49 protein-coding genes and 1 pseudogene are annotated in these 57,671 nt (G+C 74.2%); 35 read left to right on the top strand and 15 right to left on the bottom strand.

Annotated elements, in window-relative coordinates:
* Positions 1-5,630, bottom strand: a 5,630-nt coding sequence (locus ABZW30_RS21025; RefSeq protein ID WP_355672653.1) for an amino acid adenylation domain-containing protein, incomplete at its 3' end; no start/stop codon positions are given.
* 410 nt (positions 5,631-6,040) lie between these two features.
* Here ABZW30_RS21025 and hppD point away from each other — a divergent pair.
* The 4 genes from hppD (at position 6,041) to ABZW30_RS21045 (ending at position 10,459) form a co-directional block, all read left to right on the top strand.
* Positions 6,041-7,141 (top strand): 4-hydroxyphenylpyruvate dioxygenase, encoded by a 1,101-nt coding sequence (hppD, locus tag ABZW30_RS21030; protein ID WP_355672654.1) that lies wholly within the window; start codon positions 6,041-6,043, stop codon positions 7,139-7,141.
* Positions 7,138-8,253, top strand: a complete 1,116-nt coding sequence (locus ABZW30_RS21035) for an alpha-hydroxy acid oxidase (protein WP_355672655.1) — start codon at positions 7,138-7,140, stop codon at positions 8,251-8,253. The genes hppD and ABZW30_RS21035 overlap by 4 nt, the downstream gene beginning before the upstream one ends.
* An 81-nt stretch (positions 8,254-8,334) precedes the next feature.
* Complete coding sequence (locus ABZW30_RS21040; RefSeq protein ID WP_355672738.1) at positions 8,335-9,570, top strand: PLP-dependent aminotransferase family protein; 1,236 nt, start codon at positions 8,335-8,337, stop codon at positions 9,568-9,570.
* Between the two features lie 169 nt (positions 9,571-9,739).
* Positions 9,740-10,459, top strand: coding sequence for a hypothetical protein (locus ABZW30_RS21045; protein WP_355672656.1), 720 nt, complete (start codon positions 9,740-9,742; stop codon positions 10,457-10,459).
* A 103-nt stretch (positions 10,460-10,562) separates the two neighbouring features.
* Here the strand turns inward: ABZW30_RS21045 and ABZW30_RS21050 are convergent, their stop codons facing one another.
* Positions 10,563-11,174 carry a TIGR03086 family metal-binding protein gene (locus tag ABZW30_RS21050; RefSeq protein ID WP_355672657.1) on the bottom strand — a complete coding sequence of 204 codons (612 nt, stop codon included), beginning with the start codon at positions 11,172-11,174 and terminating at the stop codon, positions 10,563-10,565.
* 139 nt (positions 11,175-11,313) lie between these two features.
* A complete protein-coding gene (locus tag ABZW30_RS21055) occupies positions 11,314-12,912 on the bottom strand; it encodes an NAD(P)/FAD-dependent oxidoreductase (protein ID WP_355672658.1) in 1,599 nt (532 codons plus the stop codon).
* A gap of 113 nt (positions 12,913-13,025) precedes the next feature.
* Here ABZW30_RS21055 and ABZW30_RS21060 point away from each other — a divergent pair, with 113 nt between their 5' ends.
* The 9 genes from ABZW30_RS21060 to ABZW30_RS21100 all read left to right on the top strand — a co-directional run bounded on the left by ABZW30_RS21060 (position 13,026) and on the right by ABZW30_RS21100 (position 23,144).
* A complete protein-coding gene (locus ABZW30_RS21060; RefSeq protein ID WP_355672659.1) occupies positions 13,026-13,421 on the top strand; it encodes a hypothetical protein in 396 nt (131 codons plus the stop codon).
* On the top strand, positions 13,422-15,977 hold the full coding sequence (locus ABZW30_RS21065; RefSeq protein WP_355672660.1) for a DUF4132 domain-containing protein: 2,556 nt from the start codon (positions 13,422-13,424) through the stop codon (positions 15,975-15,977). It begins immediately after the preceding gene.
* Between the two features lie 131 nt (positions 15,978-16,108).
* The gene (locus ABZW30_RS21070; RefSeq protein WP_355672661.1) at positions 16,109-17,530 is read left to right on the top strand and encodes a sialidase family protein; all 1,422 of its coding nucleotides are present in this window, start codon (positions 16,109-16,111) and stop codon (positions 17,528-17,530) included.
* Between the two features lie 192 nt (positions 17,531-17,722).
* Positions 17,723-19,156, top strand: a complete 1,434-nt coding sequence (locus ABZW30_RS21075; protein WP_355672662.1) for a DUF2079 domain-containing protein — start codon at positions 17,723-17,725, stop codon at positions 19,154-19,156.
* Positions 19,157-19,237: 81 nt separating this feature from the next.
* Positions 19,238-19,645: a GntR family transcriptional regulator gene (locus tag ABZW30_RS21080; RefSeq protein WP_355672663.1), complete on the top strand. Its 408-nt coding sequence runs from the start codon at positions 19,238-19,240 to the stop codon at positions 19,643-19,645.
* 19 nt (positions 19,646-19,664) lie between these two features.
* A complete protein-coding gene (locus ABZW30_RS21085) occupies positions 19,665-20,585 on the top strand; it encodes an ABC transporter ATP-binding protein (RefSeq protein ID WP_355672664.1) in 921 nt (306 codons plus the stop codon).
* Positions 20,582-21,601 carry a hypothetical protein gene (locus ABZW30_RS21090; RefSeq protein WP_355672665.1) on the top strand — a complete coding sequence of 340 codons (1,020 nt, stop codon included), beginning with the start codon at positions 20,582-20,584 and terminating at the stop codon, positions 21,599-21,601. The genes ABZW30_RS21085 and ABZW30_RS21090 overlap by 4 nt, the downstream gene beginning before the upstream one ends.
* Before the next feature lie 223 nt (positions 21,602-21,824).
* Positions 21,825-22,040: a hypothetical protein gene (locus ABZW30_RS21095; RefSeq protein ID WP_355672666.1), complete on the top strand. Its 216-nt coding sequence runs from the start codon at positions 21,825-21,827 to the stop codon at positions 22,038-22,040.
* 90 nt (positions 22,041-22,130) lie between these two features.
* On the top strand, positions 22,131-23,144 hold the full coding sequence (locus tag ABZW30_RS21100; protein ID WP_355672667.1) for an NUDIX domain-containing protein: 1,014 nt from the start codon (positions 22,131-22,133) through the stop codon (positions 23,142-23,144).
* Between the two features lie 46 nt (positions 23,145-23,190).
* Here the strand turns inward: ABZW30_RS21100 and ABZW30_RS21105 are convergent, their stop codons facing one another.
* From ABZW30_RS21105 to ABZW30_RS21115, 3 genes are read right to left on the bottom strand one after another with little or no spacing between them, the layout of a single operon-like run.
* On the bottom strand, positions 23,191-23,967 hold the full coding sequence (locus ABZW30_RS21105; RefSeq protein WP_355672668.1) for an FAD:protein FMN transferase: 777 nt from the start codon (positions 23,965-23,967) through the stop codon (positions 23,191-23,193).
* A 6-nt stretch (positions 23,968-23,973) separates the two neighbouring features.
* Positions 23,974-24,456 carry an FMN-binding protein gene (locus ABZW30_RS21110; RefSeq protein WP_355672669.1) on the bottom strand — a complete coding sequence of 161 codons (483 nt, stop codon included), beginning with the start codon at positions 24,454-24,456 and terminating at the stop codon, positions 23,974-23,976.
* Between the two features lie 33 nt (positions 24,457-24,489).
* Positions 24,490-25,857: a ferredoxin reductase family protein gene (locus ABZW30_RS21115; RefSeq protein ID WP_355672670.1), complete on the bottom strand. Its 1,368-nt coding sequence runs from the start codon at positions 25,855-25,857 to the stop codon at positions 24,490-24,492.
* A 232-nt stretch (positions 25,858-26,089) separates the two neighbouring features.
* On the opposite strand from ABZW30_RS21115, the gene ABZW30_RS21120 reads away from it, so the two are divergent.
* On the top strand, positions 26,090-26,809 hold the full coding sequence (locus ABZW30_RS21120; protein ID WP_355672671.1) for a response regulator transcription factor: 720 nt from the start codon (positions 26,090-26,092) through the stop codon (positions 26,807-26,809).
* Positions 26,806-28,281, top strand: a complete 1,476-nt coding sequence (locus ABZW30_RS21125; protein WP_355672672.1) for a HAMP domain-containing sensor histidine kinase — start codon at positions 26,806-26,808, stop codon at positions 28,279-28,281. Before ABZW30_RS21120 ends, ABZW30_RS21125 begins: the two co-directional genes overlap by 4 nt.
* A gap of 14 nt (positions 28,282-28,295) precedes the next feature.
* On the opposite strand, the pseudogene ABZW30_RS21130 reads toward ABZW30_RS21125, so the two are convergent.
* A pseudogene (locus ABZW30_RS21130) lies at positions 28,296-28,406 on the bottom strand (AraC family transcriptional regulator); the annotation flags it as partial.
* 119 nt (positions 28,407-28,525) lie between these two features.
* Between ABZW30_RS21130 and ABZW30_RS21135 the strand changes: the two are divergent.
* Entirely contained in the window at positions 28,526-29,521 is a 996-nt protein-coding gene (locus ABZW30_RS21135) for a winged helix-turn-helix domain-containing protein (protein WP_355672673.1), read from the top strand.
* A gap of 140 nt (positions 29,522-29,661) precedes the next feature.
* Here ABZW30_RS21135 and ABZW30_RS21140 read toward each other — a convergent pair whose 3' ends face one another.
* Positions 29,662-30,450: an alpha/beta hydrolase gene (locus ABZW30_RS21140; protein WP_355672674.1), complete on the bottom strand. Its 789-nt coding sequence runs from the start codon at positions 30,448-30,450 to the stop codon at positions 29,662-29,664.
* Positions 30,451-30,571: 121 nt separating this feature from the next.
* A complete protein-coding gene (locus ABZW30_RS21145; protein ID WP_355672675.1) occupies positions 30,572-30,925 on the bottom strand; it encodes a DUF6401 family natural product biosynthesis protein in 354 nt (117 codons plus the stop codon).
* A gap of 142 nt (positions 30,926-31,067) precedes the next feature.
* Here ABZW30_RS21145 and ABZW30_RS21150 point away from each other — a divergent pair, with 142 nt between their 5' ends.
* From ABZW30_RS21150 to ABZW30_RS21170, 5 genes are all read left to right on the top strand, one after another.
* Complete coding sequence (locus ABZW30_RS21150; protein WP_355672676.1) at positions 31,068-31,994, top strand: LLM class F420-dependent oxidoreductase; 927 nt, start codon at positions 31,068-31,070, stop codon at positions 31,992-31,994.
* Between the two features lie 156 nt (positions 31,995-32,150).
* Positions 32,151-32,798, top strand: a complete 648-nt coding sequence (locus tag ABZW30_RS21155) for an AAA family ATPase (protein ID WP_355672677.1) — start codon at positions 32,151-32,153, stop codon at positions 32,796-32,798.
* Between the two features lie 122 nt (positions 32,799-32,920).
* The gene (locus tag ABZW30_RS21160) at positions 32,921-33,880 is read left to right on the top strand and encodes a zinc metalloprotease (protein WP_355672678.1); all 960 of its coding nucleotides are present in this window, start codon (positions 32,921-32,923) and stop codon (positions 33,878-33,880) included.
* A gap of 128 nt (positions 33,881-34,008) precedes the next feature.
* Entirely contained in the window at positions 34,009-34,470 is a 462-nt protein-coding gene (locus ABZW30_RS21165; RefSeq protein ID WP_355672679.1) for a universal stress protein, read from the top strand.
* Positions 34,471-34,521: 51 nt separating this feature from the next.
* Positions 34,522-35,328: a DNA-formamidopyrimidine glycosylase family protein gene (locus tag ABZW30_RS21170; protein ID WP_355672680.1), complete on the top strand. Its 807-nt coding sequence runs from the start codon at positions 34,522-34,524 to the stop codon at positions 35,326-35,328.
* A gap of 46 nt (positions 35,329-35,374) precedes the next feature.
* On the opposite strand, the gene ABZW30_RS21175 is transcribed toward ABZW30_RS21170, so the two are convergent.
* Entirely contained in the window at positions 35,375-36,010 is a 636-nt protein-coding gene (locus ABZW30_RS21175) for a uridine kinase (protein WP_355672681.1), read from the bottom strand.
* Between the two features lie 60 nt (positions 36,011-36,070).
* Positions 36,071-37,381 (bottom strand): PQQ-binding-like beta-propeller repeat protein, encoded by a 1,311-nt coding sequence (locus tag ABZW30_RS21180; RefSeq protein WP_355672682.1) that lies wholly within the window; start codon positions 37,379-37,381, stop codon positions 36,071-36,073.
* Between the two features lie 149 nt (positions 37,382-37,530).
* Between ABZW30_RS21180 and ABZW30_RS21185 the strand changes: the two genes are divergently transcribed.
* The 8 genes from ABZW30_RS21185 to ABZW30_RS21220 all read left to right on the top strand — a co-directional run bounded on the left by ABZW30_RS21185 (position 37,531) and on the right by ABZW30_RS21220 (position 46,926).
* A complete protein-coding gene (locus ABZW30_RS21185) occupies positions 37,531-38,097 on the top strand; it encodes a Uma2 family endonuclease (protein WP_355672683.1) in 567 nt (188 codons plus the stop codon).
* 132 nt (positions 38,098-38,229) lie between these two features.
* Positions 38,230-40,761 (top strand): SpoIIE family protein phosphatase, encoded by a 2,532-nt coding sequence (locus tag ABZW30_RS21190; protein ID WP_355672684.1) that lies wholly within the window; start codon positions 38,230-38,232, stop codon positions 40,759-40,761.
* 36 nt (positions 40,762-40,797) lie between these two features.
* Positions 40,798-42,465 (top strand): histidine kinase, encoded by a 1,668-nt coding sequence (locus ABZW30_RS21195; protein ID WP_355672685.1) that lies wholly within the window; start codon positions 40,798-40,800, stop codon positions 42,463-42,465.
* Positions 42,466-42,575: 110 nt separating this feature from the next.
* A complete protein-coding gene (locus ABZW30_RS21200) occupies positions 42,576-43,244 on the top strand; it encodes a response regulator transcription factor (protein ID WP_355672686.1) in 669 nt (222 codons plus the stop codon).
* Between the two features lie 554 nt (positions 43,245-43,798).
* Positions 43,799-44,551 carry a transglycosylase family protein gene (locus ABZW30_RS21205; RefSeq protein WP_355672687.1) on the top strand — a complete coding sequence of 251 codons (753 nt, stop codon included), beginning with the start codon at positions 43,799-43,801 and terminating at the stop codon, positions 44,549-44,551.
* Between the two features lie 115 nt (positions 44,552-44,666).
* A complete protein-coding gene (locus tag ABZW30_RS21210; RefSeq protein WP_355672688.1) occupies positions 44,667-45,365 on the top strand; it encodes a class I SAM-dependent methyltransferase in 699 nt (232 codons plus the stop codon).
* Between the two features lie 99 nt (positions 45,366-45,464).
* Positions 45,465-46,220: an SDR family oxidoreductase gene (locus ABZW30_RS21215; RefSeq protein ID WP_355672689.1), complete on the top strand. Its 756-nt coding sequence runs from the start codon at positions 45,465-45,467 to the stop codon at positions 46,218-46,220.
* A gap of 97 nt (positions 46,221-46,317) precedes the next feature.
* Positions 46,318-46,926, top strand: a complete 609-nt coding sequence (locus ABZW30_RS21220) for a TIGR03086 family metal-binding protein (protein ID WP_355672690.1) — start codon at positions 46,318-46,320, stop codon at positions 46,924-46,926.
* Between the two features lie 55 nt (positions 46,927-46,981).
* Here the strand turns inward: ABZW30_RS21220 and ABZW30_RS21225 are convergent, their stop codons facing one another.
* Positions 46,982-48,211, bottom strand: a complete 1,230-nt coding sequence (locus tag ABZW30_RS21225) for a hypothetical protein (protein WP_355672691.1) — start codon at positions 48,209-48,211, stop codon at positions 46,982-46,984.
* 260 nt (positions 48,212-48,471) lie between these two features.
* Between ABZW30_RS21225 and ABZW30_RS21230 the strand changes: the two genes are divergently transcribed.
* Together ABZW30_RS21230 and ABZW30_RS21235 are read left to right on the top strand one after the other, a co-directional pair.
* The gene (locus ABZW30_RS21230; protein ID WP_355672692.1) at positions 48,472-48,879 is read left to right on the top strand and encodes a hypothetical protein; all 408 of its coding nucleotides are present in this window, start codon (positions 48,472-48,474) and stop codon (positions 48,877-48,879) included.
* A gap of 215 nt (positions 48,880-49,094) precedes the next feature.
* A complete protein-coding gene (locus tag ABZW30_RS21235) occupies positions 49,095-49,481 on the top strand; it encodes a hypothetical protein (protein WP_355672693.1) in 387 nt (128 codons plus the stop codon).
* A gap of 53 nt (positions 49,482-49,534) precedes the next feature.
* Here ABZW30_RS21235 and ABZW30_RS21240 read toward each other — a convergent pair whose 3' ends face one another.
* On the bottom strand, positions 49,535-49,999 hold the full coding sequence (locus tag ABZW30_RS21240) for a (2Fe-2S)-binding protein (RefSeq protein ID WP_355672694.1): 465 nt from the start codon (positions 49,997-49,999) through the stop codon (positions 49,535-49,537).
* A 38-nt stretch (positions 50,000-50,037) separates the two neighbouring features.
* The gene (locus ABZW30_RS21245) at positions 50,038-52,365 is read right to left on the bottom strand and encodes a molybdopterin cofactor-binding domain-containing protein (protein WP_355672695.1); all 2,328 of its coding nucleotides are present in this window, start codon (positions 52,363-52,365) and stop codon (positions 50,038-50,040) included.
* 503 nt (positions 52,366-52,868) lie between these two features.
* On the opposite strand from ABZW30_RS21245, the gene ABZW30_RS21250 reads away from it, so the two are divergent.
* From ABZW30_RS21250 to ABZW30_RS21265, 4 genes are all read left to right on the top strand, one after another.
* Positions 52,869-54,095, top strand: a complete 1,227-nt coding sequence (locus ABZW30_RS21250) for an MFS transporter (protein ID WP_355672739.1) — start codon at positions 52,869-52,871, stop codon at positions 54,093-54,095.
* 130 nt (positions 54,096-54,225) lie between these two features.
* Positions 54,226-54,957 carry a Mut7-C RNAse domain-containing protein gene (locus ABZW30_RS21255; RefSeq protein WP_355672696.1) on the top strand — a complete coding sequence of 244 codons (732 nt, stop codon included), beginning with the start codon at positions 54,226-54,228 and terminating at the stop codon, positions 54,955-54,957.
* A 127-nt stretch (positions 54,958-55,084) separates the two neighbouring features.
* Positions 55,085-55,246 (top strand): hypothetical protein, encoded by a 162-nt coding sequence (locus ABZW30_RS21260; RefSeq protein WP_355672697.1) that lies wholly within the window; start codon positions 55,085-55,087, stop codon positions 55,244-55,246.
* A gap of 41 nt (positions 55,247-55,287) precedes the next feature.
* Entirely contained in the window at positions 55,288-57,099 is a 1,812-nt protein-coding gene (locus ABZW30_RS21265; RefSeq protein WP_355672698.1) for a CocE/NonD family hydrolase, read from the top strand.
* A 4-nt stretch (positions 57,100-57,103) separates the two neighbouring features.
* Here the strand turns inward: ABZW30_RS21265 and ABZW30_RS21270 are convergent, their stop codons facing one another.
* A complete protein-coding gene (locus ABZW30_RS21270) occupies positions 57,104-57,571 on the bottom strand; it encodes a hypothetical protein (RefSeq protein WP_355672699.1) in 468 nt (155 codons plus the stop codon).
* Positions 57,572-57,671: the final 100 nt, after the last annotated feature.

The following is a 57,671-nucleotide window of genomic DNA, read 5'->3' on the forward strand; positions in this document are numbered from 1 at the left end:
CCGCGGGCGAGCTGGACACCGGCGAGGTAGAGCTCGCCGGGCACGCCGGGGGCGACCGGGCGCAGCGAGCCGTCCAGGACGTACACCCGGGTGTTCCAGACCGGTCGACCGATCGGCACGCCCACGCCGCTCGCGGGCGTGCCGCACTCCCAGGCGGTGACGTCGACCGAGGCCTCGGTCGGTCCGTACAGGTTGTGGAGCGGGACGCCCGGCAGGAGGTCGAGGAAACGGTCGCGCAGGTCGGCGGGCAGGGCCTCGCCGGAGCAGAGGACGGCCCGCAGACCGGTGCAGCCGGCCGCGGTCGGTTCCTGGACGAAGGCCTGGAGCATCGACGGCACGAAGTGGGTGATCGTGATGCGCTCGCGGCGGATCAGCTCGGCCAGATAGGCCGGGTCCTTGTGCCCGCCCGGCCTGGCCACGACCAGCGTGCCGCCGTTGAGCAGCGGCCAGAAGAACTCCCACACCGAGACGTCGAAGCCGAACGGGGTCTTCTGCAGCACCCGGTCGTCCGGGCCGATCCGGTAGGCGTGCTGCATCCAGGCGAGCCGGTTGACGATGCCGCGGTGCGGCACGGCGACACCCTTGGGGCGGCCGGTCGAGCCGGAGGTGAAGATCACGTACGCCGGGTGCAGCGGGTGCGGTGCCGCCGGCCGGGGGCCGGCGGGGAGAGCGGCGAGCCGCTCCGTCACGGCGGGGTCGTCCAGCAGCACGAGCTCGGGGGCGAGGCCCGGCAGCGCCGCGCGGGTGGCCTCGGTGGCGAGCACCAGGGCGGGCTCGCCGTCCGCCAGCAGGGCGCCGATGCGCTCGGCCGGGAGGCCCGGGTCCACCGGCAGGTAGGCCGCGCCGGACTTCACCACGGCGAGCAGGGCGACGACCAGCTCGACCGAGCGCTCCAGCACCACCGCCACCGTCCGCTCCGGACCGGCGCCGTGGGCGGCCAGCAGGCGGGCGAGGCGGTCGGCCCGGGCGTCGAGTTCGGCGTAGGTCAGCTCGTCGCCCTCGAAGACCAGGGCGGTCGCCTCGGGGGTGCGGACGGCCTGCGCTTCGAACAGCTCCGGGAGGGTGTCGGCGGGTACCTCGACGGCGGTGTCGTTCCAGACGGTCAGGACGCGCTCCAGCTCATCCTCGGAGAGGATGCCCACCGCGCCGATCCGCTGCTCCGGGTCGGCGGTGAGCGCGTCGAGCAGCCGCGCCCAGCGGGCGGCCACCTGCTCGGCCGTCGAGCGGTCGAACAGGTCCTCGGCGTACTCGACGGTGCCCTCGATCCCACCGAACTCGCAGTCGCCGTCGGCACGTTCGGTCAAGCTCAGGGCCAGGTCGAACTTGGCCGCCGGGGTGCCGGCCGGTTCCACCCGGGCGTCCAGGCCCGGCAGGTCGAGGACGGCCTCGGCGTTGTTCTGCAGGGTGAGCATGACCTGGAACAGCGGGTGCCGGGCCAGCGAGCGGGCGGGGTTGAGATCGTCCACCAGGTGCTCGAACGGGAGGTCCTGGTGGGCGAAGGCCGCGAGGTCGGACTCCCGTACCCGGCCGAGGAGTTCACGGAAGGTCGGGTCGCCCGAGACGTCGGTGCGCAGCACCAGGGTGTTGACGAAGAAGCCGACCAGCTCCTCCAGCGCCGCGTCACCGCGCCCGGCCACCGGGGTGCCGAGCGGGATGTCCTCGCCGGCGCCCAGCCGGGCGAGCAGGACGGCGAGCGAGGCCTGGAGCGCCATGAAGACGGTCGCCCCCTCGGCCCGGGCGAGCTCGGCGAGCCGGCGGTGGGTGTCGGCGGACAGTGCGACGGGAACGGTGCCGCCGTGGTGGCTCGCCACGGCGGGCCGCGGCCGGTCGGTCGGCAGCTCCAGCTCGGTCGGCAGCCCGGCCAGGGCCTCGCGCCAGTGGCCGAGTTGGCGTTCGGTCAGGCCGTCGTCGAGCAGTCGGCGCTGCCAGAGCGCGTAGTCGGCGTACTGGACGGGGAGTTCGGCCCACTGCGGGGCGGTGCCGGCGCACCGGGCGGTGTAGGCGGCCGAGAGCTCGCGGGCGAGCGGTGCCATCGACGCGCCGTCCGCGGCGATGTGATGGACCGTCAACTGAAGCACGTGCTCGTTCGCGGCGAGGTGGAACAGCGCCGCGCGCAGCGGGAGTTCGGCCGTCAGGTCGAAGGCGGGCGCCGCGTGGGCGGCCATCGCCGGGGCGAGGTCCGCCTCGGTGACGTCCACGACCGCGTAGGGGACCGACGCCAGGTCGGCACCGAGCACCCGCTGCCGCGGCTCCCCGTCCGGGCCCTCGCCGAAGACCGTCCGCAGCGACTCGTGCCGCGCGACGACGTCGTTCAGGGCCGCCGCCAGGGCCTCGGTGTCGAGCGCGCCGGAGAGCCGGACCGCCAGCGGCAGGTGGTAGGCCGCCCCGGCCGCGCCCATCCGCTCCAGGAACCAGAGGCGCTGCTGGGCGTACGACAGTGGCAGCTCCACCGGTCGCTCACCGGCGGTCAGTGCGGGCCGGACGGTGGATCCGGCGGCGCGGCCGGTCCGCTCGGCGAAGGCGGCGACGGTCGGGGCCTCGAACAGGTCGCGCAGTTGGGCCTCGACCCCGAGCGCGGCCCGGACCCGGCCGAGCAGGCGGGTGGCGAGCAGTGAGTGCCCGCCGAGGGCGAAGAAGTCGTCCTCGACACCGACCGCCGGCAGTCCGAGGACCTCGGCGAAGGCGGCGCAGAGCAGCGCCTCGCGCTCGTCGCGCGGGCCGCGCCCGCCGCCCGCCCCGGTGAACTCCGGTGCCGGCAGCGCGAGTCGGTCGATCTTCCCGCTCGGCGTCAGCGGCAGGGCGGCCAGCACGACGAGCGCGCTCGGCACCATGTACTCGGGCAGCGTGCGCCGCAGGTGCCGGCGCAGCTCCTCCGGCTCGGCGGCGTCCGGCGCGGTGGGGACGACGTAGCCGACCAGGCGGTGGTCGCCCGGCTGGTCCTCGCGCACCACGACGACGGCCCGGCGCACGGCCGGGTGCCCGGTGAGCGCCCCCTCCACCTCGCCGGGCTCGACCCGGTTGCCGCGTACCTTGACCTGGGCGTCGGCCCGGCCGAGCAGTTCGATCTCGCCGTGCCCGTTCCAGCGGGCGAGGTCACCGGTGCGGTACATCCGGCTGCCCGGCCCGCCGTACGGGTCGGCGAGGAACCGTTCCGCCGTCAGGCCGGGGCGGCGCAGGTAGCCGCGGGCCGGGGCGGCGCCGCCGACGTACAGTTCGCCGACGGCGCCGGCCGGGACGGGCCGCAGCGCGGCGTCGAGCACGTACGCGGTGGTGTTGTCGAACGGCAGGCCGATCGGCTGGCGCTCGGGGCGGCAGTCGCCGGAGGCGGAGTCGCCGCAGATCTCGGACGAGCCGTAGAAGTTCACCAGCCGGGCGCCGGGCAGCGCGGCGGCGAAGCGGGCCGCGAGATACGGCGGGATGCTCTCGCCGGTGGTGATCCACAGCTCGCAGGCGGCCAGCTCGGCCGGGTCGGCGGTGTCGAGCGTCGCCGCGAGCAGACTGGGGACCACGATGATCCGGCCGATACGGTGCTCGGCGATCAGCCCGGCCAGCGCCACCGGGTCCTTCGCCTGCTCGCCGTCGGCGAGGACCACGCCCTCGCCGTACAGCAGGGCGCCCAGCAGCTCGCTCGACCCGTCGACGAAGCTCAGCGAGCTCTTGGCCAGCAGCGGGCGGCCGGGCGGGTACGGGTGTCGGCGCGCGATCGCGCTCAGGTGGTTGACCTCGGCGGCGTGCACCCCGACCACGCCCTTGGGGCGGCCGGTCGAGCCGGAGGTGTAGACGACGTACGCCGGGTGCTCGGGCAGCAGCGGGCGCAGCCTTTCGGCGTCGGTCAGGTCGGCGTCGCTCGGCGCGGGGCCGTCGTGGTCGGCGTCGGCCTGAGAGGCCGGCAGCAGGACCGGGACGTCGCACCCGTCCAGGACGGCCGCCGTCCCCTCGGCCGCGAGCGCCAGCACCGGCCGGGCGTCGGCGAGCATGTACCCGATCCGCTCGGCGGGCCAGGTCGGGTCGACGGGCAGGTAGGCCGCGCCGGTCTTGAGAACCGCGAGCAGCGCGACGACGAGGTCGACCGAACGCGGCAGCGCCAGCGCGACCACGTCCTCGGCGCCGACGCCGCGTCCGACCAGCACCCGGGCCAGCCGGTTGGCCCGGGCGTTCAGCTCGGCGAAGGGCATCCTGCGGTCCCGGCACACGACGGCGGTGGCCTCCGGCGTCCGGGCGGCGCGGGCCTGGAACAGTTCGGTCAGCGTGGTCCGATCGGTCGCCGCCGCGGCCCCGGTGCCGGCCGCGATGAGCCGCTCACCCTCGGCGGGCTCCAGCAGGGCGATCCGGCCGACCGGCAGGTCGCGGTCGCTCGCCGCGAGGACGTCGAGCAGTCGCAGGAGCCGCTCGGCGTGCCCGGCCAGCTCCCGCTCGTCGTACAGCGCGGGGTTGGCGTCGACGACCAGCCGCATGCCCTGGCCGGCCTGCCGGTCGTAGACCACGAACGCGAGGTCCTCCACCGGGCCGTTGCCGAGGTTGTGGAAGGTCGCGCGGTGGCCGGCGAAGGAGAGGTCGTAGTCGAAGGACATGATGTTGACCGTCGCGCCCGCCAACTGCCCGGTGCCGCCGACGAGTCCGAGCTCCCGGCGGATCTCCTCGTACCGGTACCGCTGGTGCCGCAGCGCCTCGCGGGCCGTCGCGCTGGTGTGCCGCAGCAGTTCGCCGACCGTCCGGCCGGGGTCCGCGGACAGGCGCAGCGGCAGCACGTTGGTGAGCATGCCCGGCACGGCGCGCGCCGTCCGCCCCACCCGGGCGGTCACCGGCAGCCCGAGGACGACCTCCCGCGCGCCGGTGAGACGGCCGGTGTACAGCGCCGCCGCCGCGAGCAGGACCACCGAGCGGCTGACCCCGAGCCGCCGGGCGCCGGCGCGCAGCGCGTCGGCGTGGGCGGGGGCCAGCTCGATCTCGTGCCGCAGGTGACGGTGCGAGGCGGGGGCGGTCCGGCCCGCCAGGGTGGCGGGTTCGGGGCGGTCGGCGAGTTGCTCCAGCCAGTACCGGCGGTCGGCCGGGTACGCCTCCGAGGCGCGGTAGTCCGCCTCCTGCTCGACCAGGTGACGGAAGGCCGGCAGGGCGCCCTCGGCGGACGGGTCCCGGCCCTCGACCAGCGCCGAGTAGACCTCGGCGACGCGGGCCGCGACCAGCGGGCCGGTGAAGCCGTCCACCAGGGCGTGGTGGACCCGCTGGTACCAGAACCAGCGGTCCTCGGCGGCCCGGAACAGCAGTTGGGCGAAGCCCCGGCCGCGCGAGGGGTCGAGCGGACGGGCCAGGTCGGCGCGCATCCGGTCGAGTGCGGCCGCCCACGGGTCGGGCTCCCCGCTCACGTCCACGAGCGGCAGCGGCCAGTCCTCGTCCTCGACCACCCGCTGGAGCGTGCTGCCGTCGGCCGCGGTGAACCGCAGGCGGAACGCCTCGCACTCCCGGACGACCCGGCGCACCGCCCGCTCGAAGACCACCGGGTCGATCGCGCCGTGGATCTCCGTGCACTCGGAGACCTGGTAGGCGGGGGAGGCGGGGTCGAGCTGCTGGGCGAACCACAGGCCGGCCTGCCCGGCGAGCAGCGGCCAAGTGGGGCGGGAGACGTCCGACATCGTTGAGGGCTCCGGTTGGTCGGCGTGGATCGTACGGGGTGCGCGGCGGCGGGCGAACAGCCCGGCGCGGAGGCGCGGGAGGCGACGGGGGCACGGTGACGGGCGCTCATGAGCGCACCGGATCCGGGTGACGGCCGGTCACGTCCCGTGGCGTCGATCAATGTAGTCGCAGGTCAGGCGGCCGTCGGTGGCTCCGGACGTCACCCAGGTGAAGATCATCCGAACGTTGGCCGAACCGTCAGCGCGCCGACCGGGTTTCTGGTATGCGCGCCGCCTACCAAGTCCACCCTTAGGTACGAGAGTTGACTGCGGAACGGTTCATCCGGAGCGGAGCCGACCGTTCAGGCGCCCCCACTACTGTCCGGATCCGGCACACCAACGGCCCCTCAGAGCGAGCAGAGGACATCAGCATGAGCTCTTTGCCCACCGCCGCCTTTCCCGCGGATCTCGGCCTCGACCACGTGGAGTTCCACGTCACCGACGTCGACGCCGCCGCGGCCGACCTGTGCGAGCGCTTCGGCTTCACCGTCGTCGGCACCGCCGGTCCGGCCGTCGACGGGGTGTGCGGCCTGGCACTCGCCCAGGGACGGATCAGCCTCGCGCTGACCGAGGCCGCGCAGGACGACCACCCCGCCGCCGCCTATGTGCTCGCCCACGGCGACGGCATCGCCGGCATTGCGCTGCGCACCGCCGACGCCGCTGCGGCCTTCGCCGAGGCGGTGCGCCGCGGCGGCCGCCCGATCGCCGAACCGCGCGCCGTCGAGGGCGAGTTCAAGTCGGTCGTGGCGACCGTCGGCGGCTTCGGCGACGTCGTGCACACCTTCGTCCAGCGCGACCCCGCCGACCCGGGGCTGCTCCCGCCCGGCTTCGTCCCCGCCCCGTCCGTGGCCGAACCGGCCGCCGCCCCCGGCCTGGTGGAGGTCGACCACTTCGCCGTCTGCGTCCCCGGCGGCGAGCTGGACGCCACCGTCGACTACTACCGGAGCGTCCTCGGCTTCGAGCGGACCTTCGCCGAGCGGATCGAGGTCGGCGCCCAGGCGATGAACTCCCAGGTCGTCCAGAGCGCCGACCGCACCGTCACCCTGACGGTCATAGAGCCGGACACCTCAGCCGACCCCGGCCAGATCGACATGTTCCTGAAGAAGCACGGCGGCGCCGGCGTCCAGCACCTCGCCTTCTCCTCCGCCGACGCCGTCCACTCGGTCCGCACCCTCGCCGAACGCGGCGTGCAGTTCCTCACCACCCCCGGCGCCTACTACGACGCGCTCGCCGCCCGGGTCACCCCGCGCACCCACACCGTCGACGAACTGCGGGAGTCGAGCCTGCTGATCGACGAGGACCACGGCGGCCAGCTGTTCCAGATCTTCACCCGCTCCAGCCACCGGCGCCGCACCCTCTTCTTCGAGGTCATCGAGCGCATCGGTGCCGAGACCTTCGGCAGCTCCAACATCAAGGCCCTCTACGAGGCGGTCGAGGTCGAGCGCCTGAAGCAGGACGGCGGGAAGCGGTGACGACCGTGCCGGAGCCGCTCACCCTCGCCGAGGTCGAGGCTGCCGCCGTCGGCCTGCTGTCCGCCGACGTCCGGGACTTCATCGCCGGCGGCAGCGGCGCCGAGACCAGCCTGGCCGCCAACCGCACCGCACTCGACGAGGTGTTCCTGGTGCCGCGCGTCCTGCGGGACGTCTCGGACCGCACCACCGCCACCGAACTGCTCGGCACCCGGGCCGCCGCGCCGCTCGCCGTCGCACCCGTGGCCTACCACCGACTCGCCCACCCGGAGGGTGAGTTGGCCGCCGCGCGGGCCGCCGCCGAGGCAGGCGTGCCGTTCACCGCCGCCACCCTGAGCAGCTACCCGATCGAGGAGATCACCGCGACCGGGGCCACCACCTGGTTCCAGCTGTACTGGCTGCGCGACCGCGGACAGCGCCTCGACCTGGTCCGCCGCGCCGAGGCCGCCGGATGCACCGCCCTGGTGCTCACCGTCGACGTGCCCTGGATGGGCCGCCGGCTGCGCGACATCCGCAACGGCTTCACCCTCCCGCCCGAGGTCACCGCCGCCAACCTCACCGAGGCCGCGGACTCCGCCGCCCACCGGGGCGCCCCCGGCTCCGCCGTCGCCGTCCACACCGCGCTCTCCTTCGCGCCCACCCTCACCTGGGCCGACGTCGAGGAACTGCGCGGCCTCACCCGGCTGCCGCTGGTCCTCAAGGGCGTCCTCGACCCCGAGGACGCCGCCCTCGCCGCCCGCTGCGGCGCCGACGCCGTGGTCGTCTCCAACCACGGCGGCCGCCAGCTCGACGGCGCCGTCCCCGCCGTCCACCTGCTCGGCGAGGTCCGGGCCGCGGTCGGCGGCAGCGGCTGCCAGGTGTTCGTCGACGGCGGCATCCGCAGCGGCGTCGACGTCCTGCGCTGCCTCGCCCTCGGCGCCGACGCCGCCCTGGTCGGCCGCCCGGTCCTGTGGGGCCTCGCCGCCGCGGCCGAGGCCGGCGTGGCCCGTGTCCTGGACCTGCTGACCGCCGAGTTCGACGACGCCCTCGGCCTGGCCGGCTGCACCTCACCCGCCGAGGCGCGCAGCCTGCGCACCGTCACCCGGCCCGGCCACACCCTCCACCCCGCCTGCTAGGAGGCCCCGTTGACCACCTCCACCACCCGGCTGGAACTCTCCGCCCTGCACTCCTCGCTGGCCGACCCGGCCCTGGAGTCGATGAACTTCCTCAACGAGATCGCCGGCCGCTACCCCGACGCGATCCCGCTGGCCGCCGGCCGCCCCAGCGAGGAGTTCTTCGAGATCGAGGCCGTCCACCGCTACCTGCACCGCTTCGAGCGCTACCTCACCGAGGAGCGGGGGCTGAGCGCCGAACAGGCCGGCCGCGTCTTCTTCCAGTACGGCCGCACCAAGGGCATCGTCCACGAGCTCGTCGCCCGCAACCTCGCCGCCGACGAGGGCATCGACGCCGACCCGGAGTCCGTCGTGGTGACGGTCGGCTGCCAGGAGGCCATGTTCCTGGTCCTGCGCGCGCTGCGCTCCGACGAGCGCGACGCCGTCCTCGCCGTCGCCCCGACCTACGTCGGCCTCACCGGCGCCGCCCGGCTCGTCGACATGCCGGTGCGCACCGTGCGCAGCGGCCCCACCGGGGTGGACCTCGACGACCTCGCCGAGGTGCTCCGTCGGACCCGCTCCGAGGGACTGCGCCCGCGCGCCTGCTACCTGCTGCCCGACCACTCCAACCCGTCCGGCCTCAGCCTCGACCTGGCCACCCGGCACGCCCTGCTCGACCTGGCCGAGCGCGAGGATCTGCTGCTCCTGGAGGACAACCCGTACGGCCTGTTCACCGCCGGCGGCGAACGCCTCCCCACCCTCAAGGCGCTGGACACCCGGCGCCGCGTCGTCTACCTGGGCTCGTACGCCAAGACCGGCCTGCCCGGGGCCCGGGTCGGCTTCGTGGTCGCCGACCAGGAGGTGGTGCTCCCGTCCGGTGCCACCGGCCGGTTCGCCGACGAGCTCGCCAAGCTCAAGAGCATGCTGACGGTCAACACCCCGCCCATCGCCCAGGCCGTGATCGCCGGCAAGCTCCTGGAGAACGGGGGCAGCCTGGTCCGCGCCAACGAGCGGGAGACCGCGCGCTACCGGGAGAACCTCCGGTGCCTGCTCGACGCCCTCGCCGCGCACTTCCCGGCCGGCGGCCCGGTGCACTGGAACACCCCGGGCGGCGGCTTCTTCCTCGTCGTCACCCTGCCCTTCGACGCCGACGACGACCTGCTCACCGTCTCGGCCCGCGACCACGGTGTGCTGTGGACCCCGATGCGGCACTTCCACGACGCCCCCGAGGCGGCTCGCCAACTGCGGCTGTCCGTCAGCGTCGTGACACCGGAGCAGATCCGCGAGGGGGTGGCGCGCCTCGCCGATCTGATCGGGAGCCGGCTGCCGACTGCGGACTGACAGGCCGTCACGGCGAGTTTCGGACAAGGTGGCCCCCTGTCCCGGCTTTCATGGGATTTCCATCAAATTCTCACCTGATCTCCGCGTAGGGTGACTCCCGCTCCCGTCGCCGGACACCCCGGCGGCGGGAGTCTTGCTGGTCGCCGACTCGACTGGAGTGGAACAGAACATGATGGTGCGTCAACTGTGGAAGCGTGCCAAGCGCGCGACGGCCGTGGTCACCGGCCGGGGGATCGGGGCCGCCGCGGCGGCGTTCGCGCTGGTCGCGGCCGTCGTCCTGGGCGGTACGGTCTCCGGCATGTCCGTGGCGGAGGCCAAGCCCGCGTGGGGCTTCTCGGGCAAGTGGGCGTGCTCCGGGCAGCCGGTCGCGGCCGGGTGGGTCATCACGGACCACGACACCAAGGGCTGCGGCGGCTGGGGCTCCTGGTACCAGCAGCCGGCGAAGGACGGGATCTGGACCTGCTCGGGCTCCCCGGTGGTCGCCGGTTACGTGATCACCGACCACATGACCTCCGGCTGCGGGGGCATCGGCTCGTGGCGTCACAGCCTCGTCCATGACGGCATATGGACCTGTTCCGGTTCGCCGGTCGTGCCCGGGTACGTCATCAGCAACCACTTCCGGGCCGGTTGCGGCGGCATCGGCAGCTGGCAGCACAGCCTCCCGCACGACGGGATCTGGACCTGCTCGGGCTCCCCGGTGGTCGCCGGTTACGTGATCACCGGCCACACCACGTGGGGCTGCGACGGCGCCGGTTCCTGGCGTCACAACACCGCTCGCGCGGGCCTGTGGGCCTGCCCGGGCTCGCCGGTCCCGCCCGGCTTCCGCTCCACCAGCTACAACGCCGGCGCCTGCGACGGCCTCGGCGGCTGGCAGCTGGCCCGCGCCTGACGGCCCGGCGGTTCCGCCCCCGTCCCTGCGCCCGGGCTGTGCCCGGCGCGGGGACGGTCGGCCGCTCGGCGTCACATGCGTCCGACCTCACACGAGTTCGGCCTCAGATGCGTTCGGCGGACCAGTGCGGGTCGCGGCCGGTGAGGGCCAGCAGCCGGTCCTGGGCGTCGGCACCGGGGACGGTCGTGAGCGGGGGGTCGAACAGGCCGGTGCCCGCCAGGTTGCGGTAGCCCTCGAACTCGGCGAGCGCGTACCGGGCGGCGCCCGGCGGCATCCGGCCGCTCTCGCCGAGCGCCCGGGCGAGGTCCCAGCCGTGGACGACGGTCTCGGCGGTCAGCTCGCGGGCGTACCCGCCGACGTCGCGCAGCCCGTACGGCAGGTGCACCAGGCGGTCGGGGGCGCCGGGCTGGTGGAGGGCGCGCACCGCGGTGTCGGCGGCCATCGCCCACACGCCCACGGGGTTGCGCCCCAGGACGTCGCCCGCGAAGCGGTGGCCGATCGCCTCGAAGGTGTAGCCGGCCACCGCCTGGCAGACCCAGAGGTGTTGCGCGGCCACGTGGTTCACCAGGGTGCGGACGTCCCAGTCGCGGCAGGGTGTGGGTGCCGTCCAGCGGTCCTCGGGGACGGCCCGCAGCAGGCGGGTCACCTCCGCCGCCGCGGCGATGTAGCGTTCACGGAGCTCGGTGTGGAACCCGGGTGGGTGTGGACATTCCATCGGAGGGCCTCCCTCCTGCCCTGCTCACTCTCAGTAAATCGCTACTGGGAGTGACCTGCCAGGTTTACGGTGGCCGGGCCCCTGCACGGGCCGGACGGCCACCGGGCGGTTGCCGTGGGTGACCGTCCACCGGGTCCTGTCAGCCGGCCGGGTCCTCCAGGACGGCCCGCGCCGCGTTGTGCCCCGGGATGCCGCTGACCCCGCCGCCCCGGACGGCTCCCGCGCCGCACAGCAGGACGTTCGGGTGGGCCGTGGCCACGCCCCAGCGGGCGGCGGTGCTGCCGGTGTCCTCGGTGCGGAACGGGCCGGACTCGGCGGCGAACGGGAAGGACAGGTCGCGGTGGAAGATGTGGCCGCCCGGCAGGCCGATCTCCCGCTCCAGCTCCGGCGGTGTCCTGGCCTCGACGCAGGGCCGGCCGTCGGAGTCCGTGGCCAGGCAGTCGGCGATCGGCTCGGCCAGCACCGCGTCCAGCTGCGCCAGGCTGGCGGCCAGGGCGCGTTCCTTGGCCGCCGGGTCGCCGAACAGCCGGGCGGGCATGTGCAGGCCGAACAGGGTCAGCGTCTGGAGCCCCTGCCGGACGGCCTCCGGGCCCAGGATCGACGGGTCGGTCAGGGTGTGGCAGTAGATCTCGGACGGCGGCGCCGAGGGCATCCGGCCGGCCAGTGCCTCGGTGTACGCGGTCTCCAACTGGCCGTAGCCCTCGGCGATGTGGAAGGTGCCCGCGAAGGCCTCGCGGGGGTCGGCGGCGGTGTCCCGCAGACGCGGCAGGCGGCGCAGCACCATGTTGACCTTCAGCTGGGCGCCCTCCGGCGCGGGCCCCGGGTCCTCGCCCAGCAGCCGGGCCAGGGCGGCAGGCGCGGCGTTCACCAGGACCCGGCGTGCCGCCGCCGTCGCCTCGCCGTCGCGGTGCCGGTACGACACCTCGGCGTCGCCGCGGCCGTCGGTGGCGACGGCGGTGACCTCGCAGCCGGTCCGGATCTCCGCGCCGGCCGCCATCGCCGCCGCGGCCAGCGCGTTCGTCACCGCCCCCATCCCGCCGACCGGGACGTCCCAGTCGCCCGTCCCGTTGCCGATCACGTGGTAGAGGAAGCAGCGGTTCTGCCGCAGCGAGGGGTCGTGAGCGTGGGTGAAGGTGCCGATCAGCGCGTCCGTCAGGACCACGCCGCGCACCAGGTCGTCGGCGAAGCCGCGCTCGACCGTCTCGCCGAGCGGCCGCTCGAACAGGTCCGTCCAGGCGGCCTCGTCCCCGACCCGGCGGCGCAGCTCGGCGCGGGTGGGCAGCGGTTCGGTGAGCGTCGGGAACACCCGCTCGGCGACCTGCGCGGTCATCCCGTAGAAGCGCTGCCAGGCCTGCCACTCACGGTCGGTGCCGGTCAATGCCCGGAACGACTCCCGGGTGCGGCCGGGGTCGGTGGCGTCCACCAGCAGGCCGGTGGGCTTCCCGTCGCGGGCGGTGGGGGTGTACGAGGCGATCCGGCGCCGCCGCAGCTCCAGACGCAGCCCGAGGTCCCACACCACCTGCCGCGGCAGCAGGCTGACCAGGTAGGAGTAGCGCGACAGCCGGGCGTCCACCCCGGGGAAGGCCCGGGTGGAGACCGCTGCTCCGCCGACCCGGGGCAGCCGTTCGAGGACCAGCACCCGCTGCCCGGCGCGGGCCAGGTAGGCGGCGGCGACCAGGCCGTTGTGCCCGCCGCCGACGATCACGGCGTCGTACCGGGAGGACGCGTGCGTGTTCATGCGGCCACGCTACGGCGTTTCGCCGGGGTGGGGAACAGCCCCGCACGGGCCGGCCGGCCGCCGGACCCGTCCCGCCGGGCCGGCTGTCGGTGCCGCTGGTTAGGGTCTGCGCCATGGCGACAGTGACCTTCGTCGACGAGACGACATCGGGGCTGCGACGGGACGCTTGGCGGCTGCCCGTCGACGAGGAGCGGTTGACGCTGCGCGAGCTGATCCGCCGCCGGGTGCTCCAGGAGGCGGCCGAGCACAACGCCCGCCGCCCCGAGGTGTTCCACGGCCTGGTGCAGCCGACCGAGGCCGAACGGACCCTGAACGGGTACCGGCTGCGGGAGCCGGACCACGCGATCGACCCCGAGCGGCAGTTCCTGAGCGCGGTCGAGGCGTTCGGCCGCAACGGGTTCCTGGTGCTCGTCGGCGACCGCCAGGTCGAGGAGCTGGACGCCGAGTTGGACCTGCGCACCGACACCGAGGTGTGCTTCCTGGAACTCGTTCCGCTGGTAGGTGGCTGAATGACAACGACCGAACTGCTCGACCCCGCCGTCGGGCGGTTGCTCGACGCGCTCGACACCGGGGACGTGGACGCGATCGGCAGCGCGCTGATGGAGGTCGACACCGTCGTCGGGGGCGACTGGTCCGCCGAGCGCGTGGTGCCCGTCCGCGAGCGGGTGCTGGAGCTGCACCGCGACACCCGGGGCGCGCTGGTGGCGAGCCTGGTGCACTGGATGCTGATGCTCTGGCGGCCCGTGCCGACCGACAAGGCGACACAGCAGCGCAGCGCGCTGATCCGGCTGGCCTCGATGGTCTCCCGGGGCTTTCCGCAGGGGCCGGCCCGCGAGCTCCGCGAGGACCGGCTGCACCTGCTGGGCCGCCAGTGGCACCTCGCCGAACTGCACGAGGCCGAGCGACTGATCAGTGACGAGCTCGCCGCGGGCCGACCGGTCGACGGCGCGGTGGTCGCCGCCGTCCGCCGGACGGCCCTGTCGATCCGCCCCCACCACAGCGTGGTCACCGACCTCGCGGCCGCGCTGACCGAGCCGCTGCTCAGCCCCGGCGAGGCCTGGGCCGACCGGGTCGTGGCCGACCTCGACGAGCTCGATCCGGCGGGGGAGGGCGCCGGGCCGTGGGCGGCCCTGATCAAGCACGCCCTCCAGATCAAGTCCCCCAAGCCGAACGTCCGTTGGGAACGGACCGGGCGGGCGCTGATCGACGCGGTCGGCCCCGAGCGGGCGCGCGAGCGGATCACCGAGTGGCTCTCGCTGGTCGGCCGCCCGCGCACCTTCGACCTGGTCGCGGACCCGAACGGCGAGGGAGCCGATCAGCTCGACCCGCACAACCTGGACGCGCTGCGCGGAATCGCCCTGCTGCTGCCGCTGACCCCGGCCCACCCCGACAGCGCCCGGGTGCTGGGCCGGCTGGTCGAGTGCGCGCTGCGCAAGGTGCCGGGCATCGGCCCCCAGGCCCCCAAGATCGCCAACGCCGCCGTGCACTGCCTCGCGCGTCTGGACGGCGAGGACGGTCTCGCCCAACTGGCCGTCCTCACCACCCGGGTGACGTACAAGGGCACCGTCAAGGAGCTGGACAAGGCGCTCCGGGACCGGGCCGCCGCACTCGGTCTCAGCCGGGCCGAGATCGAGGAACTCGCCGTCCCCTCCTACGGGTTGACCGAGATCGGTGGGCGCGTCGAGCGGTTCGGCGAGGCCCGGGTGGAGCTGGTGGTGGAGGGCTCCCGGGTCCGCCAGGCCTGGTACAACGAGGCCGGCCGGGCGGTGAAGACCCCGCCCGCCGTCGTGCGCCGCGAACACGCCGAGCAGCTCAAGGAGTTCAAGGCCTCGGTCAAGGACCTGGAGAAGATGCTGACCGCCCAGTCCGAGCGGCTGGACCGCCAGTTCCTGGCGCGGCGCAGCTGGCGGTACGGCCCGTGGCGGCAGCGCCTGCTGGACCACCCGCTGGTCGGCACGCTGGCCCGTCGGCTGATCTGGACCGTGGACGGCACGGCCTGCGCCTGGCTGGACGGCGCGCTGCGCACCGTGACCGGCGACGAACTCGCGCCCGTCGCGGACGCCTCGGTCGAGCTGTGGCACCCGGTCGCCTGCCCGCCCGAGAACGTGCTCGCCTGGCGCGCCGTGCTGGAGAGCCACGGCGTCGTCCAGCCGTTCAAGCAGGCGCACCGGGAGGTGTACCTGCTCACCGCCGCCGAGGAGCACACCCGGGTGTACTCCAACCGTTTCGCCGCGCACGTCCTGCGCCAGCACCGGTTCCACGCCCTGGCCTCGGCCCGGGGCTGGCACAGTCAGCTGCAGCTCGCGGTGGACGACTCCTTCGCCGTCCCGAAGCGGCTGCTGCCGGAGTGGGGGCTGCGCGCCGAGTTCCGGGTGCACGGCATGGACGCGGACTGGGGGGCGAACTTCGCCCACTTGGGCACCGACCAGGTGCGCTTCTACCCGATCGACGCGCCGGAGAACCTCACCCAGGCGGGCTCCGGCCACTACGGTCCGGTCATGCGGGCCGGAGTTCAAGAGGCCGACCCTGTACCGCTCGCCGAGGTGCCGCCGCTGGTGCTGAGCGAGGTGCTGCGCGACGTCGACCTGTTCGTGGGCGTGACCAGCGTCGGCAACGACCCGACCTGGTCGGACGGCGGACCGGAGGGCCGGTACCGCGACTACTGGCAGTCGCACAGTTTCGGCGAGCTGTCGCAGAGCGCGCGTGAGCGCGGCGAGTTGCTGGCCCGGCTGCTGCCCCGGCTCGCGGTGGGGGATCGCTGCACGGTGGACGGCCGCTTCCTGGAGGTCCGCGGCGAACTGCGGACGTACCGGATCCACCTGGGCTCGGGCAACATCCTGATGTCGCCGAACGACACCTATCTGTGCATCGTGCCCGGCTCCGACGGTCCGGCCGACGGGCAGCCGCAACTGCCCTTCGAGGGCGACCACATGATGGCGGTCATCCTCAGCAAGGCGCTGCTGCTGGCCCGCGACAACGCCATCACCGACCCGACCATCACCAGTCAGATCGCCCCGCGCCGACCGCCTGAGACGTCGGTCGGAGCCCCGCCGTCCGGACGATGAGCCGGACGGCGGGGCTCGGGGCGGGGGCTTCGGAAGCGGCAGTTGTGGGAATCCCGTCCGGGGGCCGGAGGCAACGGCGGTGCTGACGGCCCCACCACCCTCAACCCGCTTCCATCCGGAGGAGATCAGCCGTGTACGCACGTCCACGTCGCGCCACGCTCAGATCCCTGATAGCCGGCCTCTGCGCCGGGGTCACCGCCCTCGCCCTCGGGGTGGGACCGGCGCAGGCGGCGCCGGTCGACACCCGCGGCTCCGCCCAGCCCGTCCAGCCGACGGAACACCACGACCACGCCGTCGGGCTGACCGCGTCCTACGCGATCAGCACCCCGGCGAACATCTCGGCCTCGTGCACGGGGCAGAACGCCGAGACCATCCAGGCCGTCGACCCGGCCGTGAACGCCGTCTACGACACCTGGATCGGCTGCAAGGGCATCGGATTCGCGGGCTCGCTGGACGGCGGAACGACCTTCGGCACGGCGGTCACGCTGCCGGGCAGCGTCGGACAGAAGGGCAGCCGCAGCTGGGACCCGGCGATCACCGTCGCGCCGGACGGCGCGGTCTACGTGGCGTTCATGGTCTCCCGCTCCGGCCAGACCTACCCCGTCGTCGATGTCAGCACCGACCACGGCGCCAGCTTCAAGACCGTCAGTGAGGTGGTCCCGCCGGACGCCGGCAACTGGGGCGACCGGGACTTCATCACCGCAGGCCCCGACGGGGCGCTGTACCTGACCTGGGACTACGGGCCGAGCGCGGCAGCGGTGACGTTCATCTGCGCCCCGAGCGGCAGTTGCGCCTTCGCCACCGGTGACGTCAACGCGGTGATGCAGAAGTCCACCGACGGCGGCCGGACCTGGGGCCCGATGTCGCACATCAGCCCCGGCTACCCGAACAGCGGCGCCGACAGCGCGCCCGTCGTGGTCGAGCCGGACGGTTCGATCGACGTGCTCTACCAGGGCTACGTCGTGACCAACGTCCCCACCGACAACCTGACCGTCGCCTACACGTACGCGACCCGCTCCACCGACGGCGGCGCGACCTGGTCGCAGCCGGTGCGGATCGGCGCCGACGCCGGGACGATGAACAACGGCGAGTGGTGGATCGACGGCGCGGAGGCGCTCGGCCCGGACGGGACGCTGTACGCGACCTGGGACACCCAGGGCACCACCACCGACACCGGATGGCTGTCGTACTCGCAGGACCACGGCGCGACCTGGTCCACCCCGGTACAGGCGCCCGCGGACACCCTGAACGCCCCGCACGTCATGCAGGTCGTCGCCGGACCGCCCGGGATCGCGTACGTCGGCTGGCTGTCGAGCAGCGACCCGCGCGGCTACGCCCAGTACCTGCGGACCTTCTCGACGACGAAGGGGTGGCTGTCCGCCCCGGTCCAGGTCTCGCAGAACTTCGGGACCGCCACGGTGTGGCCCGGTGACACCTTCGGGTTCTCCGCGATGACGCCCACCCGGCTGGTGCTGGCCTGGGGCAGCGCCGTCGCGCCCACGGCCTCGAACGACGACATCTGGGCCGCGACGGTCGGGGTGACCCTGCCGTAGTGTCCCTGACCTGACCTGCGGCGTGGTTGCCCGCGTGCGTCACTCGACGCGGGCAACCACGCCGTATTTCAGGCGAGTTACCGGATCAGGGGGCGTGGTGAAGGCCCGGTCGGCGTAGCCGGACCGGGTTTGACGGCGGCTCGGAGTTCCACCACCCTTCCACTAATCGAATAGTGAAAGGGTACTTTGCCGATGTCTCTGGCCCTCTCCTCACCCCGTCCGTCCAGCCCGCCCCGACCGCTGCCGCGCGCGGTGCCCCTTCGGCGCCGACCCGCCGTGCCGGCCTGGGGCCTGGCGGCGGGGTTCGCCGCGCTGTACGCCTGCGTCGCCGTCAACCGGCACCGACGCGGCCTCACCAAGGCCTATGACCTGGGCATCTTCGAGCAGGCGGTGCGGGCGTACGCGCACGGGCACGCTCCGATCGTGCCGCTCAAGGGGCCCGGCTACCACCTGCTCGGGGACCACTTCCACCCGCTGATCGCCGTGCTCGCCCCGGTCTACCGGGTCTTCCCGAGTGCGCTCACCCTTCTGGTCGCCCAGGCGCTGCTGATGGCGCTGGCCGTCGTCCCGCTCACCCGCTGGGCGCACGAGGTGGCCGGGCCGCGGGTGGCGCTGGTGATCGGCTGCGCCACCGGGGCCTCCTGGGGGATCGTCCGGGCGGCGACCGACGACTTCCACGAGATCGCGTTCGCCGTCCCACTGCTAGCCTTCGCCGCCACCACGCTGGGACGGCGCCGACCGCTGGCCGCCGCGCTCTGGTCGCTGCCGCTGCTGCTGGTCAAGGAGGACCTGGGGCTGACGGTGGCCGCCGTCGGCCTGCTGATCGCCTGGCAGGCCCGGCGGCGCCGGGGCGGTGCGCTGTCCGGGCTCGCCCTCGCCGTCGTCGGTGTCGCCGCGGCCGCGCTCACCCTGCTGGTCGTGCTGCCGTCGTTCAACCCGAGCGGGAGCTTCGACTACTGGCAGCAGCTGGACGGCGGCGCGAAACCCTCGCTCTGGACGGTGCCGCTGCGGCTCGGGTGGCCGCCGCTCAAATGGCTGCTGCTGTTCCTGCTCGCCGCCACCGGCGGCTTCCTCTGCCTGCGCTCGCCGCTGGTCCTGCTCTGCGTGCCCACCCTGATCTGGCGGCTGCTGTCGACCAACCCGCACCACTGGGGCGTGAGTTACCACTACAGCGCGGTGCTGATGCCGATCGTGTTCGCCGCCCTGGTCGATGCGCTGCGCCACCGCGACGCCCGCCGCGTCCGGCGCGGGCTCGGTGTCACGGTGCTGGTGACGGCCGTGACGCTGCCGCTCTACCCGCTGCACGAGGCGGTGATGCCCGAGGCCTGGAGCACCTCGCCCCGGCTCACCGAGACCCGGGCGGTGCTGCGCCTGATACCCGACGACGCCACCGTCGCCGCCTCCAACCGGCTGGCGGCGCAGCTCACCGGCCGGGCGGAGGTCACCCTGGTGTGCCAGGTGCCGACCGCGCCGGCCCCGGAGTGGGTGGTGGTCGACCTGCGGGACCCGAGCGTGCAGTCCCCGTGCGCCACCGCCGACACCGCCCGGATGCTGGCGGCGTACCGGGGCCTGGGCTACCGGCGGCTGGTCGACCAGGACGGCCTGTTGCTGCTGAAACGTCCCTGACCACCCCCCGGGTTCAGCTTGACCCGTGCGCCGCGGTGGGCCACCATTCCACTATTGAACTAGTGAAAGGCCGCAACGGGTGTGATCGAGTACCGCATCGAGCGGCGCAGCGGCGTCTCCACCTACCAGCAGATCGTGCAGCAGACCAAGCAGGCCCTGCGGCTCGGACTGCTCCAGCCCGGGGACAAGCTGCCGACCGCCCGTGAGGTGGTCGAGCTGACCGCGATCAATCCCAACACCGTGCTGAAGGCCTACCGCGAACTCGAACGCGAGGGGCTGGTCGAGCCCCGCCCGGGGCTCGGCACCTTCGTCCGGCGCTCGCTCGCCCGGCCGGAGGCGGCGGCCGACGGGCCGCTGCGGGCGGACCTGGTCGGGTGGGTGGACCGGGCCCGGGAGGTCGGCCTGGAGCGCGAGGACATCGCCGCGCTGATGGCTTCCGTACTGGAGCAGCGCTTTGACACCGGGGTCTCCCCGGCAACACCGAACTGAGAAACTCTAGGGGGACCGGGTGGACGACGACCCGACGACCATGACGCCGGCGCTGGAGGCGGTCGGCCTCGGCAGGCGGTACCGGGGCGGCTGGGCCCTGCGCGACTGCGACTTCACCGTCCCGGCGGGCCGGATCTGCGGAGTGGTGGGTTCCAACGGCGCGGGCAAGAGCACCCTGCTCTCCCTCGCTTCTGGCCAACTCGACTCCACCGAGGGCGAGTTGCTGGTGCTCGGGGAGCCCGCCGCGACGCCCGGGCTGCGTGCCCGGGTCGCCTACGTGGCGCAGGACAAGCCACTCTATCCGGGCCTGACCGTCGCCGACACCCTGCGGATGGGCCGTGAGCTCAACCCGGTCTGGGACGAGGCGGCGGCCCAACGCATCGTCGACCATGGTGAGTTGAAGCCGGGCGCGCGGATCCGCTCGCTCTCCGGCGGCCAGCGCACCCGGGTCTCCCTGGCGCTCGCAATCGGCAAGCTGCCCGACCTGCTGCTGCTCGACGAGCCGATGGCCGACCTCGACCCGCTCGCCCGGCACCAGCTGATGGGCATCCTGATGTCGGTCGCCGCCGAGCGCGGCGCGACCATCGTGGTGTCCTCGCACATCCTCCCCGAACTGGACGGCGTCATCGACTACCTGCTGTTCGTCGAGCGCGGGCGGGTCCGGCTGGCCGGCGACCTGGACGACATCCTGGACGGGCACCAGCTGCTCACCGGCCCGGCCGAGGCGGCCGGCCTCCCGGCCGAGCTGGTGGTCGAGCACCGGGTCGGCGGGCGCCGGGCCACCGCGCTGGTGCGCACCGGGGAACCGCTGGACGGCCCGTGGGAGAGCGAACGCCCCAGCCTGGAGGACCTGTTGCTCGGCTACCTCCGCGCACCGGCCGACCCGGGCCCGGCCGCCACCCGCGCCGCCGAGCGTCGCAACGAGGGGGTCGCCGCATGAGCACGGACGCCCTGACCCGCGACCGATCCGCCGCCCCCGCCGCCGCGAGCCGCCCGGCCGCCCCTCCGCTGCGCGGCCTGCTCTGGCTGTCGATCCGTCAGAACCGTTTCCTGCTCTGGACCTTGGTCGTGCTGCTGGTCCTGGCGGCGGCCGACCTGCTCTGGATCCACATCAGCAGCAGCCACACCGTCGGCGTGCTGCGGCGGACCGGCTGCTACAGCCCCGAGACCTGGTCCAGCGCCCAGTGCTGGGCCCTCCTCGCGCCGATCAACCGGCCGACCTACTGGTACGTCCATATCCTCCAGCCCGCCGTCACCGCCGTCCCGCTGCTGATCGGCGTCTTCATCGGCGCGCCGCTGCTGGCCCAGGAGTACGAGCGCGGCACCATTCGGCTGATCCGCGCGCAGTCCGTCAGCCCGGTGCGCTGGCTGGCCGCCCGCCTGGCGGTGCCCGGTGCCGCCGTGCTGGCCCTCTCCGGTGTGCTGGCCGCGCTGATGAGCTGGGTGTGGTGGGTGGACATCGTGCACGGGCCGATCGCCTTCGACCCGCCGTTCCAGTTCTTCACCTACCCGGCCCTCGGGATCGCGCCGGTCGCCTGGTCGCTGTTCGCGCTGGCCCTGGGCGTGCTCATCGGCCAGTTGGTGCGCCGCACACTGCCCGCGATGTTCCTCACCGCCGCGCTGGTCGCGGGCGTCCACAGCCTGATCCGCCAGGGCCGGCCCTCCTTCTACCCCGTGGTGGACGAGGTGACCGGGCTGAGGGACAAGGCGACCGGACTGGGCGCCGCGCAGCCCACCAACGCCTGGCTGATCGACCGTGGCGTCGTCATGCCCGACGGCAGCCGCGTCGACGGCGACGCGTGTGTCTTCACGCACCAGTGTGACGACGCCACCGCCTCCTGGCTCAAGTACCACCCTGCCGATCACCTGGTGCCGATCCAACTCGTCGAGGCCGGCATCCTGTTGGGGCTCACCGCCCTGATCCTGGTGGCCGTGTTCCGGCGGATCCGGCGCTGACCGGTCACCTCGGCCGTGGAACCTCGCCCACCTCGTGGACTCCTGCGACGGGCGTACGGCGCACCGCCATGTCGAGCGGCGTCCCCGGTGCCCGACGGCGCCCCGACCCGAGCGGCCGGAACCGCCTCCGCTGCGCGACCTTGTCGAACAGCACCGACGGTGGCGTGGTGGTCGCGGTATTGTGGCGCGGCCGGTTCGGCGGTCGCTGTGGGAGGGGAGAGGCGTGGCCGGGGACGTGACGGTGGAGACGATCGACCTGGGGGACGGCACCACGGTGCGGGCCGAGGTGATCGGCGAGGTGCTCTCCGGGGACGTCGGTGAGGGCGTCCTGCTGGGCACCGTCGCGCCTCAACCACGCACGCCGGGCCGGGGCATGTACGTCACCCCGAACCGGCGCTACGGCAGTCTGATCCAGACCGGCTGGCTGCCGATCTCCTGACCGGAGGTCGACGCACGCCCCCAAAGGGTTTCCGCTCAGGTGCCAGCGCCGCCACAATGGGGCGGTCGGGCGCGAGAGTCGGGGGACCGGGTGGAGTGGCTGCTGGGGATCGGGGGAGCGCTGCTGCTCGGAGTGGTGACCAATCTGGTGTACGACTTCGCGAAGTTCGGCGGGTCCCGGGTTCCGTTGGCGTGGGTGCGGCGGGCGAGTCTGACGGCGGCGGCGCGGGCGCACGACGTGGAGGCGGACGGGCTGGTGCCGCTGATCACCTGGTCGGTGACACGGCCGTTGACGCCGGGGACGTTGGTGACCGGGTACGAGGGGCGGCTGCAGCGCCCGCACGTGCTGGACGGTGTCGGCTGGGCCGAGGAGGTGGCGCGGCAGAGGGCGGCCGGCGCTGCGGGGCGCACCGCGTACATCGCGCGGCTGACGGTCGACCACGGTGAGCACAGTGCGGCCCGGGTGTGCGAGGTGGGCATCGCCGAGAGTGACTACGCGGAGTGCATGGCCACCACCCGGCTGGGGCGGGAGGATCCGGAGGCCGGCCGGCTGTTGCGGGAGGCGCTGGGGCAGGGGCTGACGGCGTTCGTCGCGGTGGCGCCGCCGACCATGGTGAGTGCCTGTGTGGCCGTGCGGGACCGGGCCGGGAGGCTGCTGCTGCTCCGACGCTCGCTGGCCGTCAACACCTTCCCGGCGCAGTGGACGGTCGGGATCAACGAGACGATGAAGTACCGGGACGAGCCGGGGGCGGTCGAGGACTTCTACGCGCTGGTCCACCGGGCGCTGGAGGAGGAGTTGGGCCTGCTGCCGGAGGATGTCGGGCCGGCGGTGATCGGCTGGCTGGGCTGGAGTGAGCCGGCCTCCTGCTACACGCTGGTCGCCACCGTCCGGGCGCGGCTCGACGCCGTCGAGGTCGACCGGCGTCGCGAGGCCTGTCACAGCACCTTCGAGCACGACATGGCGGTGTGGGTGCCGTTCACCCGCGGGGCGGTGTCGGAGCTGGTCGAGGGCGGGGTCTGTCCGGACGGTTCGCGGCGCTGGTCCTACCTGGCGCCGTTGGTGGCGCGGGAGGCCTGGCGGGCGGCGCAGCGGGCGCGGGGGTGAAGGGCCTCAGCGATCGTTGAACAGCGATGTCGACTGAACAGCGATGTCAACGCGCCGCGAGCTGCCAGTCCGCCGGGCCGGACGGCGGGAGGTGCCCGGGCAGTCCGGGCGTCCAGCGTTTCGTGCCGTCCGGCAGGACGGCGAGTGCCTCGACGCCCGGCCGCCGGGCGGCCCACACCAGCGCGCGCTCGGGGCCCATGGCGAAGGCCGCGGTGGCCCAGGCATCGGTACGGGCGATGCCGGTGCCCGGGGCGCCGATCAGGGTGAGCGAGGCGAGGCCGTCCGCCGGGCGGCCGGTGTGCGGGTCGAGGATGTGGGCGCCGCGTTCGGCGGTGCCGGAGGTGGCCACCGCGAGGTCGCTGCCGCTCAGTACGGCGGCGAGCCGGCCCGGCTGCCGGGGATCGGCGACGCCGATCCGCCACGGTCCGCCGGAGGTCTGCACGTCCCCGCCGCCGCTGACGCAGTACTGCCGGGCGCCGGAGGTGCGCAGCAGCGCGGCCGCCTCCTCGACCGCCCACCCCTTGACCCAGCCGCTGGGGTCGAGCCGCCCGCCGGGCCGTTCGGTGAAGTAGCCGTCCGTCTGAGCGGCCACTTCACGGCAGGCCGCGAGCACGGGACGGACCTCCGGGTCGCAGTCGTCCAGGGCGAGTTCACCGCGCCCGAGCCGGCTGATGTCGCTCTGCGGCCGGTACGTCGAGAACACCGCGTCGATCCGGTGCAGCCGCCGGGCGATCCGCCGCAGCACCTCGGGTGTGTCCGGGCCGGGGTCGCGGACGACGATCGAGAAGACGGTGCCCATCACGGGCTCGGCGTGGCGCAGCACCGGGCCTCAGCTCTTCGCCCGGTCGAGCGCGCTCTGCAGCGAGCGGACGTAGCCGTCGCTGGTGTAGGTCGCGCCGCTGACCACGTCGATCTGGGCGCTCTGCGCGGAGATCGCTTCCTGGTTGAGCATCGGCAGGGCGCTGCTGTTGATCTCGCGGTCCCGGCGGTCCTGGGTGGGGTACTTGACCACGTCGACGGTGGTGATCCGGCTCCCGGCGAGGGTGACCTGCACCTGGACCGGGCCGTAACGGGTGTTCACGGTGTCCCCGCTGACCTTCCGGGTGGCGCCGCCGGAGGAGGCGGGCGCGGGGGAGGCGGAGGGAGCCGAGGAAGCCGAGGGGGCGGGGGAGGAACCGGCGGAGCCGGAATCGGTGGACCCCGACCCCGAGCTGATCACCGGCGCGGGCCCGGCCGCCTCGTGCGGTTTGAGGGAGAGCAGCAGCACCACCCCGGCTGCGGTGGCGGCACCGGTGACGACGGCTCGGCGCATGAGCGGCACAACTCCTCAGGTACGTAGGAAGATTCAAAAGACGAAGGACTCGCGGTGGATGCGCCCCGGGCGCACCCCCGCCGCCCGTAGCGCGCGTACGGCCTCCTCGGCCAGCGCCTCCGGCCCGCACAGGTACACCTCGTGGCCGGCCAGGTCCGGGACGAGCCGGCCGAGTGCCGCCCCGAGGTCCCCGACCTGCTCCCGCGAGCCGAGCAGCTCGTGCACCGCCGCGCCGCGCCGACGGGCGACCTCGGCCAGCTCGGCCCGGAACAGCACGTCCTCGGCCCGGCGGGCCCGCTGGACCAGCGTCACCTGGCCCGGCAAGGTCTCGAACAGCGCCCGCAGCGGTGTGATCCCGACGCCCGCCCCGAGCAGCAGCACCCGGCGCTCCCGCTGCTGCCGACCGGTGAACGCCCCGTACGGCCCCTCGGCCCGCACCCGGGTGCCCGGGTGCAGCCCGGCGACCGCGGCGCTGTGCCCGCCGAGGTCCTTGACCGTGAACCGCAGGAACTCCGGGTGCGGCGGCGCGGACAGCGAGTACGGGTTGGCGGCCCAGCGCAGCCCGGGGGCCTGGAACTGCAGCCGGAAGAACTGGCCCGGCTCGGCCCGGAGTTCATCCAGCCGCCGCCCGGACAGGAACAGCGAGACCACCCCGGGGCCCTCCGGCCGTACCTCGGCGACCCGCAGCCCGTGCCGTCGGTCGAGCAGCCACGGGCGCAGCAGCCGGTACCAGCCGAGCAGCGCCGCCGTCCCGAAGTAGAGCGCGTACCAGGCGGCCTGGCCGGGCCCGCCGCCGAGGTCGGCGCCGGTGGCCAGCTGGTGGGCGAAGGCCAGTGCCACCGCGAGGTAGGTCGCTAGGTGCAGGTAGTACCAGGTCTCGTAGGAGAGGCGGCGCCGCGCGGCCCGGGCGGAGACGGCGCCGGTGCCGAGCATCAGCAGGGTGCCGAGGGTCGCCTTGAGCATCTCGGGGTAGTGGAAGACGATCTCCACGCCCTCGTCGACCAGCCCGCGCCCGTCGGTGAGCGCGTAGCCCCAGATGACGGTCAGCAGGTGGACCGAGACCAGGGCGACCAGCCACCGCCCGCCGAAGGCGTGCCAGCGTGCCAGCCGGTCGGCGCCGACCCCGCGTTCCACCGGCGGCAGCCGGGCCATCAGCAGGAGCAGGACCGGCGCCGCGTACCCGGCGAGCAGCCCGGTGATCCGCCCGGCGCCGGTCAGCCAGCCGGCCGCGCCGACCACGGCCGTCGTGTTCACCCACCACAGCCCGAGCGTGCCGAGCGCCCCGGCGGCGATCAGGCCCAGGGCGGCGCGCGGCGGCAGCGCGAGCGGCGGGCGCGGCGCCGCCCGGTGGCGCGGGCCGGCGGCACCCGGCCGGGACTTCGGCACGGTGGCAGTGGTCATCGGGGATCCTCCTCAACTCCCGGCGGCGGCGCGGCCCCGTCGAGGCGGTCCACGATCGCACCGCAAGCTCTGAACCACCTCTGAAAGACCCCGGTGCCGACGGCCATTGGAAGCGGAATCGCCGCAGGTCAGAGCCGATATACCCGCCCACGAACCGCCCCCGGCGATCTCACGGCTTTCTCATTGCGGCAGGCCAGAATGAACACCGCCCGCCGTCGAACCGAGGAGCACCATGGACGACACCGCCACCGACCGCCCGGACTGGCGCGTCCTGGTCGTCGACGACGAACCGGACCTGGTGGAGGTGGTCTGCGGCGCCGTCCGCTACGAGGGCTGGCAGGCGCGCGGCGCGACCACCGGCCTGGAGGCCGTCGAGGCGGCGACCCGGTGGCGACCCCACGCCGTGGTGCTGGACATGATGCTGCCCGACCTCGACGGCCTGGAGGTGCTGCGCCGCGTGCACGCCGAGCAGCCCGAGGTGCGGGTGCTCTTCCTCACCGCCCGGGACGCCGTCGAGGAGCGGATCGAGGGCATCGCGGCGGGCGGCGACGACTACGTGACCAAGCCGTTCAGCCTGGCCGAGGTGGCGGTCCGGCTGCGCGGGCTGCTGCGCCGCGCCGCCCCGCCCGCCGGGCCGCGCGAACTGCCCGCGCACGCGCTGGTGCTCGGCGACCTGGTGCTGGACGACCGGGCCCGCGAGGTGACCAGGGGCGGCGAGACCGTCGAGCTCAGCCCGACCGAGTACGCGCTGCTCGCCCACCTGATGCGCCATCCCCGGCAGGTGCTCAGCAAGGCACAGATCCTGGACGCGGTCTGGTCGTACGACTTCGGCGGGCAGGCCCACATCGTGGAGCTGTACATCAGCTATCTGCGCAAGAAGCTGGACGCGGGCCGCAGCCCGATGATCCACACCGTGCGCGGCGCGGGCTACCTGATCAAGGCGGCGCAGTGAACCTCGTCGGCCCGGTGAGCCTCGTCAGAAGGATCCTCCCCCGCACCCTGCGCGCCCGTCTGATCGCCGGCCTGCTGGTGCTGCTCGTGGTCACGTGCGCCGCCGTCGGCCTCGCCACCGCGGCCGCCCTGCGCCACTTCCTGGTCGACCGTCTGGACCAGCAGCTCGCCGAGGCCGGCGGCCGCTACGCCGCGAGCCTGGAGCACACCGGTACCGGCGCCGGCCCCGACACCCGGGCTCAGACCCCCGGCACCCTGGGCGTGCGGCTGCTGGACGGCCGGGTCACCGCCGCCGGTGTGGTCGACGGGGACGCCGACGACGCGGACAACCCCGACGACGAGGACGATCGGGTCGCCTTCTCTGCCGCCCAGCAGCACGCGCTGGCCACTCTTCCGGTCGGCGGCCCGGCCGACACCCTGGACCTCGGCCGGACGCTGGGCCGCTACCGGGTCCGCGCGGTGGCCGGGCGGGACGGCGATGTGCTGGTCAGCGGGCTGCCGCTGCGCCCGGCCGAGGACACCGTGGAACGGCTGGAGACCCTGGAGCTGACGGTCTTCGCGATCGCGGTCGCCGCGGCCGGCGCCGCCGGGGCGGTCTGGGTCGGCTGGTCGCTGCGCCCGTTGCGGCGGGTGGTGGGCATGGCGGAGCGGGTGAGCGCCCTGCCGCTCGCCAGCGGCGCCGTGATGCTGGCCGAGCGGGTGCCGGACGCGGACCCGCGCACCGAGGTCGGCCGGGTCGGCGCGGCGCTCAACCGGATGCTCGGGCACGTCGGTGACGCCCTGGCCCGCCGCCACGCGGTGGAGGAGCGGCTGCGCGCCTTCGCCGCCGATGCCAGCCATGAGCTGCGCACCCCGGTGGCGACCGTGCGCGGCCACGCCGAGCTGGCGCTGCGCCATCCCGGGGAGGTGCCTGCGCCGGTACGGCACTCGTTGGAGCGGATCGACGCCGAGGCGTTGCGGATGGGCGCGATCGTCGAGGACCTGCTGCTGCTCGCCCGCCTGGACGCGGGGCGCCCGCTGGCCGGGGCGGAGGTGGACCTCACCCGGATCGCGCTCAACGCCGTCGCCGACGCCCGCGCGGCCGGTCCAGGGCACCGCTGGCGCCTCGCCCTGCCCGAGGAACCGGTGCTGGTGGCGGGGGACGAGTACCGGCTGAGCCAGGTGGTGGCCAATCTGCTGGCCAACGCCCGTACCCACACCCCGCCCGGCACCGGGGTCGAGCTGAGCCTCGAACCGGCGGCGGATCAGGTCGAGTTGTGCGTCACCGACGAGGGCCCGGGGATCGCTCCGGAGCTGCTGGACCGGGTCTTCGAGCGCTTCGTGCGGGGCGACCGGGCCCGCTCGCGCGCCACCGGCTCGACCGGGCTCGGCTTGGCCATCGTCCACGCCGTCGTCCAGGCGCACGGTGGCACGGTGGCGGCGGCGAGCCGGCCCGGCCGCACGAGGTTCACCGTACGGTTGCCGGGTGCGTGACCGTACGGAGTGACCGTACGGAAGCGCTGCCGGTCGTCCGTCGGCGTGGTGTCCGGCCGGCGGCGGCAGGCACGCACCGGGGTGTCCGTGGTGCCGAACCCACAGGCGGTGGCGACGCGTTCGAGCGGTCCGTCACCCCGACGTCCCCTCCGAGCCTGGCCGGGCCCCCGAGCCGCCCGCAAACGATTCGGTCCTCGCCGAACAGTCTTGCGGCCGGGGCGGTTTCGGGGTGACGATCGTGTTCGTGCTGCGAATCTTCTTCGGTAAGGACGACCTGGAGCGGCTGCGGGTGGCCGCGCGTCCGGACATGTCGATGGAGCTGTCCCTGAGCGTGCACGCCCTGGTCAGCGGGCACCGCGATCCGCGCTTCAAGCCCTGGCGGGACCGCCTGCGGGCGTCCTGGAACCCGCGCACCGCGCTGCTCTTCGACCTCTACACCCGCTCGGCCATCCCCGAGTTCCTCACCGTCCGCCGCGACCCGGGTGCCACCGAGAGCGCCACCGCCGAGGCGCCCGAGGAGCCGCTCCGCGAGCACCTGCGATCGGTGGGCGGGGAACGGCAGTTGAGCGCCTTCGCGCGCGGGGTGGCGGCTGGGGACCGGCGGGCCAGGAAGCTGCTCGGCAACGTCACCGCCGAGTACCAGACCCGGGCGATCGACCCCTACCGGCGGCAGATCGAGACCATCGTCACCACCGAGCACGGCCGCCGCGGCGGGCTCACCGAGCCGGACCAGGTGCTGCGTTCCCTGCACCCGGCGCTCTCCTGGCACCGCCCGGTGCTCGCCGTCCCGCTGGCCGGCGGCTGTCGGCACGACCTGCGGCTGGACGGGCGCGGACTGCTGCTCCAGCCCTGTGTGTTCGGCGTCCGCCGCCCCGTCATCGCCCGTTTCGAGGACCCGGGGCAGCAGCCCGTCCTCCTCTACCCCGCCAGGATCAACGGCCCCTTGCTCGCCGAACCCGAACCCACCCCGAGCCGCACCCTCACCGCCCTGCTCGGCCAGACCCGGGCCGCCGCCCTGGAGGTCATCGCCGACCACGGGCCCTGCTCCACCAAGGACTTGGCCGCGCGGCTCGGCATCTCCACGGCCTCGGCCAGCGAACACGCCACCGTCCTCGCCGACTCCGGCCTCACCGCCAAGGACCGCGCCGGCCGCACCGTCACCCACCGCCCCACCCCGCTCGGCCACGCCCTGCTGGCGGGCCACCTGCCCGCACCGCCCACGGGGGGCGTCTCCCAGTGAGCTGGTTCGGAGCCGGCCGTCCTGCTCAAGCGCCACTCCGACCTCAGCGCCCACCGCACCGGCGCCTGGGGCCTGTCCGGCAAGATCCGCCGGACAGGCCCCAGGCCGGTTGACCCCGCTGAACCGACCGTCGCCCCGTCTCAGACGTTCGCCGGCAGTTCCGGCGCCACCCGCGGCTGCCGGGGCAGCGCCAGGGTGAGCGCCTCCCGCGAACCGGGCGGCAGCGCCAGCGCCGAGGCCGTCTCCGCCGGCAGGGGGCGGAGGCCCAGCAGAGCGGTGGCGAGCCGGGTGGTGGCCCGGTGCCAGTCGGGGATGCGCTGGAGCATGGCGTGGCCGCTGCCGGTGACGGTGTAGCCGCAGACGCGGGCACCGGCGGCGCGGCTGCGGGCGGCGAAGGCGTGGGTGTCGGCGGGCGGGGTGACGGTGTCGCGGTCGCCGTGCAGCAGCAGGACGTCGCGGCCGGCCAGGTGGTCGCAGGGGTCCTCGGCTGGGCACCAGGGGGCGAGGGCGACCAGCCCGGTGACGGAGGGGTGGCCGCCGGCCCGCAGGGCGGCGCGGCCGCCCATGGAGTGGCCGATCAGGACGGTCGGCACCGGCCCGAGCAGTGCGGCCGCCTCGTCCAGGGCGGCCAGGGCGTCCCGGGCGGCGTCGGCACGCTCGCCGTTCCAGCCGCGGTGGCGGTAGCGGACGGTGCCGACGGCGATCCCGGCGCCCGCGGTGTCCCGGCTCAGCGAGCGCAGGAAGCCGTGCATCCGCAGCAACGGCAGGTTGAGGCGGCGGGGGCAGGCGAGGTTGTGCTCCTCGCCGCCGTGCAGGACGAGGACGGCGGCCCGGACCTCCGCGGGGCGGGCCCGCCACTGCAGCACCCGGTGCGCGGCGCTACCGCCGGCCGTGCCGCTGCTGTCCGTACCGCTTCCGATCACCGTCACACCGCCCCGCTCCGTGGCCCGTTCCTCCGGACCGCCACTGTACGCGTGCGGACGGCCGGAGCGTTCACCCGACGGAACCATCCCGGACAACCGGGCATCGACCCCGGTCAGGGCGGGTGGCTCAGGCCTCCAGCAGGCCGTGCTCGCGCACCAGCCAGCAGATCGCGGTCAGCCGGGTGACGGCGTAGTCGTATCCCACCGGCTCCCGCCAGCCGATCTCGGCGAGCGCGTCCAGGAAGCCCAGCGCGTAGTCCGCGAGTTCCCCTCGGTCCAGGGGCCAGGGCGCCAGCTCCGGTCCCTGCGCGTACAGCAGTTCCCGCAGCATCGCCGCGTGCTGGTCCACCGCCGCGACGAAGCCGGGCTCGAAGGCGAACTCGGCCAGCCGGGGTGTGAAGGCGGCCACGATGCCGGGCAGCGGGCAGCCGGCCGGCCCGTCGGGGGAGGGCCGGAACGATTCGTCGGGGGTCGCGAACATCCGTCCACGGTAGGCGAACCACCGAGCGGCGAAGCGGGCCCGTGACGGTTCCGTGCTGAGACCTTGGCCACCTTCGGAACGTTCCGTGGCATGGCCGGTTCCCTGCGCTCACGACCGGGTGGTCTGTACCAGAATGGGCCGCATGGATCTCCGCATCTTCACCGAGCCCCAGCAGGGTGCGAGCTACGACACCCTCCTGAAGGTCGCCCGCACCGCCGAGGACCTCGGAGTCTTCAGCGCCTTCTTCCGCTCCGACCACTACCTGAAGATGGGCGACGTCGACGGCCTGCCCGGCCCCACCGACGCCTGGATCACCCTGGCCGGCCTCGCCCGCGACACCCGCAGCATCCGCCTCGGCACCCTGATGACCGCAGCCACCTTCCGGCTGCCGGGCGTCACCGCGATCCAGGTCGCCCAGGTGGACGCGATGAGCGGCGGCCGGGTCGAGTTCGGCCTCGGAGCCGGCTGGTACGGAGCCGAGCACGCCGCCTACGGCATCCCCTTTCCCAAGGAGAAGTTCGGTCGGCTGGAGGAGCAGCTGGAGATCATCACCGGGCTCTGGAAGACCAAGCTCGGCGACACCTTCGACTTCGCCGGCGAGTACTACACCCTCACCGACTCGCCCGCGCTGCCCAAGCCCGCCCAGGAGCGCATCCCGGTGCTGGTCGGCGGCCACGGCCCGAAGCGCACCCCGGCGCTGGCCGCCCGTTTCGCCGACGAGTTCAACCTGCCGTTCGCCTCGGCCGAGGACACCGCCGCCCAGTTCGGCCGGGTCCGGGACGCCGTCGAGCGGGCCGGGCGCTCGGCCGACGAGCTGGTCTACTCCAACGCCCTGGTCGCCTGCGTCGGCCGGGACGACGCCGAGGTGGCCCGCCGGGCCGCCGCGATCGGCCGCGAGGTGGACGAACTGAAGGCCAACGGCCTGGCCGGCACCCCGGACGAGGTCGTGGAGAAGATCGGCCGGTACGCGGCGGTCGGCAGCCGGCGGGTCTACCTCCAGATGCTCGACCTGGACGACCTGGACCACCTGGAGCTGATCGCCTCCCGGGTCGCCCCGCAGCTGGGCTAGCAGCTGGACCGGGGCCCTGCTCGGCGGATCCTGCCGGGCAGCCCCCGGTGACCCGCACCGGCCCTCCGTACCTGCCCTGACCACGGGTCTTTACTCATTCTTGGGAATGCGCCATGCTCCTGGGGGAGGAACCAGGAAACGGCGGGGGGAGGGCCGGTGGCCGGAACACGAACGGCGCGGGCGGCGGTGCCCCGGGTGCCGTCGCCCCGCACCGCCGACGACCGGGTCATCCGCACCGGCCTGCACGAACTGCGCGGCCCCGGCCCGGCCGCCCTGCACTACCCCGCCGACGACCTGCTGGTGGTCACCGGACTGCCCGGCAGCGGCAAGAGCACCCTGATGCGCCGCAGCGTCCGTGCCCCGCTGGTCGACTCCCAGCAGGTCCGCGAGGAGTACGCGGCCCGGCTGCCCGGCCGCCTCCCGTACGCCCTCTACCGCCCGCTCGCCCGGCTCGCCCACTACCGGCGGCTGCGCCGCGCCGTCCTCGACGGCGGACCGCTCGCCGTGCACGACTGCGGCACGCTCCCCTTCGTCCGCACCTGGCTCACCCGCGCCGCCGCCCGGCAGGGCCGCCGGGTGCACCTGCTGCTGCTCGACGTCGACCCGGCCGAGGCCCGGGCGGGCCAGCGACGACGCGGACGCGGCGTCTCGCACTACGCCTTCGCCCGGCACCGCGGCGCCGCCGCCCGACTGCGCCGACTGCTGCTCGGGGCGGGGCGGCCGCCGGCCGGCTGTGCGTCGGCCGTGGTAGTCGACCGGGCCGCCGCGCGCGCCCTGCGGGAGATCGACTTCACGGCGTCGTAGTCTCGGCGAAGCCGCGCCGGGCACCGCCGGCGGCTCTTCGTCGGTCACCGCGCCCGGTCGCCGACGGGCGGGCCCGTGGCGCGGGCGACACCCCGTCACCTCCTTTCCCGTCAGGAGCGCTGATGCGCCGTACTGCCCGGGTGCGCTCGCGCGCCCCCCGCCTGTTCCCCTGTGCCGCCGCGCTGGTCGCCGCCGCCGGACTCAGCCAGCTCGCGGCCCCGGCCCCGCACCACGCCGCGGCCGCCGCGGTGTGCGACGGCACCGACGCCGCCGCCCGCAAGCCGGCCGGCAGCCAGGCCGGGAAGGACCCGAACGCCGTCAGCGCCGCCCAGGCCCAGGCCATGCAGGCGGACCTGGACGACCGGCTCGCCAAGCTCGGCACCACCCGCGTCCCGCTCACCGCCGTCCCGACCACCGTCCCGGTGTACGTCCACGTGATCCACGCCGGGGGCGCCGGACGGCTCGACGGGGGCGTCGTCGCCGCCCAGATCGACCACCTCAACGCCACCTACGGCGGCCAGGGCAAGGGCAACACCGCCAGCCAGTTCCACTTCCAGCTGGCCGGCACCGACTGGACCGACAACGCCGACTGGTACACCGGCATGACCCCCGGCTCCGCCACCGAGCAGGCGATGAAGACCGCCCTGCGCAAGGGCGACCAGGGCACCCTCAACCTCTACATCGCCCACCTCGGGCAGTCCCTGCTCGGCTGGTCGACCTTCCCCAGCGCCTACCGCTCGAACCCCACCGACGACGGCGTGGTGATCCTGGACGACTCGCTGCCCGGCGGCCCCGCCACCCACTACAACGAGGGCAACACCGCCACCCACGAGATCGGCCACTGGTTCGGCCTCTTCCACACCTTCCAGGGCGGCTGCCTGCCCCCGGGCGACTACGTGGACGACACCCCGCCCGAGCGCCGCCCCGGCTACGGCTGCCCCGAGGGCCGCCACACCTGTCCGGGCCTCGGACTCGACCCGATCCACAACTTCATGGACTACAGCTACGACTCCTGCATGAGCCAGTTCACGGCGGGACAGGTCCAGCGGATGGCGAACTCGTGGGCGGCGTACCGCCGTTGAGTCAGTCGTGGACGGCGGGGTAGAGCAGCGCCCGGCTGCATGCGGCGTGGCAAACGCCGACCATTTGTCCTATTCGATCTATGTTTGGCGAACTGGGGCCGAGCAGGAGCAACCGAAGGAGACACGGCATGAGTGCCAACCCCCGGATCGTCGTCGGTGTGGACGGCTCGCCCGCCTCGGAGCAGGCGCTGCGCTGGGCGATCGACTACGCCAAGGCCGTCGGCGGGAGCATCAACGCGGTCGCCGCCTGGGAGTACCCCGCCTTCTACGGCTGGGGCGGGACGAGCGTACCGGCCGAGGTCTACAACCCCGAGGAGCTCGCCGGCAAGACGCTCTCCGAGAGCGTCACCAGGGTGGTCGGCGACGACCCCGGCGTGCGGATCAGCAAGAGCGTGATGCCCGGCAACGCGGCCGGGGCCCTGCTGCAGGCCGCCAAGGGCGCCGCACTGCTGGTCGTCGGCAGCCGTGGCCTCGGCGGCTTCTCCGGCGTGCTGCTCGGCTCGGTCAGCCGCCACCTCACCGAGCACGCGCCCTGCCCGGTCGTCGTGGTCCGCGCGGGCCAGGCCGAGTCCCGGACCGAGTCGGAGTAACGCCCAGGGGGTGGCGCCCCGCCGGGCCGTCGCGCGGACCAGAATGGAGTCATGCCAGAAGGTGACTCCATCTATCGCGTGGCGGCCCGGCTGCACGACGCCCTCGCCGGGCAGCTGTTGACCGGCGCCGAGCTGCGGGTGCCCGCGCACGCCACCGCCGCGCTCGCCGGCCGCCGGGTGCTGGAGGTCCGCCCGCGGGGCAAGCACCTGCTCACCCGCCTCGAAGGCGGCCTCACCCTGCACACCCACCTGCGGATGGACGGCCGCTGGGAGGTCTACCGTCCCGGCGAGCGCTGGACCGGCGGCCCCGCCTGGCAGATCCGCGCCGTCCTCGACACCGAGCGGGGCACCGCCGTCGGCTACCGGCTCCCCGTCGTCGAGCTGCTGCGCACCACCGACGAGCGGCGGGCCGTGGGCCACCTCGGCCCGGACCTGCTCGGCCCCGACTGGGATCCGGTCGAGGCCGTCCGCCGACTGCTCGCCCACCCGGGCCGCCCGCTCGTCGAGGCGCTGCTCGACCAGCGCAACCTGGCCGGGATCGGCAACGTCTACGCCAACGAGCTGTGCTTCGTGGCCGGTGTGACACCGTGGACCGCGGTCGGCGAACTCCCGCACCCCGACCGGCTGGTGGAGCGCGCCCGGCAGATGCTGGACGCCAACAAGCTGCGCCCCGGCCACATCACCACCGGCGACACCCGGCCCGGCTACCAGCACTGGGTCTACGGCCGGGCCGGACGGCCCTGCCCGCGCTGCGTCACCCCGGTCATGGCGGGGCGTCAGGGCGATCCCCCGCGGGACCGGATGGTGTTCTGGTGCCCCTACTGCCAGCGCGGCCCGGCCCCGGCGGGCAGGGCCTGACCGGCGGATCCTTGCCGGGACCGCGACGAAATCCGCCGGTCGGGCCCTACGGCCGCTCGACCAGCGCGGGGTGGCGCGGGTCGTCCACCCGGACGGTGACGTCGGCGGCCTCGGCGGGCCCCGTCTCCGCCTCGTAGCGGGCGAAGGCGGGCAGCGTCCACTGCTGGTCGGCGGGGGTGCGGCGGGCCAGCGCGGCCGGGGTGAGCGCGAGGTGGACGGTCAGGTCCAGCGGCAGCCAGCGGCCCAGCAGCAGCGCGCCGTCCAGCACCAGCACACCGCCGGGCGGGAGCCGGGTGTACGGGGCGCGGGTGGAGCGGTCGGTGGCCGGGTCGCGCAGCGAGGGCAGCACCCGGCCGCTGCCGCCCGGCTCCAGCGGGTCCAGCACCTCGCGCAGCAGGGCGCCGTCGTCCAGCCAGAGGTCGTGGAAGGCGTCCGCGTCGTGGTGGCCGTACTCCAGCCGGATCGAGGCCGGGCGCAGGAAGTCCGCCGCCGACACCCGTAGTGCGGGGCGCCCGCGCAGCCGCAGTGGTTCCACCAGGGCGTCGGCGAGCAGCTCGGGGCGGGCGGGCCCGGCGCCGTCCACGGCGACCCGCAGCCACCGCTCGCCGGCACCGGGCAGTGCGGCGATCCGGTCGGCGAGCAGTTCGGCCAGCTTGTCGGGGGAGATCGGGCGTACCTGCATCGGGCCATCCTTCCGCTTCGCCGGTTGTTCCGCGAGGGAGTTGTCCGGCGAGCGAGTCGCTCAGCTCAGCGGGAGGGCGTGCAGGATGTCGTCGTGGCCCGCGTAGAGGTGGCTCCCGTCGGCGGCGACGGTCCAGACGTCCCGGCCCGGGCCGGAGTCGTGGAAGGTCCACCCCAGCACGCCGGTCGCGGTGTCGATCGCGCTGACCCCGGCCGCCGCCGGACCCGGGACGTACAGCGTGCCGCTGACGACCAGTGGACGGCTGCGGCGGTCCAGCAGGAACGGCAGCCGGCAGGACCAGAGCACCGCGCCGGTGCCCGCGTCGTGGCAGGTGACGAGGCCGTTGTCGCGCGGGACGAACACCCGGACGCCGTCCGGGACGGGCGGCAACGCCCGCCAGGACTCGCCCCGGGCGGGGGAGTGGGTCCAGCGCGGCTCGCCGCCGGGGCCCAGCACGCGCACGCCGCCGTTGCCGTCCGGGACGAGGAAGGTCTCCCAAGCGGCGGCGCACCAGCGCAGGTCCTCGTCGCCGGGGGCGGTCCACAGCTCGCGACCGGTGGTGGCGTCCCGGACCACCAGCTCGGTACGGTCGCCGAGGGAGCGGGCGCAGGCCAGCAGGCGGGCAGTTCCCCTGGTGGCGGGGGCGACCGGCTGTTCCTGGTGGTCGCCGGCGACGGACCAGAGCAGGTCGCGGCCGTCGAGCCGCAGCGCGAAGACCCGGCTGCCCGGCGGGGTGCCGTCCGCGCGGGGCCGGCCCCAGACGTAGCCGTAGAGGACACCGGCGCTCATGCAGGTGAACAGGAGCTGGCCCTGCATCTCATCGGGCAGCGGCAGGCTCCAGTCGCCGGCGGGGTCGGTGAGGTGGCGGGCGTCCAGGTGTCCTTGGGAGGTGGCGGTGTAGAGGTGCTCGGGCCCGACCGCGACCTTCCCGACGGGCGGCTCGAGGTCGCTCGGCCAGCCCGGGGGCGGCGGCGGGTCGAACACCAGCAGCCGCCGAGGGTCACCGCTCGCCGGGTCGAGGACCTGCAGCCCGGCCTTGGACAGGAACACCGGGCGGCTCGGCGGGGCGACCAGCCGCTCGGGGGTCATCGCCTCCGCGCCCCGGTACGTCCACAGCGGCGTCGGCCCGGACAACGCGGTCGGCTGCGGCTTCGTCGGCTCCGGCACCGGCCGGTCGCCGCCCGAGCGCCCGAACGCCCACACCGCCCCGGCCGCCGCCAGCACCCCGGCGCCGGCCAGCACCCCGCGCCGGCTCAGCCGCGGTCCGTCCCCGCCCCCGCCGATCACCTCCCCGGACGCCTCGGCCGCGCCCTGCTCCTCACCGTCCCACTGCCACGACGACTCCCCCAGGGGCCCCTCGGACGACTTCACACGGCTCTCGCTTCCACCCCCGGCGGCCCCGGCGCCGCCACTCGCGGGGAGGATATCGAACAGTCCCCGAACCATCCGAAGTGCCGCCGCCGCCGTACTAGGCTGTGGCACACAGCACAGGGCCGCGCAGGAGACCGGGGAGGTACGCCGTGACGGCCGAGATGATCGCACCCGAGTGGATGCACCGGCAGATCACCAGTGAGGAGTACGACTCCTGGACCGAGGAGCAGTGCGCGGGCATCGAGATCGTCGACGGGATGGTCGTTGTGAGTCCGAGCGCCTCGAAACGCCACAACCGCCTCGCGCGCCTCTTGGCGAACGCCCTGGACGCGGCGGGCGGCGAGGACTGGAACGCCGACACCGACTTCGACGTGCGGCTGCAGGACGTGCCGCTCAACAACCGTCGGCCCGACGTGGTGGTGTACCGCGCGGACACCCTCGACGAGTCGCCGACCAGGCCGGACCACGTGCTGCTGCTGGTTGAGGTTGTCTCGCCGGGCTCGGAGACCACGGACCGGGTGGTCAAGCTGGACCAGTACGCCAAGGCAGGCATCCCCTTCTACTGGCGGGTTGAGCAGGCGGTCGGCCGGGTGCCGATCGTCCACACCTACGTGCTGGATGCGGCGAGCCGGTCGTACGAGGCGGGCGAGCTGTTCACCGGGCTGGTCAAGGCCGCAGTGCCGTACCCGGTGGAGGTCGACCTCACCGAGCTGTAGGTCTTCACCGTCCTGGCGGATGGGCCGCGAGGGCGGTACAGACGTCCGTGCCGGTGCACCCGGGCGGATGGGCGGGCCGGGGCCGTCTGGGCTCGCCTTGACATGGTTCCGGGCCGGACGTAGCAAGGGAGCATGCGCCATCCGCCTGCGTTCGGCGGGGCGGGTCCGGGCTCGGAAGCGGCTCCGGACGCAGCCCCGGATCCGGCCTCGGAAGCCCTTCCGGAGGCGGTGCACGAGCGGGACGTACTGCTGGCGGCGGCCGTCCGGCGGGTGCTGGGGTCGACCGGGGCGTACGGGGCGATGGTGTACCTGCGCTCGCGTGACCGTCGGTCGCTGGTGCTGCTGACCCTGGCCGGGGTGCCGCTGTCGATCATGAGCCCGTTCCGGCGGGTCGCCGCCGCCGGGCCGCTGCCGGTGGCGGTCTGCTTCCGGACCGGCCGGACCATCGCGCTGGCCGACACCGAGGACACCATGCGGCGCTTCCCGCAGCTGGCGGTCGGCCTGCCGTACGACTTCGTGTCCGCCTGCGTGCCGGTGGGGCAGGGCGGGGAGCGGTTCGGGGTGCTCAGCGTGCTGTGGCCGGCCTCGGACGAGGGGGTGTCGGACCAGGGGGTCGGCGAGTTGGCCGCGATCGCCTCCCAACTCGCCTCCGGTCTGGCCGAGTTGGTGGCGTCCGGGCGGCCGGTGGAGCCGCCGGAGGACGCTGCCGCGGTGGAGCTGCCGCCGCCGTCGGCGCCCACCACCCGGGTCGGGCTGTTCGACTGGGACACGGCCACCGGTGCGCTCGCCGCCGACGCGCTGTTCCGGGAGATCTTCGGCTTCGCGCCGGGCGAGTTCGACGGCACGGTGAGCTGCCTGATCCACCGGATCGCCCCCGGGGACGTGCCCGAGTTCCGGGCCGCCGCGCGCACCGCTCTGGAGCGCGGCGAGGTGCGGGCCGCCCGGGTGCGGGTGCTCGGGCCGGACGGGCACCCGTACCCGGTGGAGCTGTGGGCTAGGGTGCCCGGCGTGATCGTCGACGGCCGGACCCACCTGGTCGGGGCCGTCCTGGACGTGCGGACGCTCACCGCCGCCGCGGCCGCCGTCGAGCGGCTGCGCGAGGGCGTCTTCTCGCTCGACCCGGACGGCCTGATCACCTATGCCAACCGCGCCACCGAACCGCTGCTGCGGGCGAGCCGGGAGCAGCTGGTCGGCCACCATCCCTGGGAGGTGCTGCCCTGGCTCACCGACCCCTTCTACGAGAACCGCTACCGCGCGGCCCTGCTCTCCCAGCAGCCCACCGCCTTCCTGGCCGCCCGCCCGCCGGACGGCTGGCTGGCCTTCTCGCTCTACCCCGACAGCCAAGGCGTCACCGGCCGGGTGGTGGCCGCCGCGGCCCCGCCGGGTGCGGCCGAGCCGGCCGCCGCCCCGCCGCCGTCCGCGGCCACCACCGGCGTGGGCGGTACCCATCACCTGCTCCAGCTCGCCAGCGCGCTCACCGAGGCGGTCACCGTCCGCGACGTGTGCCGGGCGGTGGCCGAGGAGATCCTCCCGGCCTTCGGCGGCCAGGAGCTCGCCATCTACGGGATGCGCGAGCAGCAGCTGTACCTGGTCTTCCAGTCCGGCTACCCCGACGGCTTCCTGGACGGCTTCGAGGGCACCCCGGTGGACGCCCTCGTGCCCGGCGCCGAGACACTCAGCACCGGCACCCCGATCTTCTTCGAGTCGGTGCACGAGCTCGCCGCCGCCTACCCCGGCCTGGCCCTGGACGAGATGGGCGCCTGGGCCTTCCTGCCGCTGATCGCCTCCGGCCGCCCGGTCGGCAGCTGCATCCTCGGCTTCGACCGCCCGCGCCTCTTCACCGTCGAGGAGCGTGGCCTGCTCACCGGCCTCGGCGGCTTCATCGCCCAGGCCCTGGAGCGCGCCCGGCTCTACGACGCCGAGTTCGCGCTGGCCCGCGGCCTGCAGCAGGCCCTGCTGCCGCACCGGCTCCCGCAGGTGCCCGGCATCGGGATCACCGCCCGCTACCTTCCCGGCACCCAGGGCATGGAGATCGGCGGTGACTGGTACGACGCCGTCGTCACCGGCGCGGACCTCACCCTGGTGATCGGCGACGTCGAGGGCCACAGCGTCGGTGCCGCCGCCGCGATGGGCCAGCTGCGCAGCGCCGTTCGGGCCTTCGCCAGCGGCGGCGAGCCGCCCGACCAGGTGCTCACCCGTACCAACCGGCTGCTGCTGGACCTCGACCCGGGGTTGCTCGCCAGCTGCTGCCTGGTCCGCATCACCCCCGCCGACGGCACCGTCCGGATCGCCCGTGCCGGGCACCTGCCGCCGGTGCTGCGCCATCCGGACGGGCGGGCCGAGGCGCTGGACGTGCCGGGCGGGGCGCTGCTGGGTGTGGACGAGGGGGCCGCGTACCCGGTCAGCGAGCTGCGGCTGCGGCCCGGCTCGGTGCTCGCCCTCTACACCGACGGGCTGGTGGAGGACCCGGCGCTGGCGATCGACCAGGGAGTGGACCGGTTGCGTGCCGCGCTGGACCACGGCCGGGCCGGGGAGGAACTGGAGGAGTTGGCCGAGCGGCTGCTGCGCGAGGTCGGCTCGACCGGGCGGGTGGACGACGTGGCGCTGCTGCTGACCGCGTACGGATCGGAGACTTTCGTCGGTGCGGAGGGCGACGAAGGGTGACCGCGGCCGCGGTGCCCGCCCGGTTAGCCTCGACGGGTGGAAACGATCGCACGGGCCTGGTCGAAGGCGGTACTGACGGCGCTGCCGGGGCCCTGGCCCCGGCGGCGGGTGGCGAGCGAGGCCGTGCTGGCCGTGTTCATGGGCGTGCTCGTCGGCCTGCTGGAGGTGATCAGCCGCACCGGCCTGGAGGTGCCCTTCGGGCTCGCCGTCGCTGGACTGTGGGTGCTGCGGCGGGGGTTCCCGGGCACCGTGCTGGTGCTGACCGGGGCCATCACCGGCTGGTCGCTCGGGCCGTTGACGATGCTGGTCTGCGCGGGCTGGGCCGCCGGGGCGCGGATCCGCCGGGTCTGGCGGTTGTTGGGCTCATTCGTCCTGAGCTATCTGCTGTTCATGGTGACCGGGACGCTGAAGGACGGGGCCTCGGGCGCGCACAAGCTGATCATCGGACTGTCGCTCGGCGTGTTCCTGGTCTTCGCCGTCCTGCCCGCGCTGTACGGCCGTTACCGGGCGCAGCGCCGGGCACTTCTGGACGCGCTGCGCGAGCGCAACGACCAGCTGGTCCGCGAGCGGGTCATGGTGGTGCACCAGGCACGGCTGCGGGAGCGGCACCGGATCGCCCAGGACATGCACGACAGCCTGGGGCACCAGCTCGCGCTGATCTCCGTGCACTCGGGCGCGCTGGAGGTGGACCGCACGCTCAGCGACCGGCAGCGGGAGGCGGTCGGTGTACTGCGGCAGGCGGCGGTCGCGGCGATGCGCGAGCTGCGCGAGGTGGTCGGCGTGCTGCACGACGAGTCGACGGCGCTGCCGCCGGCGGCCGGGGCGCCGGGCGCGGCGCCGGTCCGCGGCGGGGTGGACGGGATCGCGGGGCTGGTGGAGTCCTCCCGGGCGGCCGGGACGCGGGTGGCGTACTCGACGGAGGGCGAGCGGCGCCCGCTGGCGGCCGCGGTCGACAACGCGGCGTACCGGATCGTGCAGGAGGCGCTCACCAACGCGCACAAGCACGCCCCCGGCGCGCCGATCGCGGTCGCGCTCCGGTACGAGCCGGACGCGCTGGTGGTCGAGGTCACCAACCCCCGCGCGCCGGAGCTCATCGGCGCACACACCGGCGCGGGGTCGGTGGTCAGCGGCGGACAGGGGCTGACCGGGCTGCGGGAGCGCGCCCGGCTGGTCGGCGGCATGGTGCACGCCGGGGCGACGACCGAGGAGGGCTTCCGGCTGGCGGCCGTCCTCCCGTACGAGGGGGCGGAGTCCGACGGCGCCGCCGCCCTGGTCGGGGAGGAGGACTGGGTGTTCGAGGGTCTGCCCCCGGACCAGGGGGCGGGCGGTGGGCGACGCAGCCCGGCGATCGGCTGCGCGGCCGGGGTGGGCGCGGTCACGCTGGTCGTCGTGGGCCTGCTGATCTGGGGCGTGATGGCCTTCGTCCGGGGCACCAGCGATTCGACGGTGCGGCAGTCGCTGTACGACCAGGTCCGGGTGGGTGAGACCAAGGCCGAGGTGATGCGCCGGCTGCCGCCCGGCAACGACTTCTTCACCTCCGACTTCCAGAACGACGGGCCGGCCCGGCCGGAGGGCTCGCACTGCCGCTGGTACTCCCTGGCGAAGGGCGATCCGGACGACTCCTGGTCGGACAGCCACGTGGCGCGCTTCTGCTTCAAGGACGGGGTGCTGGTGGACAAGGTGGAGTACATCAGCAAGAACTGACCGCCCCGGCCGGCCGCTGCCCGGCTCCGGTGGCCCGGTCGGGGTGCGAGGCGGCCGGGATGTGAGGATGGTGCCGCAGTCGCATCATCGTTCGAGGGGAATGACCAGCAGTGATCCGAGTCCTCGTCGCCGACGACGAGCCGCTCATCCGGGCCGGGATCAGGATGATCCTGGGTTCGGCCGACGACATCGAGGTGGTCGCGGAGGCCGCCGACGGCCGGGAGGCGCTGGAGCTGGCCCGCGCGCACCGGGTGGACGTGGTGCTGCTGGACATCCAGATGCCGGTGATGGACGGGCTGACGGCGCTCGGGGAGCTGGGGAGGGTCGCACCCGGCGCACGCGCGATCATCCTCACCACCTTCGGGGAGCGCGAGAACGTCCTGCGCGCCGTGACCGAGGGCGGCGCCGGATTCCTGCTCAAGGACACCGCGCCGAACGAGCTGATCCAGGCCGTCCGGGCGGCCGCCAGCGGCAACGCCTTCCTCTCCCCGGCCGCCACCCGGCACATCGTCGACTCGCTGGCCTCCGGCCGCAGCGCTTCGGCAGCCGCCCGCAGCGCGCGGGCCAGGCGCCGGCTGGAGGTGCTCACCGGGCGTGAGCTGGAGGTGTTGGCGCTGCTCGGCGAGGGTCTGTCGAACGCGGACGCGGGGGCGCGGATCCACATGAGCGAGGCGACGGTGAAGACGTACGTCAGCCGGATCCTGGCCAAGCTGGGCTGCGAGAACCGGGTGCAGGCGGCGCTGCTGGCGCGGGACGCGGAGCTCGACGGTCGTAGCTGAGTGCGTTCGCGTGGACGCGTCAGGTGATGGGTGTGGTGGATCCCACCTGACCGGGCTCCCGAATCGGGAACTCCGGATCGGTCGGTGACGGTACGTCTGTTCTCGGTCGCGGTGGGTGGATGGTGTGCCGGAGTTCACGGATGGACAGATGTGAGTGAGGGCACGGGACTTGATCGTTTGATCGCGAAAATGTGGTCAAACCCGGTCGAACCGGGCGCCGTTTCTTGATCGATACCGCCGGTAACAGTCAACTGACCTGCGATGACCAGGAATTGCTTGCTGCGCCCGGGACATGCCCCTAGCTTTCTTGGCGGCGCAACGAGCGCCACCCGGGTTCACCCCGACGCACTGCCCGCCGACTGACCCGCGGCGCTAGGGCGGTGCCCGCCGAGCAGGCCGGCTCGTACAGGCCGTCGGCGAGCGGAGGTGGCCGGGGCGGCACGGCACGTCCGACACGTGCGCGGCCGCCCGTCGAGTGAGGCAAGCGCGACCGACCGGCCCATGTCCCGGGCCTGGTTCCCGCTGCCCGCCCGGGGCTTGTCGAGAGGACTTTCATGACTTCCCGTCACGAGACCGCCGCTGCCACCGACACCACTGCCAGCACCAAGCGCAACCGCGTTCGGATGGCGGTCGTCGCGGGTGCCGCCGTCGCGGCCCTGCCGGTGGCCGGCCTCGTCACGGCCACCTCGGCCTCCGCCGCGCCTTCCTCCGCCTGGGACGCCGTCGCCCAGTGCGAGAGCGGCGGCAACTGGAGCATCAGCACCGGCAACGGCTTCCACGGCGGACTGCAGTTCACCCCGTCCACCTGGGCCGCGTACGGCGGGACCGCGTACGCCCCCCAGGCCAACCAGGCGACCAGGGCGCAGCAGATCGTCGTGGCCGAGAAGGTGCTCGCCTCGCAGGGGCCGGGCGCCTGGCCCGTCTGCTCCAAGAAGGCGGGCCTGAGCAAGGGCGGCGCCCCGGCCGCCGTCGACACCTCGGCGGACACGAGCGCCCCCGCCGCGAAGCCCGCCAAGCGGGCCGAGAAGCCCGCCGCGGCCCCGAAGGCCGCCCAGCCGGCCGCGCCCAAGGCGAAGCAGCAGGCGCCGAAGGTCGCGCCGGGCCGGTCGTCGGCCAAGCCGGCCCACTCCGCGCCGGCCACGGAGAAGAACACCTCCGGCGGTGGCTACACCGTCCGGAGCGGTGACACGCTGAGCGGCATCGCCGCCAAGTTCGGCGTCGACACCGACAGCCTGTACAGCAAGAACGCCCGCACCATCGGCGGTAACCCGGACCTGATCTTCCCGGGTCAGACCCTGACCGTCTGACGCCTCATCGCATGCGCGTCGAGTGGCCACCCCTGCGCGGGGTGGCCGTTCGACGCGTTCGCGGTTCCCGGCGCACGGTTCCCGTGGCGGATCTCCGCGCCGATAGGGTCGCATGATGGTTCGACTGATCAGCGACAGTGAGCTCACCGCCGGCCCCGTGGTGGCCAACCGCACGATGAACCGCGAGCGTGGGCTCAGCGGCGTGAACAGCTACGCCCGCGAGCTGGGCTTCGACCCGGCGGCCTGGCTGCGGGAGCGCGGCGGTGCGGCGCCCGCCTGGCTCGACCTGTGCAGCGGGGAGGGGCGGGCGCTCGCGGAGGCGGCCCGGCTGCTGCCCGCGGAGGTCGAGCTGACCGGCGTCGACCTGGTCGGGCCGCTGGCCCCGCCGCCGTCCCCGTCGCCGGACGCGGCGGCCGGGCCCCGGCTGCGGCTGCTGACGGCGGCGCTCGCGGACTGGGTGCCCGAAAGGTCATACGACCTGATCACCTGTGTGCACGGCCTGCACTACCTCGGCGACCAGCTCGGCGCGATCACCCGGGCCACTGCGTGGCTGACCCCGGACGGCCGGTTCGCCGCCCACTTCGACCCGGAATCGGTGCGCCGGCCCGACGGGGCCAGTGCGGCCCGCGCCGTGGTGGCGGCGCTGCGGGCGGCCGGATTCGAGTACCGGTCGCGGCGGCACCTGCTGCTCCTGGACGGCGGGCGGCCGGTCGAGCTGCCCTTCGAGTACGCGGGCGCCGACCCGTCGGCCGGGCCGAACTGGACCGGACAACCGGCGGTCGGGTCGTACTACCGGGGGCGTGCGGAGTCGTAGTTGAAGGTTGAACGCGACGTCTGAATACCGCCGGAGTCGAGGAGTGTTCCGGCCGAGGATGGAGTCATGTCCCAGACCGGAACAAGGAGTTCTGCAGATATGACGATGAACGGTGCGGTGGCGCTCGACGGCAAGGTGGCCCTGGTGACCGGCGGCAGCCGGGGGATCGGGGCGGCGGTCGCGCTGCGGCTGGCCGAGGACGGCGCCGATGTGGCGCTGACCTACCAGGGCGAGGCCGAGCGCGCCGAGGAGGTGGTCGCGAAGATCACCGCGATGGGGCGGACCGGCTGGGCCGTCCGGGCGGACAGCGCCGACCCGGAGGCGGTGCGCGCCGCGGTGGCGGCGGTCGCCGAGCGGTTCGGCCGCCTGGACGTCCTGGTGAACAACGCGGGCGTCGGCGCCGGAGGTCCGATCGAGGAGATGGCGCTGGACGAGATCGACCGGGTGCTGGAGGTGAACGTCCGGGCGCCCTACCTGTACGCGCAGGCGGCAGCCGCCCACCTGGCGGACGGCGGACGGATCGTCGGCATCGGCAGCTGCATCGCGCAGCGCGTCGTCTTCTCCGGCGGCACGCTCTACGCGACCAGCAAGGCCGCGCTGATCGGCCTGACCAAGGCGCTGGCCAGGGAACTCGGCCCGCGCGGGATCACCGTCAACCTGGTCCACCCGGGCCCCATCGACACCGACATGAACCCGGCCGACGGCGAGTCCGCCGACTTCCAGCGCGGCTTCACCGCGCTCGGCCGCTACGGCACGGCGGCGGAGGTGGCGGCTGCCGTCGCCTACCTGGTCGGCGAGGACGGCCGGTACGTCACCGGCGCCGAGCTGGCGGTGGACGGCGGGTTCGCGGCCTGACCGTTCGTCGGGGGCGGTGTCGTGCCGGGCGGTCGTCGGCGCTCGCGCTTACGATCGCCCGGCACGACCCCGTGCGCCCCCGACCGAGAGGTTTGCCATGACCGCAGCGGATGACCCGATCGAGCTGCTCGCCCGGGCCCTCGCGCAGACCGCCGGGCTGATCGACGGCGCCGGCGTCGAGCTGGCCGGCCACTCGACGCCCTGCCGCTCCTGGGACGTCGGCGACCTGATCAGCCATCTCCTGTTCGACCTGCGGCAGTTCACCATCCGGGCCGAGGGAGGGCAGCCGGACTTGTCGCAGCCCTTCGAGCGGGTGGAGGAGGACTGGCTGCACGCCTTCGAGGCCGGCGCGGAGCAGCTGGTCGAGGCCTGGCGGTCGGTCGGAGACCTCACCGGGGCCGTGGAGCTCCCCGGCGGCGGGTCCGTGCCGGCGCGCTTCCCGGTCGACCAGCAGGTCGCCGAATTCGCCGTCCACGCCTGGGACTTGGCGCATGCCACCGGTCAGTCCGTCGACGGCCTGGACCACGAGGTCGCGTCCGCCGCCCTCGTCTGGGCCCGCGGCGCGCTCAAGCCCGAGTACCGCGGCGAGGAATCGGACCACCATGCCTTCGGGTCGGAGGTGTCCGTTCCCGCAGGCGCCCCGCCGTACGACCGGCTCGCCGCCTTCTTCGGTCGCGACCCCGGGGCGGGCGGGACCACCGGGTGACCGTCGCGCACGACCTGCCGTGCCGCGCCGGCGGGAAGGCTGAGAGGACCGCGGTTCAGCGCAGGACGGCCAGGACGACGCCCCACTGGGAGGTGGTCCGGCCGGTGGCGATGCAGTGGTCCGCGTCGGCCGCGATCCGGTGCGCGGTGGTGAGGCGGTAGGACGAGAGCCGGAGGACCGGCGGGGTGGTCCAGCCGCCGTCGAACTCGGGGGCGGTGCCGGTGTCGCTGCCGACCGCGCTCACCAGGAGGTCGCCCGGATCGCACGTGACGGCGTTGGCCGTGGTGGTGAAGGTGGTGCCACCGGCGTCGCCGGAGGCGCGGGTGACGGCCCGGACGGTGGTGACGCCCCGGAACTCGTCCACGGTGACGTGGTACTGGCCGGCGCGCGGGTAGTCGGCGTGGATCGAGTCGGCGGTGGTCAGCGCGGAGGCGTCGAAGGCGGCGAGGACGAGCACCCGGTGGCGCAGCGAGTCGGTCACGTCCCCGAGGAGCTGGAAGCGGTCGCCGTGACTGTCGGTGACCTTGACCGGCCCGGGGCAGGTGCCGGTGAGCATCATCGAGACGACCAGGGTGTCTCCGGAGGCGACCTGGACGCGGACGGGGAGCGCGACTTCCGTACTGGAGGCGGTCTGTTGGTCGTAGGCGGCACGGGCGATCCAGGGCCGCGCCGCGGTGCTCGGGGTGCCGCCCTCCGCCGTCTGTTGCGGCTCGGGGACGGGTACGGGGGCCGGGGTGTCCGGGTCGGCCGCCGGGCAGCTGTGGGCGTCGGACCGGGCGGCGGGCGCGCGGAGGGCGAGCAGGCCGAGCGTGCCGAGGACACCGATCACCAGGCCGAGGAGCAGGCTGAGCGCGTGGGTCCAGAGCTGACGGTGATTCGGGTGTGACCGGGCCGGCGATGTCGACGGCGGCGACGGTTCGGGCGGGGGAGCGGACGGCCGGGGTCGCGGGGCCGGTGCGACCGGCGCGACCGGCGGCGCGGGGAGCGCGGGATCGGCGGCTGGTTCACCGTTGACCGCCGCGCTCCAACGGCGCTGCCACTCCTCCTCGTTGCCGCCGCAGGCCTGGACGAAGGCTCTGGTGGTGGCCCAGGACGGGAGTCGCGAGCCGCAGGCGGCCTCGTAGAGCGTGGTGTGCGAGATCGAGCCGGCCGTCTTGGCCATGGTGCGGAACGAGGGCTGGCCCGCGTCCAGCCGGAGGGTGCGCAGCTCGCCCGCGAAGCTCTCGGCGGCGGTGGGCGACGGTGCCCTTCGCTCCGGTCGCGGCTCCTGTTCGTGCTCCGCCATGACGCCCCCTGTTGTCAGGTGTCAGATCCCTTGGTGGCGCTGCTTGCTTGTCGCGTACGGATCATAGCGGCGCGTGACGGCGGCGATCACTGATCCGTCGACTCCGATTGGGGAGAAGACGTGTTCGGCCGCCCGTCGACCGGTGCCGGCTGTTGTCAGATCTCGGCGGCCCGTATCGAACACCACGGCCGGTCGGGTCAGCTGGCACCGCCGTCGAGGTCAAGGGCGGCGCAACTGTTCGACGGGAAGGGAGAATCGGCATGGTCAAGAGCATCCTGAACAAGATCGGGCGGCGCGGGGCGACCGCCGTGGCCGCGGTGGCACTGGCGGCCGGCGGGGTCGGCCTCTCGGCGGGGGACGCGTCCGCCGTCGGGTGGGACACCCTCGGCTGGCACCCGACCGGTCACGTGGTGAGCGTCTACGCGCAGCCGACCACCAAGTCGATGAAGATCACGGGAGACCTGTACTCGTACCCGGGGTCCCAGGACGCCGTCGACGAGGTCTGCTGGACCCTGGGTGAGAACATCAACAGCCAGGGCAACGTCTGGTACCGCGTGGCCGGCGTGTACTCCGGCACCTACGGCTACTGGTACGGGACCGGCTACGTTTACGGCCCCTACGTGGACGGCCTCTTCGCGTCCCACCAGGGCGGGCTCGCGTCGTGTTGAGGTCCCGCTGATCCGGAAGTGCCCCCGTCCGCCGGACGGGGGCACTTCGCGTTGTCAGCTGCCAGAAGGCCTGTTCGGGCGCCCGGCCGACGGTGTCAGCTGTTGTCAGTTCCTGTCAGGCGGTACCGAACACCAGGGGTGATCGGGTCAGCTGGCTCCGCCGTCGAGGTCAACGGGGCGGCACCGAAGCGGTTCGACCGGACAGGAGAATCGGTATGAAGAACGTCCTCAAGAAGATCGGGCGGCGCGGGGCGACCGCCGTGGCCGTGGCGGCGCTGGCGGCGGGCGGCGTCGGCCTGTCTGCGGGCAGCGCGTCCGCCGACGGCTGGTACTACCTCAGCTACCACGCGAGCGGCCACGGCGTGGGCGTCTACCAGCAGCAGTACTCCTGGACACCCAAGGTCGCCCCCGACGTGTACTCGTACTGGTGGTCGTCGGACGACATCTACATCGAGTGCTGGACCAGGGGCGAGGACATCAACAACCAGGGCAACGTCTGGTACCACATTGGTGGGACGAACGGCTCGTGGTTCGATGCCTACGTCTACGGTGCGTACGCCGACGGCAACTGGTACTTCCACAACGGTCTGCGGGCGTGCTGACAGCCGCCCGACCCGGTTTGCCCCGCCCGTTCGTCGGGCGGGGCAAACCCGTGTCAGCGCGCCTGTCGGGCCGCCGCGGCCCGCTTGATCGCCTCGCGGATGCGCGGGTAGCTGCCGCAGCGGCAGATGTTCTGGATCTGGTCGATGTCCGCGTCCGTCGGGTCGGGCGTGCGGCGCAGCAGGGCGACCGCGGTCATGATCTGGCCCGGCTGGCAGAAGCCGCACTGGGCGACGTCGCAGTCGATCCAGGCCTCCTGCACCGGGTGCAGGGTGTCGCCGTCGGCCAGGCCCTCGATGGTGGTGACGGTGCGGCCCTCGCAGTCCTTGACGGAGCGGGTGCAGGGCTGGAACTCCTGGCCGTCGAGGTGGCTGGTGCAGGCCCGGCAGACGCCCACCCCGCAGCCGTACTTGGGGCCGGTGACGCCGAGCTTGTCGCGCAGCACCCAGAGTAGCGGCATGTCGTCCGGGGCGTCGACGGTGACGGGCCGCCCGTTCAGGATGAAGGTGTGGATGGGCATGGGGAGTCGAGGTCCTCGGTTCGGTCGGTCGGCGGCGGTCAGAAGTTGATCGGGAAGGAGCGCGGGCTGGTGCCGGTCGCGCGCGCGTAGGCGTTGGCGACGGCGGCCGAGGCCGCCGGGACGCCCAACTCGCCCGCGCCGCCCGGGGCTCCGCTCGGCGGCATCAGGTGGATCTCGACCACCGGCGGGGTGTTCCGCTGCCGGGCGTAGTGGAAGTCGGCGTAACTTCCTTCCCGCACCGCGCCGTTGTCGATGTGGTTGCCGGCCTGCAGGATGACCGAGATGCCGTCGATCAGCGCGCCCGTCAACTGGGCTTCCAGGCCTCGGGGGTTGATGACCTGGCCGACGTCGGCGGCGATCACCGCTTTGGTGACCCGGGGGTTGGCCCGGTCGGAGGCGTCCAGTTCGACCAGGTAGGCGACCCGGCCGCCGTTCTCGTCGTGGTAGCCGATGCCCTGGGCCTGGCCGGGCGGCATCGCGCGGCCCCAGTCGCCGGCCGTGGCGACGGTGTCCAGGAGCGCCTTCCCGGCGACGTCGCGCAGTCGGGCACGGCGGAAGTCGAGCTCGTCCTGGCCCATCCGGCGGGCGAGTTCGTCCATCGTGATCTCGTCGGCGACCCGGACCGTGCCGGAGTAGACCGAGCGCCAGCTGCCGGTGTGCACGGCCAGCGGCAGTTCGGCGAGCAGCTGGGTGGGGATGCCGACGTTGTACGGGTTCTTCTCGGTGAGCAGGAAGAAGGCCTGGGCGAGGCTGAGTCCGGCCAGTGAGAGGTTGAAGCCGGCCCCGGTGAGCGCCTCGCCGAGGCCGTGGCCGAGGTCGGTCCTGACGGTGGCGGCGCGGTGCTCCCAGTTGAGGACCTGGCCGAGGCCGTAGGTGGCGCGGATCCGGTGGTGGCTGGCGGGGCGCATCCGGCCGTGGCGCATGTCGTCGTTGCGGGTCCACATCAGCTTGACCGGGCGGCCGGCGGCCTTGGAGATCTGGGCGGCCTCCAGGGCGGCGTCGAAGAACAGCCGGCGCCCGAAGGAGCCGCCGCCGCGTACGACGTGGACGGTGACGGCGTGCTGCGGCAGGCCGAGTTCGGCGGCGATGGTCTGCTGGGCGATGATCGGGCTCTGCGCGGCGAACCACAGCTCGGCGCGGCCCGGCCGCACGTCGGCGACGGCGGTCAGCACCTCCATCGGTGCGTGGTTGACGAAGGCGAAGTCGAACTCGGCGTCCAGGTACTGGGTGAGCAGCGGCGGGAGCAGGAACGGCGCGTGGGCGGCGCGCAGTCGGGCCTGGATGTCGGCGGTGGAGAGGTCCGCGACCGGGCCCGGGTTCCAGGTGGTGCGCAGGGCGTCGCGGGCCTTGAGCGCCTGGTCGAAGGTCTCGGCGAGGACGGCGACGCCGCTGGGGATCTGCACCACGGCGAGCACCCCGGGCATGGCGCGGGCGGCCGAGGCGTCCAGGGACTTGAGGGTGCCGTTGATGGTGGTCGGGCGGGCGACCACGGTCGGCACGGCGCCCGGGATCCGCAGGTCCCCGGCGTACTCGGCGCGCCCGGTGACGATGTCGCGGGCGTCGATCCGACCGGTCGGCTTGCCGACCAGGCGGCGCTGGTCGGCGGGCTTGGGCGTGCCGGGCACGGCGGGCAGCGCCACCGCGGCCGCGTCGGCGGCGAGTTCGCCGTAGCCGAGGCGGCGGCCGTCGGGGGCGAGGACGGCGGAGTCGGCGGTGCGCAGGGTGTCCGCCGGAACGTTCCAGCGGTTGGCGGCGGCGGTCACCAGCCGGGCGCGGGCGGCGGCGGCCGCGGCGCGCACCGGGTCGTACAGCGAGCGCACCGAGTTGGAGCCGCCGGTCAGCTGGTTGAAGAGCAGTTCGGGGCGGCCGTCGGAGAGCGGGACGTCCACGTCGGTGAGCTCGGCGTCGAGCTCCTCGGCGACCAGCATGGCGATCGCGGTGGTCAGGCCCTGGCCGACCTCCAGTCGGGGGAGGTGGAGCGCGGCACGCCCGGCGGGGGTGATTTCGAGTACCAGCAGGTGCGAGGTCGGCAGCCCGGCGAGGATCATCGCGTCGCCGAGGTCGAGGACGTCCGGGATGCCCGGCAGGCCAAGCGGCTGCGGCGGCGCGGAGGCGTCCTGGGCCGCGGCGGCGGCTCGTACGGCGGCCTGCGCGGTGGCGGGAGCGGCGGCGTCCAGGCCGAGCCGGGCGGCGACGGTGAGGGTCGGCGCGGCCAGCAGGTAGGTGAGGAAGCGGCGCCGGCCGGTGGCCTCGGCGGAGGCCGGTCCGGCTGCCTCGTCCGGGTGGCCGGTGGAGTCCGAGGGCGCGTCGGAGGTGCTGATGGGAGGAACCCTTCGGGCCGAGACGGCGCCGGATCGGGCGGGCACGGACGGCCCTGGTCCCGGTGCCGGATCGCGAACGCCGTTGAGCATAAGAGGGCACTACTGACGGGTCAACACGGCCAATCTTGGCCCTGCGGTTGGGTGGTGGAGGTACTTCGTCCGGTTCGGGCGGGGGAGTCGGAGCGGGTACGGACGGCGCTTCGGCCGTGCGGGCGGGGCCGGTCGCGCTGGGGCCGAAGCGCCTGAAGGGATCAACGGGGTGCCGTCGTACGGGAGTTCACCGCTCGCCCGACGGTGCGGCGGGGAGCGGAAGTGGCCCAGGAAAATTCAAGATCACTGGACCTGTCGGGCGGTCCATTCGCTCACTAGGGTGGGTTTCGGGGCGCAGGGGCCCGCCGACAACGGTTGTGAACGCCGGGCCCGCGTGCCGCCCGTCCGTCAGTCCGTCGGTCCGCCCGTCGGACGGTCGGACGGTCGGTCAGCCAGCCAGGAGAGAAGTGCCGAACAGGAGAGACGTGTCGAACCGAAGCGCCGCCCGGTTTGCCCTGATGCCGCCCGCCGGACCTCAGCGGACGCTCGCCGCCGCCCAGTTGGCGAGCGCCGTGGGCGACGGTGCCTACTACACCTGCTCCGCGCTCTACTTCACCCGGGTCGTCGGTATGTCGGCCACCGCCCTCGGCGTCGGCCTCGCCGTCGCCTGGGCGCTCGGCTCGCTGGCCGGCGTCCCGCTCGGCCACCTCGCCGACCGCCGGGGCCCACGCCGTGCGGCGGTGGCGCTCGCGCTCGGCACGGCGGTCGTGGTCGCCGGCTTCCTGGTGATCCGTTCCTACGGGCTGTTCCTGCTCGCCGTCTGCCTCTACGCCACCGCGCAGTCCGGGCTCACCGCCGCCCGGCAGGCGCTGGTCGCCGGCCTGGTGCCGCGCGAGGAGCGGACCGGGCTGCTCGCCCACCTGCAGTCAACCCTCAACGGTGGCCTGGCCGTTGGCGCCGCCATCGGCGGCATCGCGCTCACCCTCGGCACCCGGACCGCCTACCTGGGCGCTTTCACCGTCACCGCCATCGGCTTGCTGGCCGGCGCGCTGGTCCTCCGCCGGCTGCCCGAAGTCCCGCCCGCGGCACCGGAGTCGGGCACCGGCCCGCGGCTGGCCGTGCTGCGGGACCGGCGCTACGCCGCCGTCACCCTGGTCAACACCGTGCTGCTGCTGCGGATGCCGCTGCTCAGCCTGGTGCTGCCGCTGTGGATCGCCGAGCGCGCCCCCGGGATCGGCTGGCTCGGCTCGGCGCTGTTCGTGTTGAACACCGTGGCGGTGCTGGCCTTCCAGGTCCGGGCGGCGCGCGGCGTCACCGGGCTGGACTCGGCGGTGAAGGCGGTCCGCTCGGCCGGGGTGCTGCTGCTCGCCTCCTGCGCGGTCTGCGGGCTGTCCGCGCTGGACGTCCCGGTCTGGGCGGTCGCAGCGCTGCTGACGGCCGCGGCCGTCCTGCAGGTCGCGGGGGAGATGCGGCAGTCGGCCGGCTCCTGGCAGCTCGGCTTCGACCTCGCGCCACCGGAGCGGATCGGCCAGTACCAGGGTTTCTTCGGCACCGGCGTGGCGGTCGCCCGCACCCTCGGGCCGCTGCTGCTCACCACGCTGCTGCTGGACGGCGGCCTCGCGGGCTGGCTGGTGCTCGGCGGGGTCTTCCTCACCGCCGGGTACGCGATGGGGCCGGTCGCCCGCTGGGCGGCGAGCGACCGCCGCACCGCACCGGCCCCGGCGGTCGCGGCGTCGCGGGGGTAGCCGGAGAAGCGGGGCACCCGGGGAGCGGGGCGCACGGAATACGGGCCGCCCGGGGAATCAGGCCGCCCCGGAAGTCAGGCCGCCGGGAAAACGGTGGCCCCCGCCCGCCGTGCGCTGGCATGCTGGCCGCGTGGACAGACCCCAGATCTGGTTCGACTTCGCCCCTGAGCTGCACCTCTTCGTCTCCGCACCCCGGCGGGCCGGTCGCACCTCACTGCGCACCGACGGCACCTCCACCCTCGGCCACGTGGTCGAGTCGCTGGGCGTCCCGCTCACCGAGGTCGGCACCCTGCTGGTGGACGGACAGCCCGTCGCCGACTCGTACGTCCCGGCCGACGCCGAGCACGTCAGCGTCGAGGCCGTGACCAGGCCGCAGCCCTCGCCCGCCCCGCCGCGCTTCCTGCTGGACGTCCACCTCGGCACCCTCGCCCGCCGACTGCGCCTGCTCGGCGTCGACGCCGCCTACGAGAACCCGGACATCGGCGACGCCGCCCTGGCCGCCCGCTCCGCCGCCGAGCAGCGCGTCATGCTCTCCCGCGACCGCGGCCTGCTGCGCCGCCGCGAACTGTGGGCCGGCGCCTACGTCTACAGCCACCGCCCCGCCGAGCAACTGCGCGACGTGCTCTCCCGCTTCGCCCCGCCGCTCGCCCCGTGGAGTCGCTGCACCGCCTGCAACGGCACGCTGCGCACCGTCACCAAGACCTCGGTGCGCGAGCAGCTCCGGGACGGCACCGAGCGCTCCTACGACGCCTTCGCCCAGTGCGCCGACTGCGGACAGGCCTACTGGCGCGGCGCCCACCACGCCCGGCTGGAGGCCATCGTCACCGACGCCGTACGCGAGTTCGGGGGCGTCTCGGGGTAGCGGCTCGGGGTTGGCTCAGGGGCGGGTACGCGTCGGCGCGTATGGCGGGCCCTCGGGCGGCCGTGGTCTCATCGGCGGTGGGGGACGAGCCCAGGAACTCCGTGAGACGAGAGAGGCCGGGTCGTCGATGAGCAATCAGCCACTGCACCACCCCTTCGAGACCGCCGAGGTCGGTGACGCCCCCGTGGTGACCGCCCCGGGCGGCGCCGAGGTCCGCACGCCGTCCTTGCCGGGGACGGACACCGAGGCGCGGCCCGAGGAAGGCTCCTGGAAGGCGACCGCCCGGTGAGGCGGGGGACGCTTCGCCGCTCGCTGGCGGCAGGTCTCGCGGTGCTCACACTGCTGGGCCTCGCCGCAGCCCCGTCCGTGGCCGCACCCGCCGCCGAACCGCACCTCCAGTCGCGCTACGTCACCATGCCCGACGGCGTCCGCCTCGCCGTCGACGTCTACCTCCCGCCCGGCACCCAGCCAGGCGCCAACCTGCCCACCGTCCTGGTCACCCAGCGCTACTGGCGCGCCAGGGTCCAACCCGGCCAACCCGGCGGCACCAGCGGGGCCGCCGAACTGTGGAACGCCCGCGGCTACGCCTACGTCGCCGCCGACCTGCGCGGCACCGGCGCCTCCTTCGGCACCCTGACCTCCGAACTCGGCTCCGACGAGATCGCCGACAGCGGCCCGCTCAGTGACTGGATCGCCGCCCAGCCCTGGTCCAACGGCCGGGTCGGCACCACCGGCATCTCGTACGGCGGCGACACCGCCATGCTCGCCACCGCCCTGGGCGACCACCACATCGCCGCCGCCGCGCCCATCTCCTACGACTTCGACCCGTACGAGGACCTGGCACGCCCCGGCGGCCTGCTGATCGAGCCCCGGCTCGCCCCGTACGCGCTGCTGCTGCGCATCCTCGACCAGGCCGGCGGCACCACCTGCGAGACCAGCGAGGAGACCCGGCAGCTCTGCGAGCACACCGGCCTCATCCCCCGGCCGGTCGACGGCCCGGACGGGCCGGCACTGCTGGCCGCCGCCCGCGCCGAGCACGCGGACAACGCCAACCTGGTCGCGATGGCCCACACCGGCGCCTACCGCGACTACCGGGACGGCCCGCAGAGCTGGACCGTCGGCAGCATCGGAGAGAAGACCGACGCGGTCGAGGACGGCGCGATACCGGTGCTGACCAGGGCCGGCTGGCTCGACGCGGGCACCGCCAACGGGGTGCTCTCCCAGTTCACCGGCCTCTCCAACACCCAGGACGACTGGATCGGCCCGTGGAACCACGGCTCCGGCTGGTTCGCCGACCCGTTCCAGCCCGCCCGGCCGCTCACCCGACCGGAACACGACCAACTCGACGAGCGCGTCCACGCGTTCTTCGACCGCTACGTACGCGACGGCGCCCGCCCCGACGGGCAGCGGCAGGTGCACTACTACACCTTCAACGAGGGTGTCTGGCGCACCACCACCCGCTGGCCGCTGCCCGGCACCCGCACCCGGCGACTCCTCCTCGGCGAGGGCAACAGCCTGAGCCGGGGGAGGAACGACGACGGCCACCGGCGCCCCGGCTCCGACCTGCTGCGCCTCGACCCGACCGCCGGCACCGGCCCGTTCGACCGATGGAACACCAACCTCAGCGGGGACAAGGTCAGTTACCCCGACCGGGCCGCCGTGGACGCCAAGCTGCTCAGCTACACCACCGCCCCGCTGACCGAGGACACCCGGGTCACCGGCAACGGCAAGGTCACCCTCGACGTGACCGGCCTGGCCGGCTCGGCGCAGGGCGCGCTGCACGTGTACCTGGAGGACGTCGCGCCGGACGGGCGGGTCACCTATCTGACGGAGGGTCAACTCGCCCTGGCCGACCGAGCGGTGGCCGACCGTGGCGACAACCCTGACTGGCGCCGACTGCGCACGCCCCGGACCTACGCGGCCGGTGACGCCGAGCCCTTCCCGCAGGGCAGCGCGCAGCGGGTGGTGATCGACCTCCAGCCGGTCTCGGTGCTCTTCCGCGCGGACGAGCGGATCCGGCTCACCGTCGCCGCCGCCAACCCCGACTCCTTCCAGCTGCTCCCGGCCGACGGGCAGGCCGGCTACCGGATCGGGTACGGCGGGGAGCGGGAGTCGGTGCTGGAGCTGCCGGTGGTGCAGTGAGCCGCTAAGGCGCGTGCAGGCCGAGGGCCCAGGCGTGGGTGGTGTAGCTGCCCATGCGGGTCGGATGGCGCTCGACGAGCGTCACGTCCAGGCCCTCGGCCGTACGGCGCAGCGAACCGGTGAAGCGGTGCCGCTCGTCCGGGGCCAACGGGTGCAGCTCGGCCAGCACGGCGTCGTCCAGCTCCCGCCCGACCGCGCGCAGCACCCCCGCGTCCAGCACCAGCAGGGTGCCGTCCGGCAGTACCAGCGGTGCCGGGGCCTGTGCGTCGGCCAGCAGCGGGCCGCGCTCGATCCGTCCGCCGGGCAGCAGCCGCACCACCCGGCTCTCGGTGGGGTGGCGGCGGTCCGTCTCGACGACGCGCAGGCCGCTGCCGACGACGTAGTGGCCGTAGCTGGGCCAGGAGTCGACGACGGTGCCGTCCCGGTCGTGGGCCCAGGTGTCGAAGGTGTCGTAGCCCTCCAGCCCGAGCACGAACCTCCCGCCGCCGAGCGCCGCGCTCCCCACGCAGCTCGGCGACCAGGGAGCCGTCGGCCAGGTCCAGCAGCAGGGCCGGGCCGAGATGGCCCCAGGC

Origin of the sequence: Kitasatospora sp. NPDC004669 (assembly GCF_040609455.1) — a bacterium.
Classification (GTDB): domain Bacteria; phylum Actinomycetota; class Actinomycetes; order Streptomycetales; family Streptomycetaceae; genus Kitasatospora.

Coding starts and splice junctions, on each gene's coding strand:
- hppD (WP_355672654.1), top strand. CDS start 6,041: ATGAGCTCTTTGCCCACCGCCGCCTTTCCCGCGGATCTCGGCCTCGAC.
- ABZW30_RS21040 (WP_355672738.1), top strand. CDS start 8,335: ATGAACTTCCTCAACGAGATCGCCGGCCGCTACCCCGACGCGATCCCG.
- ABZW30_RS21045 (WP_355672656.1), top strand. CDS start 9,740: ATGATGGTGCGTCAACTGTGGAAGCGTGCCAAGCGCGCGACGGCCGTG.
- ABZW30_RS21050 (WP_355672657.1), bottom strand. CDS start 11,174: ATGGAATGTCCACACCCACCCGGGTTCCACACCGAGCTCCGTGAACGC.
- ABZW30_RS21055 (WP_355672658.1), bottom strand. CDS start 12,912: ATGAACACGCACGCGTCCTCCCGGTACGACGCCGTGATCGTCGGCGGC.
- ABZW30_RS21060 (WP_355672659.1), top strand. CDS start 13,026: ATGGCGACAGTGACCTTCGTCGACGAGACGACATCGGGGCTGCGACGG.
- ABZW30_RS21065 (WP_355672660.1), top strand. CDS start 13,422: ATGACAACGACCGAACTGCTCGACCCCGCCGTCGGGCGGTTGCTCGAC.
- ABZW30_RS21075 (WP_355672662.1), top strand. CDS start 17,723: ATGTCTCTGGCCCTCTCCTCACCCCGTCCGTCCAGCCCGCCCCGACCG.
- ABZW30_RS21090 (WP_355672665.1), top strand. CDS start 20,582: ATGAGCACGGACGCCCTGACCCGCGACCGATCCGCCGCCCCCGCCGCC.
- ABZW30_RS21110 (WP_355672669.1), bottom strand. CDS start 24,456: ATGCGCCGAGCCGTCGTCACCGGTGCCGCCACCGCAGCCGGGGTGGTG.
- ABZW30_RS21115 (WP_355672670.1), bottom strand. CDS start 25,857: ATGACCACTGCCACCGTGCCGAAGTCCCGGCCGGGTGCCGCCGGCCCG.
- ABZW30_RS21120 (WP_355672671.1), top strand. CDS start 26,090: ATGGACGACACCGCCACCGACCGCCCGGACTGGCGCGTCCTGGTCGTC.
- ABZW30_RS21145 (WP_355672675.1), bottom strand. CDS start 30,925: ATGTTCGCGACCCCCGACGAATCGTTCCGGCCCTCCCCCGACGGGCCG.
- ABZW30_RS21150 (WP_355672676.1), top strand. CDS start 31,068: ATGGATCTCCGCATCTTCACCGAGCCCCAGCAGGGTGCGAGCTACGAC.
- ABZW30_RS21160 (WP_355672678.1), top strand. CDS start 32,921: ATGCGCCGTACTGCCCGGGTGCGCTCGCGCGCCCCCCGCCTGTTCCCC.
- ABZW30_RS21165 (WP_355672679.1), top strand. CDS start 34,009: ATGAGTGCCAACCCCCGGATCGTCGTCGGTGTGGACGGCTCGCCCGCC.
- ABZW30_RS21170 (WP_355672680.1), top strand. CDS start 34,522: ATGCCAGAAGGTGACTCCATCTATCGCGTGGCGGCCCGGCTGCACGAC.
- ABZW30_RS21175 (WP_355672681.1), bottom strand. CDS start 36,010: ATGCAGGTACGCCCGATCTCCCCCGACAAGCTGGCCGAACTGCTCGCC.
- ABZW30_RS21190 (WP_355672684.1), top strand. CDS start 38,230: ATGCGCCATCCGCCTGCGTTCGGCGGGGCGGGTCCGGGCTCGGAAGCG.
- ABZW30_RS21205 (WP_355672687.1), top strand. CDS start 43,799: ATGACTTCCCGTCACGAGACCGCCGCTGCCACCGACACCACTGCCAGC.
- ABZW30_RS21210 (WP_355672688.1), top strand. CDS start 44,667: ATGGTTCGACTGATCAGCGACAGTGAGCTCACCGCCGGCCCCGTGGTG.
- ABZW30_RS21215 (WP_355672689.1), top strand. CDS start 45,465: ATGACGATGAACGGTGCGGTGGCGCTCGACGGCAAGGTGGCCCTGGTG.
- ABZW30_RS21220 (WP_355672690.1), top strand. CDS start 46,318: ATGACCGCAGCGGATGACCCGATCGAGCTGCTCGCCCGGGCCCTCGCG.
- ABZW30_RS21225 (WP_355672691.1), bottom strand. CDS start 48,211: ATGGCGGAGCACGAACAGGAGCCGCGACCGGAGCGAAGGGCACCGTCG.
- ABZW30_RS21230 (WP_355672692.1), top strand. CDS start 48,472: ATGGTCAAGAGCATCCTGAACAAGATCGGGCGGCGCGGGGCGACCGCC.
- ABZW30_RS21235 (WP_355672693.1), top strand. CDS start 49,095: ATGAAGAACGTCCTCAAGAAGATCGGGCGGCGCGGGGCGACCGCCGTG.
- ABZW30_RS21240 (WP_355672694.1), bottom strand. CDS start 49,999: ATGCCCATCCACACCTTCATCCTGAACGGGCGGCCCGTCACCGTCGAC.
- ABZW30_RS21250 (WP_355672739.1), top strand. CDS start 52,869: ATGCCGCCCGCCGGACCTCAGCGGACGCTCGCCGCCGCCCAGTTGGCG.
- ABZW30_RS21260 (WP_355672697.1), top strand. CDS start 55,085: ATGAGCAATCAGCCACTGCACCACCCCTTCGAGACCGCCGAGGTCGGT.